The sequence below is a fragment of the Dactylosporangium siamense genome (assembly GCF_016862795.1).
GTDB classification, from domain to species: Bacteria; Actinomycetota; Actinomycetes; order Mycobacteriales; family Micromonosporaceae; genus Dactylosporangium; species Dactylosporangium siamense.
The window spans coordinates 111,306-152,537 of sequence record NZ_BONQ01000096.1 but is presented as its reverse complement, the minus strand read 5'-3'; the positions used below and the strand labels follow the sequence as shown (position 1 = coordinate 152,537).

The following is a 41,232-nucleotide window of genomic DNA, read 5'->3' as shown; positions in this document are numbered from 1 at the left end:
CCCGGCCCGAGCCCAACCCGGCCCGAGCCCAACCCGGCCCGAGCCCAACCCGGCCCGAGCCCAACCCGGCCCGAGCCCGACCCGGCCCCGCCCAGGCGAAACCTCAGGCAGGCGGCCGAGTGCCCTCAGGTGGTGGTCAGGCGCCGGAGGTGACCCGGTACGCGTCGTACACGCCGTCGATGCGGCGGACGGCGGCGAGCAGGTGGTTGAGGTGCTTCGGGTCGGCCATCTCGAAGCTGAACCGGCTGATCGCCACCCGGTCGCGGGTCGTCGTGACGGTCGCGGAGAGGATGTTGACCTTCTCCTCGGACAGGACGCGGGTGACGTCGGCGAGGAGCTTGTGGCGGTCGAGGGCCTCGACCTGGATGGCGACCAGGAAGGTGGAGGCGCTGGTGGGCTTCCAGTTGACCTCGAGGACCCGCTCCGGCTGCTCCTTGAGGTCGCCGGCGTTGGCGCAGTCGTCGCGGTGCACGCTGACGCCCCCGGAGCGGGTGACGAAGCCGAAGACGGCGTCGCCGGGGACCGGGGTGCAGCAGCGGGCGAGCTTGATCCAGACGTCGTCGACGCCGAGGACCTCGACGCCGGGGTCGGAGGCGGCGGTGCGGGTGCGGGAGGGGCGGGTCGGGATGGCGGTCTCGGCGATGTCCTCGACGGCGCCCTCCTCACCGCCGTAGCCGGCGACGAGGCGCTGCACGATCGACTGGGCGGAGGCCTGGCCGTCGCCGACGGCGGCGTAGAGGGCCGCGACGTCGGCGAGGTGCAGCTCGCGGGCGATCGTCATGAGCGACTCGGAGGTCAGCAGGCGCTGCAGCGGCAGGCCCTGCTTGCGCATGGCCTTGACGATCGCCTCCTTGCCGGCCTCGATCGCCTCCTCGCGGCGCTCCTTGTTGAAGTACTGCCGGATCTTGGTGCGGGCCCGGGGGCTCTTGACGAAGCCGAGCCAGTCCTGGGTGGGGCCGGCGGTCTCCGACTTGGAGGTGAAGATCTCGATGACGTCGCCGTTGGACAGCGTGCTCTCGAGGGGGACGAGCTTGCCGTTGACCCGGGCGCCGATGCACTTGTGGCCGACCTCGGTGTGCACGGCGTAGGCGAAGTCGACCGGGGTCGAGCCGGTGGTCAGCGCGATCACGTCGCCCTTGGGCGTGAAGACGTAGACCTCCTGGCTGGAGAGGTCGAACCGCAGGGCGTCCAGGAACTCCGACGGGTCGCTGGCCTCCCGCTGCCAGTCCAGCAGCTGCCGCAGCCACGTCATCTCGTCGATGTGGGCGGGCGGGCCGGCGATCGTGGCGTTCTTGGACTCCTTGTAGCGCCAGTGCGCGGCGATGCCGTACTCAGCGGTGCGGTGCATCGCGTAGCTGCGGATCTGCAGCTCGACCGGCTTGCCGGTGGGGCCGATCACGGTGGTGTGCAGCGACTGGTACATGTTGAACTTCGGCATCGCGATGTAGTCCTTGAACCGGCCCGGGACGGGCTGCCAGTTCGCGTGGATGACACCGAGCGCGGCGTAGCAGTCGCGGACCGTGTCGACCAGGATGCGCACGCCGACCAGGTCGTAGATGTCGCCGAAGTCGCGGCCGCGGACGATCATCTTCTGGTAGACGGAGTACAGGTGCTTCGGCCGACCGGTGACCTCGGACTTGATCTTCGCCGACTTGAGGTCGGTGGCGACCTTCTGGGTCACGGTGCGCAGCAGCGAGTCGCGCTGCGGGGTGTGCTCGGCGATGAGCCGGCTGATCTCGTCGAACCGCTTCGGGAACAGGGTCCGGAACGCGAGGTCCTCGAGCTCCCACTTGATCGTGTTCATGCCGAGCCGGTGCGCGAGGGGCGCCAGGATCTCCAGGGTCTCCTTGGCCTTCTGCTCCTGCTTGGGGCGGGGCAGGAAGGTCAGGGTCCGCATGTTGTGCAGCCGGTCGGCGAGCTTGATGACGAGGACCCGCGGGTCCTTGGCCATCGCGACGACCATCTTGCGGATCGTCTCGGCCTTCGCGGCGTCGCCGAGTTTGACCTTGTCGAGCTTGGTGACACCGTCGACGAGGAGCGTGACCTCGCCGCCGAAGTCGACCTGGATCCGCTCGATGGTGTATTCGGTGTCCTCGATCGTGTCGTGCAGCAGCGCCGCGACCAGGGTCGTGGTGTCCATGCCCAGGTCGGCGAGGATCGTGGCGACGGCCAGGGGATGCGTGATGTAGGGGTCGCCGGACTTGCGGTACTGCCCCTTGTGGAAGTGCTCGGCCATGTCATACGCCCGCTGCAGCAGCCGCACGTCGGCCTTGGGGTGGCTGGCCTTGTGCTGCGCGATGAGCGGCTCGAGGACCTCGCTGACCGACGGGCTCTGCCACGGCGCGTTGAACCGGGCCAGCCGGGCGCGGACCCGCCGGCCGGTCGGCGCGGCGCCGACCAGGCCCAGGGCGGTGCCGGTCATCGAACCGGCCGCCTCGGTCAGGTCCTCGGTGTCCTCACCGAGATCGTCCACGACCCGCCGCGCCGGCTTGGCGGGGGCCGGAGTCGGGATCGGGGCCGGAGTCGGGGCAGGGGCCTGTGTCGGAGTGGCCCCGTTGTAGCCGGGGTCGGTGGACCGGCGGTTGTGCTGCACGCCACCGTCGGGGGTCGGGAACTGCAGCACCACACCGCCTGCTTCGGCCGTCTCCGGCTCGGTGCCCTGCGGTGCCTGTTGCTGGTCGTCCTGCACGTGGACCGCCTCCGGTGTCGACGCAGCGCCCATCCGCTTGACCGTACCCCCCTTCGGGGATGCGATGTCGCCGGTCACCGGCCACTCCTCATCGCCGTCAACGTATGAACCGCAAGCGTACCCGCCCCCACCGACATTCCCAGGCTCCAAAAGGCCCGAAGCCGGGTCAGGACACGGTCAGCAGGGCATGAACCGGACGAGGTGCGATCCTGGACCGGCCCCCGAGGAACCCGAGCTCCAGGATCACGCTGAAGCCGCTGACCTGTCCGCCGGCGCGTTCGACGAGTCCGAGGGTGGCTGCCGCGGTACCCCCCGTCGCGAGCACGTCGTCGACCACGAGGACGCGCTCCCCCGCGGCGAACGCGTCCTCGTGGACCTCGAGGACCGCTTCGCCGTATTCGAGGGCGTAGCTCGCGGAGACGGTCGCGCGGGGCAGCTTGCCGGCCTTGCGCACCGGGACGACGCCCTTGCCGGTGGCGTAGGCGACGGCGGCGGCGATCACGAACCCGCGGGCCTCGATCCCGGCGACGACGTCGAAGCCGTCCGCGCCGTGCTCGGCGATGATCGCTTCGATCACCGCCCCGAAGGCCGGGCCGTCGGCGAACAGCGGCATCAGGTCCTTGAACAGGATGCCGGGCTTGGGAAAGTCGGGCACGTCGACGACCTTGCCGGCGACCAGGTCCGAGATCTCCACGGGGTTACCTCCCGAATGTGAAAGCCAAAAGCGAAACGCGGCACGGGCGCCGCTGCGAAGCGACGCCCGTGCCGGGTGAACGATGGATGGTGGGGCTCAGCGCCGGCCGGAGCCCGGCCTGCCCCCGGCCCGGGGACGCTTCGCCTGTCCGGGACGGGCACCCGGGCGGGCACCCGGCCGCGGTGCCGCACCGGCAAGCTCGGACCGCTCCCCCGAACCCGAACCCGACCGCCCGATCGGCACGCCGTCGCTGTCGACGGGCGGTGCCTGGGTGGCCTGCTTCGCCAGGGCGACGCGGCGGTTCGCGACGCGGGCCTCGTGCGCCTGCAGGCGCGGCTCGCGGGTCTTGAACTCGGCGAGGACCGGCGTGGCGAAGAAGATCGAGGAGTAGACCGCGACGCCCATACCGATGAACAGCACCAGACCGAGGTCCTTCAGCGTGCCCGCGCCGAGGAGGCCGGCACCGATGAAGAGCAGGCCGCCGACGGGCAGCAGGGCGACCAGACCGGTGTTGATGGAGCGCATCAGGGTCTGGTTGACCGCGAGGTTGGCGGCCTCGGTGTAGGTGCTGTTGTTGTTGCCGGTGATGCCGCGGGTGTTCTCCTGCACCTTGTCGAACACCACGACGACGTCGTACAGCGCGAAACCGAGGATCGTGAGGAAGCCGATGACCGTCGACGGGGTGACCTCGAACCCGACGAGCGAGTAGACGCCGCCGGTGAGGACCAGGTTCAGCAGCAGCGACGCGAGCGCCGCGACGGCCATCCGCCACTCGAAGCGGAACGCCAGGTACGCCGTCACCAGCGCCAGGAAGATCACCAGGCTCTGCAGGGCCTTGGTGGTGACCTGGCCGCCCCAGGAGGTGCTGACGGCGCTGTCGCTGATCTGGGTCGGGTCGATGTTGAAGGTGTCGGCCACCTTCTCCTTGATCTCGGTCTGCCGGGCCGCGTCGGTGATCAGTTCGGTCTTGATGACGTACTGCTTGTCACCGACCGTCTGGCCCGTCTTGACCTCGACGCCGGCGTCGCCGAACGCCTTCTCGACCGACTCGAGCGAGCCGACGCTGACCGGCACGTTGTACTGGTTGCCGCCCTCGAACTCGATGCCGAGCGTGAAGCCCTTGAACACCATGCTGCCGATCGCGATCAGCAGGGCGATCCCGGCGACGGTGAACCAGAGCCGCCGGCGACCGACGACGTTGACGTTGGCTTCACCACGGTAGAGCCGGGCTGCGATGCCACCTGTGCCGCTCATCGTCAGACCTCCTTCGGGCGGTTACGACGGGGGGCGGAGGACGCCACACCGGTGCCTGGACGCTGCTCGACGATCCGGCCGAGACCGGAGACCCGCGGTGACAAGAACGCTTTGCTGCGCGCGAACAACGTCATGATCGGATGACGGAAGAGGAACACCACGACGAGGTCGAGGATGGTCGCGACGCCCAGGGCGAACGCGAAGCCCTTGACCGAGCCGATGGAGAAGAAGTACAGCACCGCGGCCGCCAGCAGGGTGATGGCGTTGGCGGAGATGATCGTGCGGCGGGCCCGGACCCAGGCACGCGGGACCGCGCTGCGGGGGCTGCGCCCCTCCCGGATCTCGTCCTTGAGCCGTTCGAAGTAGATGACGAACGAGTCGGCGGCGACGCCCAGCGACACGATGAAGCCGGCGAACCCGGCGAGCGTCAGGGTGAAGCCCATGGTCCGGCCGAGCACGATCAGGGCCATGTAGACCATCGCGCCGGACAGCACCAGGCTGAGCGTGATGACCAGGCCGAGGAGCCGGTAGTAGAAGAACGAGTAGAGCACCACCAGCAGCAGGCCGATGCCGGCGGCGAGCACGCCCGCCTCCAGGTGCGAGCTGCCCAGCGTGGCGGAGATGCTCTGCGCGTCCTGCGGGACGAAGGACAGCGGGAGCGCGCCGTACTGCAGCTGGTTGGCGAGCAGCTCGGTGTCACGCTTGGTGAACGAGCCGGTGATCCGCGCGTCGCCGGGGATGACGCTCTCGATGACCGGCGCGGACACCACGGTGTTGTCGAGCACGACGGCGACCTGCGCGCTGTCGGTGCCGTTGTTCCACGCCTCGCGGGTCAGGTTGGTCCACTTGTCCTGGCCCTTGCTGCTGAACGACATCGTGACGATCCACTTGCCGTTCGTCGAGTCGATCGACGAGTCGGCCTTGGAGACGTCGGTGCCGAGCACCTTCGCGACGTCGAGCATGTACTTGGTGCCGGGCTCACACGCGACGGCCTGCACCTTGTCGTCCCGGATGGAGCCGACCGGCCGGTTGTTGAGCTTGTCGCAGGTGATGAACGGGATGTTGTACTGGATCGAGGGCGGCAGGACCGCGACCTCTTCCGGGGTCAGCGTCTTGAACGGCGCGTAGAGCTGGGCCTTCGACGGGTCCGCGGACAGGTCGACCGGCGCGGTCTCCTGGCTCGCGGCGCCCAGGGCGGCCACGCCGATCTTCTTCTCGACCTCGGCCCGCAGCTGCGCCACGTCGGGCGCCACGGGAGCCGCGGAGGAGGACGCCGACGCGGCGGCGGAGGACGCCGGTGCCGAGGACGCCGACGCGGAGGGCTTGGCGCTGGCGGACGTCGACGCGGACGGCTTGGCGCTGGCGGACGCGGAGGCCGACGCGGGCGCGGAGGCCGACGTGGAGGCCGACGCCGACGCGGACGCCGACGCCGACGGGTTGGTGTCGCCGGTGTCGCCGGTCGAGCTGAGCACCTTACGGAAGCGCAGTTCGGCGGTCTGGCCGATCTGCTTCAACCGGTCGTCGCTCTTGCCCGGCAGGGAGACGACGATGTTGGTGTCGCCCTCGATGACGACCTCGGCCTCGGAGACACCGAGGCCGTTGACCCGGCTGTCGATGATGTCCTTGGCCGTGTTCATCTGTTCTTTCGAGGGCGGCTTGCCGGTGTCGGTCTTCGCCTGCAGCGTGACGGTGGTCCCGCCGATGAGGTCGAGGCCGAGGTTCGGCTCAAGCCGATTTCGCCAGCCGCCGTCACCACCGAACCACACCCAGATGGCGAGCAGAACGAAGATGGTGCCGAGCACACCGAGCTGACGGCCCGGGTGCATCGGTGCCTGAGGTTGTGCCACGGCTGTCGGGTCTCCCTGCACTAACGCCGGCGGGGTGCGCGGCGTGCTTGTTCGTGGTGGCGGCGGTCAGTCGACGGACTTGGGCGTGGTCCCGGGCGCCGGTGTCTCGTCGTCCTCCGTCTCGGTGGCGTCGTCGTCGACGGCGTCGTCGCTGACTGCCTTCTGGTTCACCTTGCCGATCGCGGCCTTGGCGTATCTGGCGGTGACGCCGGGCGCGATCTCCAGCAGGACGCTGTCTTCGTCGATGCTGCGAATGGTGCCATACAACCCACCGACGGTGATGATCTCGTCACCGATCCCCATGGCGGACTGCATGTTCTGGACTTCCCGGCGGCGGCGCTGCTGCGGGCGGATCATCATGAAGTAGATGAGGGCGAAGATCCCCACGATGAACAACAGGGAGGTGTACCCACCGCCACCTGAACCCTGTGCCTCGGCGAACAGCACGATCATGGCCTTCCGGTCGGCTCGGGACCCAGGGGCCTGGGCGGACCGAGCGAAAGTATGAAGTCCGCGCGGCGGACCGCGGCGAGTCTAATCGGTGTGTCGGAAGACACGCAGACCGGCGTCTATCACGGTCCGATCACGACAGCTTGGGACGCTACGGCTCCAAGCTGAAAAGATCGGGCATTTGCGGCGATGTTCCCCCTGCGTGGCTCCCGCCACCGACGGTACCAGCGGGAACCGGCAGTCCGAGATGACGCCATGCACTTGGCGTGGCCACTCGCCCACGCGGAGTACGCGCCAGCAGCCCGGTGCGCAGCAGGAACGGTTCACAGACCTCTTCGACGGTGTCGGGTTGCTCACCGACGGCCACCGCGAGGGTGGACAGCCCGACCGGTCCCCCGCCCTGCCGGATCAGCGCCCGCAGCACCGCCCGGTCCAGGCGGTCCAGGCCCAGCTCGTCGACGTCGTACACGGCCAGGGCGGCCTTCGCGGCGGCCAGGTCGACCACCCCGGTGCCGCGCACCTCGGCGTAGTCCCGGACCCGGCGCAGCAGCCGGTTGGCGATCCGCGGTGTGCCGCGGGAGCGCCGGCCGATCTCGGTGGACCCCTCGTCGGTGATCGGCACGTCCAGGATCCGCGCCGAGCGGGCGATGATCAGCTCCAGCTCGTCGGGGTCGTAGAACTCGAGCTGGCCGACGAACCCGAAGCGGTCCCGCATCGGGCCGGTCAGCAGCCCGCTGCGGGTCGTCGCGCCGACCAGCGTGAACGGCTCCACGTCGAGGGGGATCGCGGTCGCGCCGGGGCCCTTGCCGACCACGACGTCGACCCGGAAGTCCTCCATCGCGCTGTACAGCAGCTCCTCGGCGGGCTTCGCGATGCGGTGGATCTCGTCGATGAACAGCACGTCGCCCTCGGACAGGCTGGTCAGCACCGCGGCGAGGTCCCCGGCCCGCTCGATCGCCGGACCGCTGGTCATCCGCAGCCCGGCGGACAGCTCCGCGGCGACGATCATCGCGAGGGTCGTCTTGCCGAGGCCCGGCGGGCCGGACAGCAGGATGTGGTCCGGCGGGCTGCCGCGGCGCAGGGCGCTCTGCAGCAGCAGGTCCAGCTGCTCCCGGACCCGGTGCTGGCCGATCAGCTCGGCGAGCCGCTTCGGGCGCACGCTCTGCTCGGCGGCCTGGTCCTCCTCCGCCGCGTACGCACTGACGAGAGGATCGGTCACCGGATGGTGCCCAGCATGCGGATCGCCTGCTTCAGCAGCACCGGCACCGGCGGGACGGTGCCGCCGTCGAGCTGCTCGGCGACGGCGGCGACGGCCTGGTCGGCCTGACCGGCGGTCCAGCCGAGCCCGGTGAGCGCCTGGCGGACCTGCTCGGCCCAGACCGCGCCGCCGCCGACCCCGACGAGGGCCGCGCCGTCGCCGGGCAGCGCGCCGATCTTGTCGCGCAGCTCCAGGACCAGGCGCTCGGCGCCCTTCTTGCCGATGCCCGGCACCCGGGTCAGCGTGGACGTGTCGTTGCCGGCGATGGCGCGGCGCACCACCTCGGGGGTGTGCACCGCGAGGACCGCCTGGGCCAGCCGCGGGCCGACGCCGGTCGCGGTCTGCAGCAGCTCGAACAGCTGCTTCGCCTCGTCGTCGGCGAACCCGTACAGCGTCAGCGAGTCCTCCCGCACGACCAGCGACGTGGCGAGCCGCGCCTCGTGCCCGACCCGTAGCTCGGCGAGGGTGTGCGGCGAGCACTGCACGGCCAGGCCGACCCCGCCGACCTCGATCACGGCCCCGTCCGGCGACACGGCGGCGACCCGCCCCCGCACACTCGCGATCATCGTGCTCTCCTCAGTGCCGCCTGGATGCGGTCCCGGGTGCCGCCCCTCCAGACATGACAGATTGCCAGAGCGAGGGCGTCGGCGGCATCGGCGGGCCGGGGCGCGACCGACAACCGCAGCAGCCGGGTCACCATCGCCGTGACCTGTGCCTTGTCCGCGGTGCCGTTGCCGCTGACGGCGGCCTTGACCTCGCTGGGGGTGTAGGTCTGCACCGGCAGGCCGGCCCGGGCGGCGACCAGGATCGCGACCGCGCCCGCCTGCGCCGTGCCCATGACGGTGCGCACGTTGTGCTGGCTGAAGACCCGCTCCACCGCGACGGACTCCGGGCGGTGCTCCTCGACCAGCGCGGTGAGCCGCTGGTCCAGGTTGAGCAGCCGGTGCGCCAGGTCCAGGTCCGGGTCGCTGGTGACCACCTCGTAGTGGATGAGCTTGCACGGCTTGCCGGGCACGCCCTCGACCACACCGACGCCGCAGCGGGTCAGCCCCGGGTCGACCCCCAGCACGCGCACCGAAACCCCCTCATACGTGTGTTCGACACAGTAGCGGACGCGTCGAGGGGACCAGGAACACGACACACACATCGAGTGCGCCGAAGGTATGTGGGTGGGCCCCATGGGACGCGCGCACGAAGGCTCGTACGTTTCCCGCCATGACGACGCCACATCCCGTTCCGCCGCACCAAGTGGTCGCCTTGGACCTGCGTGGCCGGACCGCACTGGTGACCGGTGCGGGCAGCGGCATCGGCCGGGGTGTCGCCGTGCGCCTGGCCGCCGCCGGCGCCACGGTGGTGGCCGTCGACCGGGACGCCGAATCGTTGAAGCTCCTCGCCGACGACTTCGGTGTGGTGCCGGTGGTCGCCGACCTCTCCGAACCCGACGACGCCGAGGAACGGCTCGCGGGCCACTGGCAGGCCGACATCCTGGTGAACAACGCCGGCCTGCAGCACGTCGCGCCGCTCGAGGACTTCCCGCCGGAGCGGTTCGCCTACATCCAGACCGTGATGGTCGAGGCGCCGTTCCGCCTGACCCGCCGGGTCCTGCCGCACATGTACGCCAGGGGCTGGGGCCGCGTCGTCAACATCTCCTCCGTGCACGGCCTGCGCGCCTCGCCGTTCAAGTCCGCCTACGTCACGGCGAAGCACGCCCTGGAGGGCCTGTCCAAGACCGTGGCCCTGGAGGGCGCCCCGCACGGCGTCACCAGCAACTGCATCAACCCCTCCTACGTGCGCACACCCCTCGTCGAGGGCCAAATCGCGGCGCAGGCGGCCACCCACGGCATCGACGAGGCCGAGGTCGTGGAGAAGATCATGCTCACCAGCGCGGCGATCAAACGACTGATCGAGCCGTCGGAGGTGGCCGAGCTCGTCGCGTACCTGTGCACCGACGCCGCCGGATTCATCACCGGCACGTCGGTCGCGATCGACGGCGGCTGGACCGCGCACTAGCACAATGGGGGTGTGACGATGCTGGAGTACCTGGAGCTGCTCGCGCGGGAGGCCGCCGCGGTCGAGTTCGAGGGCCCGCTCGTCGCCGCCCGCAACGCCGGCCTGCCGCCGGACCGACTCGCCGAGCTCGAACAGGCGAAGATCGTCGCCCTGCGCGTGCGGGCGCTCCTCGAACGCCGCCGGCGCCGCGAGGAGGAGCTCTCCGGGCTGTTCGACACCGCCAGCGACCTGGCCGGCCTGCGCGACGTCGACGCCGTCCTCGCCGCCATCGTGCACCGCGCCCGGACCCTGCTCGGCGCCGACGTGGCGTACATGACGCTCAACGACGAACACCACGGCGACACCTACATGCGCGTCACCGACGGCTCGATCTCCGCCAAGTTCCAGGCCCTGCGCCTGCCCATGGGCGCCGGACTCGGTGGCCTGGTCGCGCAGAGCGGCAGCCCGTACGTGACGGCGAACTACCCCGAGGACGCCCGCTTCCGGCACACCGGCGACATCGACGCGGGCGTCGGCGAGGAAGGCCTCGTCGCGATCCTCGGCGTGCCGCTGCGGCTCGGCTCGCGCATCATCGGCGTCCTGTACGCCGCGAACCGCTCCGCCCGCCCCTTCGCCCGCGAGGAGGTGTCCCTGCTGGTGTCCCTGGCCGCGAACGCCGCCGTCGCGATCGACACCGCCCGGCTCCTCGGCGAGACCCAGGCGGCCCTGGAGGAGCTGTCCGCGGCCAACGGCATGGTCCGCGCCCACAGCGACTCCGTCGAACGCGCCGCCGCCGCCCACGACCGCATGACCGCCCTGGTGCTGCGCGGCGCCGGCGTCGAGGACATCGCCGAGGTCGTCACCGAGGTCCTCGGCGGCGCCCTGCTGGTCCTGGACGCCGACGGCCGCCGCCAGGCCAGCGTCGGCGCCCTGGAGCCCCCCGACGCCAGCGCCATCGCCGAGGCCCTCGCCGCGTCCCGGACGGAGGGCCGCAGCGTGCGCCGCGGCCCCCTGTGGCTCGCCGCGGTCGTCGCCGGCGCCGAGAACCTGGGCGCGCTCGTGCTGCGCCCGGACCGTCCCCTCGTCGACGCCGACCAGCGCATCCTGGAGCGGGCCGCGGTCGTCACCGCCCTGCTGCAGCTCTTCCGCCGCACGGTCGCCGAGGCCGAGGGCCGGGTCCGCGGCGAGCTGCTCGACGACGTCATCACCCGCCCGGTCCGCGACGCCGACTCCCTGCGCACCCGCGCGAAACGCCTCGGCGTCGACCTGGACGCCCCGAACGTCGTCGTGGCCGTCGGCGAGGACGCGGTCGCGGGCGGCTCGGCGCGCCAGCGCGCGGTGTCGTGGGCGCAGACGTACGCGCAGGCCCGTGGTGGCCTCGCCGCCGCCCGGGACGGGCACGTGGTGCTGCTGCTGCCCGGTGAGGCGGCCGGTCCGCTCGCCCGCACCGTCGCCCGCGACCTCGGCAAGCTCCTCGGCCGCCCGGTCACCGCCGGCGCCGGCGGCCCCGCGACGGGTCCGGCCGGCATCGCGGCCGCCTACCGCGACGCGGACCGGTGCGTCATCGCCCTGGCCGCGCTCGGCCGCGGCGGCGCCGGGGCCAGCACCGCCGAGCTGGGCTTCGTCGGGCTGCTGCTCGGCTCGGCCCCGGACGGCCGGGACCGCGACGTCGAGCAGTTCCTGGGCTCCACCATCGGGCCGGTCGTGGACTACGACGTGCGGCGCGGGACCGCGCTGGTGAAGACCCTCGAGGCGTACTTCGGGGTCGGCGGCAGCCTGGCCCGGGCCGCGGAACTGCTGCATGTGCACGTCAACACGGTGACGCAGCGCCTCGAACGGATCGGGCAGCTGCTGGGAGCGGACTGGCAGAAGCCGGAGCGGGCCCTGGAGGTGCAGCTGGCGCTGCGCCTGCACCGGTTGCGCGCCTGAGCCCGCCGATACACCGAAATTTCGGATATGTCGTCGGCGAATGCCGGCGACATATCCGGCGAGACATTCCGCGTGGACGGCCGGCGGCGAATGCCGCCGACCTGTCCGGCGGGGGCGGTCAGGCGCGGGCGCCGCGCAGGACCGCGTCGACCAGGTGCTCGGCGAAGCCCTCGTCGGGCACCGCCGGGTTCCACCGCAGCATGTTCTGCACGATCGCCGGGCCCGACAGCATCAGCAGCGTCAGCTCCACGTCGAGGTCCGCGCGCAGCTCGCCGCTCTCCACGCCGCGGCGCAGCACGCCGCGCATCACGTCGCGGCGGGGTTCGACGACGCCGGCCTGGTAGACCTTGTGCATCTCCTCGCTCTTGACGAGCTCGGGGAGCAGGCAGGCGGTGACCTTGCCGTAGCGGTGCATGCGCTTGGTGCGCATGCCGGCGAGCAGGGTGACCAGGTCGTCCCGGACGGAGACGCCGGCCGGCTCGGGGATCGGGCCCTTCATCGTGGTGACGGCGTCGATGAGCAGGGCTTCCTTGTTGGGCCAGCGACGGTAGATCGTCGCCTTGCCCACGCCGGCGGTCGCCGCGACCGCCTCGATCGACAGGGCGTCGGCGCTCTGGCCGGCGCTGAGCAGCTCCAGCACGGCCTCGATGATGGCCTCGTCCGCGCGCGCGGAGCGGGGCCGGCCGGGACCCTTACGGTCCTGGTCGGCCACCGCATCCACGCTCGCCGTCGTCATGGCTTCCATTGTTGCCGAGTTCTCACCCGGAAGCCACACGCAGCTGGCTGGCAGGTCATCACACGTCTACCAGCTCGACACCCTGTTCCTCCGCGAGGCTCTCCGCGGTGGTGGGTGCTGGGGCGGTCGCCGGGCGCTTGCCGGGCAACCAGACGAACGCGACGGCGGCACCGAGGACCGCGAAGACCGCGGAGCCGATCGCCGAGTAGTGCATCGCGGTGATGAAGGCGTCGTTGGCGTGCTGGATCAGCGCCTGCCCGGCGGGCCCGACGTTCGCCGCGACACCGTACGCACCGGAGATCGACTCGTCGGCGACCGCCTTCGCGGCGGCCGGCAGGCCGGTCGTGGAGTCTTCGACGCCACTGCGGTAGTAGGAGCTGATGACGGCGCCGAGCGCGGCCACGCCGAGGGCGCCGCCGACCTGACGGATGGTGTTGCTGACGGCCGATCCGACGCCGGCCTTCTCACGGGGCAGCGCGGCCATGATCGCCTCCGTGGCCGGCGGCATCACGTTGGCCATGCCGACGCCCATGACGAAGAACAGCGCGCCGACGACCCAGATCGGGGTGGTCGCGCCGATGAAGATCCAGCCGGCGAGGCCGAGCGCGACCAGGAGCAGGCCGGTGGTGCTGACCGCCTTGGGGCCGTAGCGCTTCACCATCGCGGCGCTGCGCGGGGCGAACACCAGCTGGCCGAGCGCGAACGGCACGAACAGCGCGCCGGAGGCCAGGGGGCCGTAGCCGCGGACCAGCTGCAGGTAGAAGGCGCTGGTGAACATGGCGCCCATGGCGGCGAAGAAGACCAGGCCGATCATCGCGGTGGAGGCCGAGAACTGGCGGTTGGCGAAGAGCCGCACGTCCAGCGACGGGAACTCGACGCGCCGCTCGTAGATCACGAACGCGGCGAGCACGACGACCGCGGCGACCAGGGTGCCCCACGACTTGAGCTCGCCGAAGCCGGACTCGCCGCCCTCGATGACGCCGTACGTGAGCAGGGTCAGGCCGATGATCGACAGCAGGACGCCGACGAAGTCGATGCGGCCGGGCCGCGGGTCCTTCGACTCGGGGATGAGCACGCCGACCAGGATCACGCCGACGACCACGATCGGGACGTTGATCAGGAAGACCGAGCCCCACCAGAAGTGCTCCAGGAGCAGGCCGCCGACGATCGGGCCGATCGCGACGCCGAGACCGACGGCGCCGGCCCAGACGCCGATCGCCTTGCCGCGCTCGCGCGGGTCGAAGACGTTGGCGATGATCGACAGGGTCGACGGCATGACCGCCGCGGCGCCGAGGCCCATCAGGGCGCGGGCCCAGATCAGCTGGCCGGGCGTGTCGGAGTAGGCCGAGACCAGCGACGCGATGCCGAACAGCACGAGCCCGACGGTCAGCGAGATCCGCCGGCCGAGGCGGTCGGCGAGGATGCCGGCGGTGAAGAGCAGGCCGGCGAAGACCAGGGTGTAGGAGTTGATCGCCCATTCGAGCTCGCTCTGGGTGGCACCCAGGCCGTGCTTCGGGTCGGCGATGGTGCGCATCGCGACGTTGAGCACCGTGTTGTCGAGCACGACGACGAGCAGGCTGATGACGAGCACGCCGAGGATGGCCCAGCGTCGAGGATGTCCGGTGTTGGCTGGTGCGGTTGTGGCTGCGTCCATGTGTGCATGCCCCCAGTGAGCGAACGCCTTACGATACGGAACAGTTCCGTATCCTCGACCAACCTAAGGGCTGGCGAAGCGATACGGAACCGTCTCGTATCAGAATGTGCGTACGGTCACAGCCGGGAATAGCGCCGTAACAGGGCCACCGCCGATCCCCACAGGCCGCGCCGGAAGAGCAGCACGACGAGCACGAAGATACCGCCGGTGACCAGGCCGATCAGCGTGAAGCCGGCCTGCGACAGCTGGTCCTCCAGGTTGACCACGAGCGCCGCGCCGACCACCCCGCCCCACAGGGTGCCGATGCCGCCGAGCACGACCAGGACCACGCCCTTGCCCGACGTCGTCCAGTGCACCACGTCCAGGGACACGAACCCGTGCGCCACCGCGAACAGCCCGCCGCCCAGCCCGGCGACGAACGCCGACAGGACGAATGCCAGGAGCTTGTACCGGTGCGCCGGATACCCCAGCGCCCGGGCCCGCGCCGGGTTGTCCCGGATCGCGACGAGGACCCGCCCGAAGGGCGAGTGCACGATCCGCCACGCGAGCAGCAGCCCGAGCGCCGCCATGGGCAGCGCCGCGTAGTAGAAGTAGTACGGGTCGGACAGGTCCAGCCCGAACAGCTCCCGCGGCACGCTCTGCAGGCCGTTCTCGCCGCCGGTCACCGACGACCACCCGTTGGCCACGAAGTACACCAGCTGCGCGAAGGCCAGGGTCACCATCGCGAAGTAGATCCCGGAGCGCTTGACCGCGAGGTAGCCGATCGGCGCCGCGAGGGCCGCCGCGGCCAGGGCCCCGCCGAGCACCGCGACCGGGAACGGCACGCCGAGGTGCGCCGCGATGAGCCCGGCGGTGTACGCCGAGGTGCCCCAGAACGCCGCGTGCCCGAAGGACAGCAGCCCGCCGTACCCCAGCAGCAGGTCGATGGCCACGGCGAACAGGGCCCAGCACAGCATGTCGACGGCGACCGCGGGGTAGAGCCCGTTGGGCAGCCAGAGGGCCAGCAGCGCACCGGCGGCCAGCAGCAGCCAGCCGGCCCACCTGGGGGTGCGGACCCGTTGCAGCAGGAGCGAGGTCATGTCGGCAGCTCCTCCCGCCCGAACAGCCCGGCCGGGCGGAACAGCAGCACCAGGGCCATGACCAGGAAGATGAGGGTCTGCGCGAGCAGGCCCGGGCCGTAGGCCTCGCTCCAGGCCTGCAGCAGCCCGATCCCGAAGCCGGCGGCGACGGAACCGAAGACCGACCCGAGACCGCCGATGACGACGACCGCGAAGACGCCGATGATCAGGTCGGCGCCCATGAGCGGGTTCACCGCCCGCATCGGCGCGGCGAGCACCCCCGCGAGGGCGGCCAGGGCCACCCCGAAGCCGAACACGGGCGCGATCCACCGCCCGACGTCGATGCCGAGGGCCCGGGTGAGCTCGGGCCGTTCGGTGGCGGCCCGCACGACGGTGCCGACCCGGGTCCGGGTCAGCAGCCACCACACGCCCACGCACAGCAGCACGGCCACGCCGAAGACGAACACCCGGTACGCCGGGAAGTCGAACAACCCGAGGTCGACGGTGCCGCGCAGCCCCGCCGGCGCGCCGTAGGGGTTGGACTGCGAGCCGTAGCGGGACTTCACCACGTCCTGCAGCATCAGGGTCAGCCCGAAGGTGAGCAGGAAGTTGTACAGCGGGTCCAGGGCGGACAGCCGGCGGATCAGCGTGCGCTCGAGCAGGATCCCGAGCAGGCCGAGCACCACCGGCACCGCGAGCAGCGCCCACCAGAAGGAGATCCCGGCCTCGGCGAGCAGCACGTAGGCGCCGAACGCGCCGAGCATGTAGAACGCGCCGTGGGCGAAGTTGACCACCCGGAGCATGCCAAAGATGACGGCCAGGCCGAGGGCGAGCAACGCGTAGAAGCTGCCCCCGACCAGTCCGTTGAACGTCTGGGTGAGAAATCCCATCGGACTACAGCTTGCAGTCGGCCGACGGGGCGCGGAACGCGTCCTGGGCGGGGATCGTCTTCACGATCTGCTCGTAGTCCCAGGGCTCCTTGACCTCGCTGCCGGGCTTCACCTTGGCGAGGTAGGCGTCGTGCAGGACCCGGTGGTCGGCGGCCCGGAACTCGCCGTTGCGGAGGAAGAAGTCGTTGACCTTCTTGCCCTCCAGCTGCTTGACGACCGCGTCGGCGTCGTCGGTGCCGGCGGCCTGGACGGCCTCCAGGTACTGCATCGCCGCGGAGTAGTTCGCGGCGTGCGCGAACGTGGGCCGCTGCCCACCGGTGCGGGCGGAGAACTTGTCGGCCCAGGCCCGGTTCTCGGCGTCGAAGTTCCAGTACCACGCGTCGGTGAACGTGGTGCCCGCCAGGGCGTCCGGGGTCAGGGAGTGGATGTCGGTGAGGAACATCAGGCCGACGGCGAGCCCGACGCCCTTGTCCCGCAGCTTGAACTCGTTGTACTGCTTGACCACGTTCACCAGGTCGGCGCCGGCCTGCATGGTGCCCAGCACGTCGGGCTTCGGGTTCAGCGTCGGGGCTTTGAGCAGGAACGTGGAGAAGTTGTCGTTCGGGAACGGGGTCGGGTCGCTGGCCACGACGGTGCCGCCGCCCTTGGTGATGGCGGCCTTGAAGGACTTCTCCATGTCCTGGCCGAACGCGTAGTCGGGGTAGACGATGTACCAGTTCTTCGCGCCCGCCTGGGTGGCCGCGGTGCCGGTGCCGTTGGCGAGCATCGCGGTGTCGTAGGCGTAGTGGAACGTGTACTTGTTGCAGGACTTGCCGGTCAGGTCGGTGGTGGCGCCGGAGATGTTGAAGTAGAGCTTCTTCTGCGCCTTGGCGACGTCGGCGACCTTCAGCGCGGCCGACGAGGTGGGCACGTCGAGGATCGCGTCGACGCCGAGCCGGTCGTACATCTCCGACGCGCGGGTGTTCGCCACGTCGGGCTTGTTCTGGTGGTCGGCGCTCTCCACGGTGATGTTCTTCGTGACCGCCTTGTCGCCGTACTTGGCCTTGAAGTCCTCGATCGCCATCTTCACGGCCTCGACGGAGTTCTTGCCCGACAGCTGGGCGTAGGTGGCGGACTGGTCGTTGAGCACGCCGAGCACGATCTTGTCGCCGGTGAGCTTCGAGTCGCCGCCGCCGCGGGGGCCGCCGCCGCCGCAACCGGACAGGGCGACGCAGAGCGCGGCACCGGCCGCGAGAGTCTTTTTCACGAAATATCCCCTAGATCCCGAGGTGTGCGAGGAGGTCGGCCTCGCGGGAGTGGATGTCGGTGTTGTCGAAGTGGCCGACGATCCGCCCCTCGGCGAGGAGGTAGTGGCGGTCGGCGACGGTGGTGGCGAAGTGGATGTTCTGCTCGACGAGCAGGACGGTGACGCCGAGCGCCTTGGCCCGCCGCAGGATCTCGCCGACCTGCTGGACCAGCAGCGGGGAGAGCCCCTCGGTGGGTTCGTCGCAGAGCAGGACCGTCGCGCCCATCCGCAGCACCCTGGCGAGGGCGAGCATCTGCTGCTCGCCGCCGGAGAGCTTCGTGGCCGGGCTGGCGCGGCGGGTGTACAGCGCCGGGAACGCCTCGTGGACCTGCTCCAGGCTCCACGGGGCGGGACCGACGACCGGGGGCAGGGTGAGGTGTTCCGCGACGGTCAGGGTGGCGTAGGCGCCGCGGTCGTCGGGCACCCAGCCGAGGCCGCGGCGGGCGCGCTGGTGGACCTTTCGCGCCGTGATGTCGTCGCCGTCGAGGTGCACGGCACCCGTCTGGTTGCCGTGCAGCCCCATGACGCAGCGCAGCAGCGTGGTCTTGCCGGCGCCGTTGCGCCCGCAGAGCGTCACCACCTCGCCGCGCTCGACGAACAGGTCGACGTCGCGCAGCACCTGCGCCTCGCCGTGCCACGCGGACAGTCCCTCAATGCGCAGCATCGGCGCTCCCTTCCGACGAGCCCAGGTAGGCCTCGATCACCCGAGGATCGGTGCGGACCTGCTCGTACGGGCCCTCGACCAGCACGCGGCCGGCCTGCAGCACGGTGACCGCGTCGGCGAGCCGCCCGACCACGCTCATGTTGTGCTCGACCAGGACCACCGTGCGGCCGTCGCGCACGGCGGCGATGAGCTCGACGGTCCGGTCGACGTCCTCCAGGCCCATCCCGGCGGTCGGCTCGTCCAGCAGCAGCACCTTCGGGTCCAGCGCCAGGGCGATGGCCAGCTCCAGGGCCCGTTTCCGCCCGTACGCGAGGCTGCCGGCGAGGGTGTCCCCGGCGTCGCCGAGCCCGACCAGGTCGAGCAGCTCACCGGCGCGGGCCGAGAACCGCTCGAGGAGCCGGTGGCTGCGCCAGAACCGCCAGCCGAGCCCGGTCCCGCTCTGCAGGGCCAGCTCGACGTGGGTCCGCGCGGTCTGCTGCGGGAAGAGGCTGGTGATCTGGAACGACCGGGCCACGCCGAGGCGGGCGACCCGCTCCGGCGGCAGCCCGGTGATGTCGTGGCCGTCGAGCTCGATCCGGCCGGCGGTCGGCGCGAGAAAGCCGGTGAGCAGGTTGAACAGCGTCGTCTTCCCGGCGCCGTTGGGCCCGACCAGCGCGTGCACGCTGCCGGCGGCGACGGTCAGGTCGACCTGGTCGACGGCGCGGAAGCCGCGGAAGTCACGGATGAGACCGCGTGCGGTCAGTGCGGCGGGACCGTCCAATGGGGACACACCTCCTCCTGCGATGGCGATGGCAATGGCGGTTGCGATGGCGGTTGCGTGGTGGGTGGTGGGTGGTGGGCGGTCACATGCGGCCCGCCTGTTGCGGCGAACGCTATGACCGGCGCCACACCCAGGCCATGGAGGCGATCCATACATTTACCGGCGTACGCGTGTGTCCGTCCGCCATACAAAAAAGACGCCGATCGATTCGAATGAGATCGAATCGATCGGCGCCCTTACGAGCAGGTGGATCCACCTAGCGGCGGTCGGGGATCCACCTGGCCAGAGGGCCGAGACGGGTCCGCAGACCGGCCAGGCCACCGGGGAAGAAGTACACCGCGAGGATGAACACCGTCCCCAGCACGAACAGCGGCTGCGACAGCGGGCCGCTCAGCACGCCCGGCAGGCTGTCGACCGCGTCGGAGCGGCCGAAGGACACCAGGCGGTAGTCGAGATACGTGAACAGCATCCCGCCGATCAGCGGGCCCCAGCGGGTGCCGGGACCGCCGAGGACCACCATGACCAGCAGCGTCAGCGTCTGGTCCGAGACCGCCACGTGCGGGGTGGCGCCGCCGATCAGCAGCGCGTACATGGCCCCGGCCAGGCCGGCCAGGCCACCCGCGACGGTGAACGCGAACAGCTTGTAGCGGTACGGGTCCAGGCCGAGGACCCCGACGCGGCGCTCGTCGTCGCGGATCGCCGCGAGGACCCGGCCGGCGGGCGCGTCCGCGATCGCGTGCACGACCAGGACGGTGATGACGGCGACGCCGACGGCCAGCCAGTACAGGTTGACGGTGTTGGTGACGCCGACGAGCGCGTCCGGCACCTTGGCGGTGTCCATCGGCAGCCCCTCCTCGCCACCAGTGACACCGCCCGGGTCACGGCCGATGGTGATCGCGCCGACCTGGGCGAAGGCGAGGGTGACCATCGCGAAGGCGATCCCGTTGGTGCGCAACGCGACCGCACCGAGCGCCGCCGCGATCGTGGCGGTGCCGACGACGGCGAACAGGACGGCCTGCCACAGCGGGTAGCCGGCCTTGGTGATGAGGACGTCGGTGCCGTAGACGCCGGCGGCGAAGTAGAGCGCGTGACCGAAGGACAGCAGGCCGGTGCGCCCGAACAGCAGGTCGTAGCCGGTGGCGAGGGCGCCGAACACCAGGCAGAGCGCGAGCAGCTGCAGGGTGCCGGGCTTGTTGATGGCCGTGTCGAAGACCCCGGGGATCTCGATCGACCAGTACGGCAGCGCGATGAGCACGGCCAGGACGACGAGGGGGCCGAAGCGGGCCGGATGCCAGCGTCGCTTCGCGGGGGTGGAAGTGCCGCCGGGGGTCACCGCGGTGTCCGTCATCATGAGGTGGCGACCTTTCCGGTGATCCCCTGCGGGCGGATGAGCAGCACGATCGCGAGCAGCGCGACCACGCAGATGTCGCCGAGGCCCGGCGAGGTGTAGTTGACGAACTGCTGGAGCAGCCCGACGGCGACGGCGGCGTAGGCGGCCCCGACGACGGAGCCCATGCCGCCGATGACGACGACGATGAACCCGAAGATGAGCAGCGAGCTGCCGCCGGTCGGGGAGATCGAGCCGGCGTAGACCCCGCCGAGCGCCCCGGCGAGGGCGGCGGCGGCGCCACCGATCGCGAAGACGAGCGTGAACGCCCGCCGCACGTCGATGCCGAGCGCGGTGACCATGGACCGGTCCTCGACACCGGCCCGGATGACCAGGCCGATCCGGGTGAACTTGAGGAACGCCAGGAGCCCGGCGAGCACGATCACCGCGGCGCCGATGAGCAGGAACCGGTCGTTGGGGACGCGGGCGCCGGCCACCTCGGTCAGCTCCTGGGTCCACTGCGGCCGCGGGTAGGTGCGCGGGTCGGCGCCCCACGACGCCTGCAGCAGCGCCACCCCGGCGAGGGACAGCCCGACGGTGACGAGCACCTGTTCAATGGTGCGCGAGTACAGGGGCCGGATCAGGACCAGTTCGACGAGCGCGGCCACGACGGTGCCGCACACCACGCCGAAGATCACGGCGAGGACGAAGCCCCAGCCGGACGCCCCGGCGCCGGGCAGGTTCCCGGAGGCCCACCAGGTGCCGTACGCGCCGACGGACAGGAACAGCCCGTGCGCGAAGTTCAGCACGTCGGCGAGGCCGAAGACCAGCGCGAGGCCGGAGGCGACCAGGAAGTACAGCGCCGCGAGCCCGAGTCCCGTCAGCGTCAGCAGCACAACGGTGCTCATCAGTGCTCCCCCTTGCCGACGCCGAGCAGCGCCTTGGTCTTCTCGGTGTAGTCGAGCAGGTCCGACGCGCCGCCGGTGTAGGCGACCCGGCCGTTGGCGATGACCACGGCGTGGCGGGCCATCCGGCGGACCACGGCCAGGTTCTGCTCGACGAGCAGCATCGGCACGACGGCGGCGACGGCCTCCAGGGCGGCGGCGACCTCGGTGACGACCTTCGGGGCGAGGCCCTTCGTCGGCTCGTCGATGAGCAGGAGCCGGTTCGGGTTGAGCAGCACCCGGCCGATCGCCAGCATCTGCTGCTGGCCGCCGGACAGGGTGCCGGCCCGCTGCCGGGCCCGCTTGCGCAGCTCCGGGAACAGCCCGTGGACGGTGTCGTAGTCGGGGGTGCTGCCGGCGCGCTCGGCGAGCCGGAGGTTCTCCGCGACGGTGAGCCCGGCGAAGACGCCGCGGTCCTCGGGCACGTAGCCGAGGCCCTGCCGGACCAGGCGGAACGTGGGCTGCCGGGTGATGCTGGCGCCGGCGTAGCCGACCCGGCCGGTGATCTCCGCGGCGCGCGGCATGAGGCCGAGCACGGCCTTGAGGGTGGTGGTCTTGCCGACGCCGTTGCGGCCGAGCAGCGCGGTGACGCCCTGCGGCTGCACGCTGAACGTGACGCCCTGCAGGATGTGCGACCCGCCCACCTTGACCGACAAATCGGAGATATCAAGGATGGCGGTCATGGTGTCACCTTCCCGGACAGGTCCGCTGCGCGAACATGTCCGACATTTCGGTTATGTCGGGGAGCGAAGCGAGCCGACATCACCGATGACAGAGGATGTCTCACAGCTTCTCCCCCAGGTACGCCTCCTGGACGGTCCGGTCGGCCATGACGACCTCCGGGGTGTCGCAGATGAGCAGGGCGCCGTGGTGCATGACCGCCACCCGGTCCGCCAGGTCCAGGACCACGTCCATGTGGTGCTCCACCATGAGCACGCTGCGCCGCTCGTCGCGGGTCAGCGTCTTGATCAGCGCCACCAGACCGGGCACGTCCTCGGCGCTGACGCCGGCCATCGGCTCGTCCAGCAGCAGCACCTTCGGCTCGCCGGCGAGCAGCAGCGCGATCTCCAGCTTCCGCTTCTCGCCGTGGGCGAGGGTGCCGGCCAGGGTGCCGGCCCGGTGGTCGAGCCCGACCCGCCACAGCACCCGGTCGGCGCGCGCGGCGATGTCCTTGTCCGAGCCCGGCAGCGGGAACGGCCGGATCGAGCCGCCGCGGCGGGCCTGCACGGCCAGGCGCACGTTCTGCGCCACGGTCAGCGACCCGAACACCGACGAGGACTGGAAGGTGCGCCCGAGGCCGCGGCGGGCCCGGCGGTGCGGCGCGAGCCCGGTGATGTCGTGCCCGGCGAGGGTGACCGAGCCGTCCGTCGGCCGGCGCAGCCCGGAGATCAGGTTGAACAGTGACGTCTTGCCGGCGCCGTTGGGGCCGATCACGGCGAGGAACTCGCCCTCGGCCAGGTCGATCGAGACGTGGTCGACGATCGCGACCTCGCCGATCTTCCAGGTCAGCCGCCTGGTGGACAGCAGGCCGGTGGCCGGGGCGTCAACCACCCCGGCCGCCGGTGCATTGCTTCGGGGGAACAACCCTCAGCCCTTCATCTGGACGACCGGCGGGGTCGCGTCGGCCGGGTCGATCGCCTTGACGAGCTCCGGCTTCAGGTCGGCGCCGGAGCCGGAGAACTTGCCCTGGAACATCGGCTGGAGCAGGGCGTGGTCCTCCTTGCGGACGGTCAGCTTGCCCTTGACGCCGTCGAAGCTCCAGCCCTCGAGCGCGGTGACCATCTTGTCGGCGTCGTCGCCGCCCTCGCCGGCCGCCCGCACGACCATCTGCGCGGCGGTGAAGCCGTCCGGGTGGAACAGGTCGAGCTTGCCGCCCTCGACACCCTTGCGCAGCGCGGTGGTGGCCTCGTTGTCGCTGGCGCCGTCGAAGTAGTGCGCGAGCAGCGACAGCTTGCCGCCGGCCGCGCCGAACGTCGCCCAGGACGCCCGCTGGTCGATGCCGGTGACGACCATGGTGGAGCCGAGCACGCCCTGCTGGTCCAGCGCCGTCCACATGGCCGGGGCGGTGGTGCCGGCCCACGCCACGAAGATCATGTCGGCCTTGGCGTTCTTGGCCTGCGCCGCGAAGCCGGTGAACTCGGTCGCGCTGGCGGGCACGAACAGGTTGTCGACCGTGGCGCCGGCGCCGCCGATGACGGCCTTCACCGCGTCGGCGTTGGACTTGCCGAAGGTGCCCTCCTGCGCGAACACGAGGACCTTCTTGCCCGTGGGCGAGGGCAGGTAGGACTTGGCCGCGAGGACGTCCTGGTAGGACTGGCGGCCGGAGCGGAAGGTGTACTTGTTGACACCGGTGACCGCGTCGGACGCCGCCGGGCCGGAGATGAACAGCACCTTGTTCTGCGCGGCGAGGGGCGCGACCTGGCCGGCGACGGCCGAGCCGGTGCTACCGGCGATGATCTTGTAGCCCTGGCCGATGAGGTCCTTGGCGGCGGAGACGGCCTTGGCCGGGTCGCCCGCGTCGTCGACCTCCTTGACCTCGACGGGCCGGCTGCCGACCTTGCCGGTGCCCTTCGTGGCGAACGCGAGGCCCGCCTTCCAGCCCTCGATGTACTGCTTGCCGTAGCCGGCCAGGGCACCCGTCTGCGAGTACACCAGGCCGACCTTGATCGGGGTGGTGTCCCCGGCCGGCTCGTTGGCCGCCTCCTGGGGACTGCTGCAGGCGGACGTGAACGCCGCCGCCATGCTCAAGCCGACCGCCGCGAACAGTAGCCGCCGCGGCGCACTCGTCTGCCGAATCACGATTCCTCCGTGTGAACGCCTGGTTAAGGCCAGCGCCTGCTGGCGGTGTTCGCACACGCTAGGAGTGGCGTAGGGCACCGAGCTATGTGGGCAGGCCACACAAGTCAGGCGGGTTGCCCGGTTCGCTGCCCTACGACAGCGTCACGAGGTCGAGGAACGCCCCCAACATCGGCAGAAACGCGGGTGAGTGCTCACCCTCCGCGACGAACAGCATGTGGTCGGCCCCCGGCAGGACGGCGATCGCGTTGCGCCCGCGGTGCAGCCCGGGCAGCCGCTCGGCGAGCACCGCGACGCTGCGCTCGACGGGCACCTTCTCGTCGGCGGCGCCGTAGAGCGCGAGGATCGGGCAGCGCAGGTGCGGGATCAGCGCCGCCGGGTCGAAGCTCAGCGCCCGGGCGAAGAACCCGAGGGTCTCCACCGTGTCGTACGGCGCGGCGGCGACGATGTCGTGCCAGACGCGACCGGCGTGCCGGCCCTGCGCGGCGAGGACGTCCGCCGGCGGGTCACCGACGGCGAGCCGGGCGGCGCGCTCGTCGACCCAGCGCATCGCCTCGTCGACGACGGCGGGCGGGTGACCGGCCCGGCGCAGGGACCGCTCGGCGGACACCCGTTCCTGCTCGGCGACGCCGACCGCCGGCCCGGACAGGGTGACCATGAAGTCGATCTCCTGGGGGCGGCGGGCGGCGGCGATGAGGGCGATCCAGCCGCCCTGGCTGTAGCCGATGACGCCGACCCGCTCGACGCCGGTCTCGGCGCGCAGCGTGGCGACGGCGGCCAGGGCCTCGGTGGCCCGGTCCTCGTAGGACTGCTCCCGCCAGTCGCCGGGCGACCCGCCACAGCCGGGCTTGTCGTGCCGCAGCGAGGCGATCCCACGTTCCGCCAACCACGAAGGGATGCCGACCCAGTCGTGCCGGGTCGCGGGCCCCGAGCCGTCGATGAGGACGAGACCCGCCACCGGCGGGCCAGAAGGAGCGGTGATGATCGCGTGCAGGTCGCCGACCGTGGTGTCCCGTTCCTGAAACGGCATGAGGCCCTCCCCACGCTGAACATAACAGCGTGGGGAGGGCCATCGACATGCGCCTACGGCTTCTTGCCCGCCGGCACCGACTGGTAGGACTTGAGCAGGTCCATCTTGGCCTGGTCGATGGTCTTCCAGTCGTCCTTCAGGACCCCGCCGGTGTCGCCGGAGTTCGGGTTCCAGGACCAGTACGTGTAGCTGAGCCCGTTGTCCTTCAGGTACGCGATCAGGTGCCGCTGCCAGATGCCCTCGAGGTCCTTCTCGCCCTTGGCGTCGGTCTCGGCGACGGAACGGCCGCCGAACTCACCCATCAGCACCGGCGCGACGTTGTTCTTCACGAGGTAGCCGAACTGCTTGTCCCACAGCGCCGGCATGTTGTTGGGGAAGTTCTTGTCGGTGAACCACTGCTGCGACCACACCTTGGGGCTGTAGTCGTGCGCGGAGTAGACCAGCTTCTTCGGGTCGGAGAGCCGGACCGGGTCCTTGGCCGCACCCTGCAGGTTGCCGCCCCACCAGTACCCGTCGCCGTCGTAGGACTCGATGCCCTCCACGACGATGAGCCAGTTCGGGTTCTCCTTGAGCACGGCGTTGCCGGCCCGCTCGGCGGCGGCCCGCCAGTCGGTCTTCTCGCCGCCGGTGCCCCAGGTGGCCTCGCCGTGCGGCTCGTTGTGCAGGTCGGCGCCGACGACCAGGGGGTTGTCGCGGTACTGCTTCGCGAGCTTCACCCAGTCGCTGATCCAGCGCTCCTCGCTGACCTTGTCGGTGTACCAGAGGTTGCTCTGGCCCTGCGAGGTCGGCCGGTGCCGGTCGAGGATCACCATCATGCCGCGCTTGGTGATGCCCTCGACGACCTTGTCCATGATCTGCGGGCCGGTGAGGCCCTGCAGGGTGGGGTTGAGCTTGTAGTCGACACCGTTGGGCTTGGCGGTGGCGTCGAACAGCTCGTTGCTGAAGGGCAGCCGCACCGAGTTGAAGCCCTGTGCCGCCATCTGGTCGAGCATCTCGTCCAGGGATCGGGACCACAGCCCGTGCGGGGCGAACGTATTGGTCTCCAGGCCGAACCAGTTGACGCCGGTGAAGGTGACCGTCTTTCCGGCGGCGTCGACGATCCGGTTGCCGTCGGTGTGCAACGGCAGCTTCAGCTGCCGGCCGACGGCCTGGGGTTCGGTGTTGTCAGCGGAGTTCATGGCGGTACAACCTGCGGTGACGGCGGCGGCAAGCGCCAGGGTGGCGCTCAGCCACACGAGACGGGAACGCTTCAACTTGACCTGTCCTCACGTACGACGACGTCGGGCAGGTCAAAACATTACGGATTCGGAAATTTCAGGTCAGCGTACGAATGTCCGAAATGCTCATGGTGCAACTGTAGGAGCGTCCCAGTCGGCCGCGCGTACCACCGCCTCCAGCTTGGATCGGGCACCCATCTTCGACAACAGGTGCCGCACGTGGCTGCGGACCGTGGTGTAGCTGATGCTCAGCTCCCGGGCGATGTCCCGGTTGTCCATCCCGGCCGTCATCAGGCTCAGGATCTGCCGCTCCCGCGGGGTGAGGCTGTCCAGCCGCCGGGCGTGCTCGGCGGAGCGGTGCGAGCGCTCCCGCCGCCGCGCCAGGAGCTTCGCCAGCTGGCGGGCCGGCACCAGGATCTCCCCGTCGACGGCCCGGCGGACCGCGTCGGCGACGTCGGCCCCGGCCGAGCTCTTCACCAGGTAGCCGGCGGCCCCGGCCTCCAGGGCGGCGAGGACCACCTCGTCGCTGCTGTCGGCGCTGAGGAACACGATCGCCACGTCCGGCAGGTGCAGCCGCAGCGCGGCGACCGCCTCCGGGCCGGTCCCGTCGGGCAGCCAGTAGTCGCACAGCACCACGTCGACTCGCTCGACGTCGGCGAGGTGCTCGACCTCCCCGACCCCGCCGGCGATCGCCACCACCCGCAGCTCGGGGTGCTCGTTGAGCAGGGCTGCGAGCCCTTCGGCGACCACCTGGTGGTCCTCGACGATCAGCACGCGGTAACGCATCAGGCGGCTCCTTTGGATTGCAGGTCGGCGCCGCGCGGCACCCAGAACGTGACGGTGGTGCCGCTGCCGGCGACGCTGCTGATCCGGATCCAGCCGCCGGCGAGCGCCGCACGCTCCCGCATGAGGATCAGGCCGAGATGCCCGGCGGGGGTCTCGAAGTCGGCCTCGACGTGCCCTTCGACATTCTCCGCGCCGATCCCGTCGTCGACGACCCGGACCAGGTAGCCGTCGTCCTGCTCGCCGAGGACGACCGTGCACTCGTCGGCGTCGGCGTGCTTGGCGACGTTGGCGACGGCCTCCTGCAGCATCCGGAACAGCAGCAGCCGCGTGGGCAGCGCCGGCTCGTCACGCAGCCGGTTGTCCAGGTGCACGACCAGCGAATGGTCCTCCGCGAGCCCGTCCAGGAGATCGCGGGTCGCCGCGGCGAGCCCCTCGCTGGACAGTTTCGGCGGCCGGAAGTCGAAGATCAGGCGGCGCAGCCGGTCGGCCGCGAGCGCCAGGCTGTCCTCCAGCTTGCCGAGCAGCTCCAGGTCCCGCGGCTCGCGCAGCCGGCGGCGCAGGTGCTGCAGCCGCAGCATCGCCGCGGTGATCACCTGCAGGCTGTCGTCGTGCACGCCGGCGGCGATGCGGGCCCGTTCCCGTTCCTGGTTGAGGATGACGTCGCCGAGCGCCTGCTCCTGCGCGACGCCCGCCTGTTGCAGGCGGGCGACGCGGTGTTCGAGGCTGGCCCGGGACAGCCCGCCGGACCCCTGGTCGTCGACGGCGAGCACGACCAGGCCGCTGGGGTCACCCGGCAGGGTCCGCAGCCGCACGTCCACCGGCAGCTCCGCCCCGTCGGGCTGGCGGATCGCGGACGTGGTGTAGATCGGCTCCCCGTCGGACTCCTGACCCCCGGACGGTTCGGGGAGGGCTCCCCGCGGATCGCTGATGAGCAGCTCGTCGACCCGGCGGCCGACGAGGTCGGCGGTCACCCGGCCGAAGAGCCCCTCCGCGGCGCTGCTGGCGAGCCGGACCACCCCGGCGGCGTCGAGCACGATCAACGCCTCCGGGGCGGCCCGAAAAGCCTGCCAGTACACCGGGGTTACTTCTCCAGATCCTTCGGCAGGACATACGGCTTCGGCGTCGGGATGTCGACCGGCCCGCCGGAACTGTCGACCTTGAAGTTGACCGTCGCGGTGGAGCCGCTGAGCTGCCCGCGCAGCTCGAAGATGACGCTGTTCTCGGTGTTGCCCGGGATCGTGTACTGGCCGACCGCGCGGGCCGTGCCCTTCTTGTCGACCCGGAACGCCGACACCAGGTCACCCTTGGCGCCCTTGGACGTCTTGGCGTAGACGTGCACGGCCTCGTTCGGCGCGAACTGGGTGGCGTAGAAGTTGACCACCGTGCCGGGCAGGCCACCGTAGGCGTTGGTGCGGGCCTGCGGCGTGTAGGGCAGGATCGTGAACCCGGTCGAGGTCGCGGCCCGGCTCTGCTCGCCGATGAACACCAGCGACTGGGCGCCCTTGAGCTGGTAGGGCATGGTCAGCCCGGCGCCCTTGAACCCGCCGGCGCCGTCGGTCGTCACCGCCATGACCGGCTGCCCGCCGGCCGCGTTCAGCCGCACCAGGACCCGCTCGCCCGGCGCGAAGCCGGCGCCGGAGAAGGTGATCGACTGGGTCGCCTTCACCGCGTACGGCGCGAGCTTGATCGACGGGTACAGCCGCAGCACCTGGAACGGGGCACTCGCCGCCGCGCCACTCGTCTTGCCCACGACCACCAGACTGGTCGTCCCGACCGCCGTGACCCCTACTTTGATCGGGGTCTTACCCACCGAGCCATCCTCGTCGGCCTTGAGGGTGAGGGCGGGGTCACCATTGATGCGGCCCCAGAAGACCTGCAGCTCCTCGCCCGGGGAGAAGCCCTTCACGGTCAGGTTGATGACGTCGCCGGGCTTGCCGACCACGGCGGACAGCGCCGCCTGCCCGGCGCCCTGCGCGACCGCCGCGTCGGCCTTGGCGACCTTGTCGCTGCCGCGCGCCTGGGCGGTCACCTCCAACACCGGCGTGGTCATCTTGGTGGGGAACGGGAAGTTGAGCGTGAAGATGCCGTACTTGCCGGCCTTCGCGGTGCCCACCATGACCGGCTTCCCGGCGGCGGCCTTGGACGGCTTGGACTTGCCCGACGGCTGGGCCGCGGTGGCGGACGGGCCCAGGTACACCTCGACAACGGACCCCTGGTCGAAGCCGGAGCCGTTGACCGTGACCGTGCCGCCGAGCCGGACCAGGCCAGGGTTCAGCGTGATCATCGGCTCGCCGCCGCCGGGCACCATGACCCCGTTCAGGTCGACGGTCGGCGCCTTCGGCGCCTTGGTCGTCGGCGCGTCGGTCGGCGTGTCCCCGCCGCCGCCGAACGACGGCAGCCCCGGCGTCTCGATGCCGAGCGCCGGCAGCACCGACCGGCCGACGCTGAACAGCAGGAACACGGCGACCACGGCCACCAGGATCCGGCGGCCGGAGATCTTCGGACGGGCCAGCCGCTTCCGGGACCGGCGCTTGCCGGCCAGGCCCGCGGATGCCGGACGGCGTTTCGCCGGGGCCAGGCGACGCTTCAGGGTCTGCATGGTCACTCCCGCTCGCTCACGATGTTCCACCGATCTTGATGATCTGCAGTGAGACGTCGCCGCGGGTCGCCTGCCACACGGTCTCCCCGTGCTGGTCGATCGCCTCGATGATCCAGGTCTCGCCGCCGCGTTCGAGGGCGTCGCGCATCTTGTTCGACATCACGACGTAGTCGACGTTCTGCCAGCTGGAGGCGAACACCTTGTCCCGCACGTCCGGGTCCGACGTGGCCTTGTAGTGCGGGTGCGCGTTCTTGTACGGCGGGTCGTTGTCGTGCAGCGCGACCCAGATGTCGTCGTCGATGATGAGCTTCGCGTCGGGCGGCACGTTCGCCTTGATCCAGGCGACCTGCTGCTCCTGCAGGCGGGTCAGCGGCAGCCGGTACGCGTCGCTGAACTCCAGCTCACCCTTGGTGTTGTACTTGACCATGAAGCCGCCCGGCATGACCACCACCGGCACCAGCAGGCAGGCGACGAGCACGGCCGCGCCGGCGGGCTTGGTGCGCCGGGTGAGCCAGCCGAAGAACATCCCGAGGTTCAGCGCGAACAGCGGGACCATCGGCGCGATGTAGAAGTCGAGCAGGGCGCTGCGGGTCAGGTAGAAGCCGTACCCCACGCCCATCAGCGCGCAGGCCAGCATCGGGCCGCGCAGCCGCTTGTTGCGCCGCCCCGCGAACAGGCCGAGCACCGTCACGGCGGTGCCGGCGATGAGCAGGTAGCGGTCCTTGAACAGCCAGCTGGCCTGCAGCAGCGTGGTGAACGACAGGCCGTTGCTGCTGTTGGAGTTGCGGTGCAGCTGCCACCACACGGTGTAGAGCAGCGACACGTGGTCGCCGGGGGTGGCCGCGGCGAGGTTGAAGTTGAAGTTCTGCGGGAACAGCTCGTTCTTGATCTGGGCGAAGAGCAGGTAGCCGACGACCGGGGCGAGGGCGGCGAACCACCAGAACGACACCCCGAAGCGCCGGTTCGGCTGGGACTTGATCGCGCGGTGCAGCAGGTACGCGCAGCCGGGCAGGATGAACAGCGCGTTCTCCTTGGTCACCAGGGCCAGGCCGAAGCACAGCCCGGCGCCCATGACGGTGACGATCCGGCCGTCCTTGCGGGCCAGCAGGTACAGGCCCAGCAGGATCCACAGCATCATCAGGTTGTCCAGCAGGACCTGGCGCTGGTAGTACACGCCGAGCGGCGACACGTTGAACACGAACGCCGCCAGGAACGCGCCCGCCTTGCTGCCGGTGAAGCGCCGGATGATCTCGTACAGCAGGAACACCGACACCAGGTGCACGATGAGCATCAACACCCGCCCGGTGTTGATCGCGTTGCCGAAGGCGTTGAAGCCGCCGGGCAGGATCGCGACCCAGCCCGCGATCGTGAGCCAGCCGAACGGCGCGTGGTCGTAGAAGTACGTGTACGGCGACAGCTTCGCCTCACGGAGCACGGACCACGCCTGCTCCATGTAGATGCCCTCGTCGGTGAGGTACAGCGGGTAGCGGAACATGTTCCAGCCGTGCGTCGCCAGGCCGATGACGAGGCTGACCACGATGAGCGGCCACCCGCGGGTCTGCGGGGGCTTCTGGGCGCCGGTCCCCTTGTGGGTCTCCGGCCGGTTCAGGACATCAGCCGACATTGGTCAGCTCCGCTGTCTCCGCCGCGGTGCGGTGCGCACCGACGTGGGCCGTCTTCTCCCAGTTGCGTTCGCCCTTGACCTGCCGCCACAGGGCGCGGGCCGCCGCGTAGGACAGCACCATCTGGTACGGGAACCAGGTGATCGCCATCTTCACGACCGTGCCGGGGGTGGCCTTCAGCCCGTGCGCGCCGGTGAACTCGTACAGCCCGACGACACTCATCACGAAGTGGGCGCCGAGCATGAGCACCGGCAGCCACGACAGCATCGCGATCGGCACCGGCACCGTCAGCACGAACGCGCTGAGCAGCGCCACCGGCAGGTACACCCCGAGCATCGCCTGCACGTGCGGGAACGCCAGGGTGTACCAGGCGAGGAACCGCTGGCGGCGGGTCGGCATCAGCTTCCAGGTGCCTTTGCCGAGGGTCTGCATGAAGCCTTGACACCACCGGGTCCGCTGCTTGATGAAGCTCTGCAGCGTCGGTGGCGTCTCCTCCTTCGTGACGTAGCGGTCGTCGTAGACCACCCGGACCTTCTCCCCCATGCTGGACAGGCGCAGGCCGATGTCGGCGTCCTCGGTCAGGTTCGACTCGTCCCAGCCGCCGAGGCGCTCGATCAGCGTCCGTTTGAAGAAGACGGTGTTGCCGCCGAGCGGGATCGCGCCGTTCTTCGCGTGGTAGTGCAGCCGGCTGCGGAACCAGAAGAAGTACTCCAGGACGTTGAACGTCGAGTACCAGTTGGACTGGAAGTTCATCAGCTGCACGCCGGCCTGCACACAGCCGACGTCCTCCTCCGACATGATGGTGTTGACGATGTCGAACAGCTGCGGCTGGACCTCGTCCTCCGCGTCGAAGATGGCGACGACGTCGTTCGTGGCGTACCGCAGCGCGGTGTTGAGCCCGTGCGGCTTGTTGATCGGCCCGTCGTCGAAGACGACCACCTCGACGTTGGTGCGGCCCATCGCGCGCAGCCGGTTCACCTGCGCCTGGGCCTGTTCGATCGTGCCGACGTCGTCGGCGGAGCAGACCACGAGGATCTGCACCAGGTGCGGCGGGTAGTCAGCGGACGCGGCGCGGGCGATGGTGTGCTGGATGACCTCCTCCTCGTGCCGTGCCGGGAGGATGGCGGTGAAGGAGAGTGCCGGCGTAGCACGTCGATCGGGCACCCGCGCCCTGTCGCCGGCCTCCGGCCGGTCCCACGTATAGATCATGAGGTACAACGCATGCGCCGCCTGCACTGTCAGCACCAGCGAGATCAGGGTGAGAATGGTCAACACCAGCTGTTCCATCGGTGCGTTCACTCCAAATCCACTTCGAGCTGACGGCGAAGTTGACGGCGAACCCGGCGACGATGCCGATCAGGTTCGCGGGCAGGTAGTGCATGCCGAGGGCGACCAGCAGCTGGACCGCTACGACGTTGACGGGCAACGCGGCGAGGCCGGCCAGGCTGAAGTAGGCGAAGCGCTGCAGCGACAGCCGGCGGCCGTTGGGTCTGTCGGAACTGCGTTGGTGCCGGAACGTCCACAGTTCGTGCAGCACGTAGTTGGTGACCATCGCGAGTTCGACCGAGGCGACGGTGGCGGGCAGCAGCGCCAGTCCGAACCCCCCGTGCAGCACGAGCAACGCGCTGTTGTTGACCACCACACCGCCGGCTCCCACCAGCGAAAACCGGCCCAGCCGGCGCAAGTTGGGCGTCACGGTGCAACGGTGCCCGCCTTCTCGGTGCCTTACATCACGCCACGGTCGGTCGGTGGCGGCGACCTTGGTCCTCCCCCATTCGGCGTACTCCGAACGGCACCTGGGACGTGGTGATTCGCCGCCGCACCGGGGTATAGCGCGCGGCGATGAGTATCAAGATCTTGATCGCCGACGACCACGCCATGGTCCGCGAGGGCCTGCGCGGCTTCCTGTCCCTCAGCGGCGACCTGGAGACCGTCGGCCTCGCCGGCGACGGGCGCGAGGCCGTGCGCCTGGCCCACGAGCTGCGACCCGACCTCGTCCTGATGGACCTGCTCATGCCGGTCCTCGACGGTATCTCCGCGACCACCGTGATCCGCCGCGAGCTGCCCGGGGTCGAGGTCGTCGCCCTCAGCGGCTATCTCGAGCCGCAGCTCATCGCCGACGCCCTGCACGCCGGCGCGGTCGGGTACCTGCTGAAGGACACCTCCTCGGAGGAGCTGCACCGGGCCGTGCGGGCCGCGGCGGCCGGCCAGGTGCAGCTGTCGCCGGCGGTCGCCGCCCGCCTGGTCCGGGACGTGCACGTGCCCGCCGCGCCGCCGCAGCTCACCCGCCGCGAGGAGGAGGTCCTGGTGCTGCTGGCCCGGGGCCGCGCCAACGGGCAGATCGCCCGGGAGCTGCACATCGCGCCGCAGACGGTGAAGACGCACGTGAGCAACATCCTGCAGAAACTCAACGCGGAGAGTCGCACGCAGGCCGCCCTGTACGCGATGCGGGTCGGGCTCGTGCCGGTCCACGCGGCGGCACCCAGTTGAGGCACCTCACGGCGCTGCACACGGCCCTGCGCGCCGGCACGCCGGCGGAGGAGGTCCTGCGGTCGGTGTGCGACCGGGCCGCCCTCGCCCTGCCGGCGGCGGCGGTCCTGGTCGTCGACGCGACCGGCCGCGTCCGGGCCGCCTCCACCTTCCCCGCCCGCCCGAACCGGGCTGGGGAGGAGGCGGTCGACGGGACCGTGGCCGGGATCGCCGGGATCGTGGCCGAGATCGCGGGCGCGGCGATGCGGTCCGGGCGGCCGGTGCGGCGCGGCGCGGTCTGCTGCGTGCCGCTGCCCGGCCAGGCCGGCGTCCCCGGCGCGCTCGTCGCCACCGGGCACCGCCGCCCGCCGCACCCGCGCCGGCTGGAGGCGTTCGCCGCGGCGGCCGCCCTGGCGCTGGGCACCGACGCCCCCCGGGCGACCCGCGAGCGTGAGCAGCTCGCCCGGGAGCTGCACGACTCGGTGGTGCAGACCCTGTACGGCATCAGCCTCGGCGCCGGCACCGCGGCGGAGCTGGTGCACGGCGATCCCGCCAACGCGCAGGCGTCCCTCGCCTGGATCCAGGAGACGGCCAGCGCCGGGCTGAGCGACCTGCGCGGCATCATCGTCCGGCTCCGCCCGGAGACCCTGGTCGGCGCCGGCCTCGCCGCGGCGCTGCGGCGCATCGTCGACGCGCTGCACTTCGCGCCCGGCACCGGTGCCGTCCCGCCCGGCTGGGGCCTGCAACTGGACGCCGAACCGGCCGTCAGCCCGCAGGTGGAGGAGGCGCTGTACCGCATCGCCCTGGAGGCCCTCGGCAACGCCGCCCGGCACGCGGGTGCCTCCCAGGTGACGGTGCGCCTCGCCGGCGACGACACCCGGGTGGTCCTCGAGGTCGTCGACGACGGCGTCGGGTTCCGGCTGAGCGCGTCAGGCGGCAAATCAGGCGGCGCGGCGGGCGGCGCGGCGGGGCGGCCCGGCCGGCTCGGGCTGCGCTCCATGCGGGAACGGGCCGAGCTCGTCGGCGGCACCCTCGACGTGATGAGCGCGCCGGGCGCCGGCACCGTCGTCCGCGCGATCCTGCCCAGTTCCGCCGCCGTCCTCGTGGGGTGAGGCGACCGCCGCGGCCGGGGGTGACCGTTGGCTCATGCGCGTGGTAGTTGATCTCACCAAGTGTCAGGGCTACGCCCAGTGCGCGTTCCTCGCGCCGTCGTCGTTCCAGATGCAGGGCGACGAGGCCCTCATGTACGACCCGTCCCCCGCCGAGGACCAGCGCGAACGCGTCCACCGGGCCGCGGCCGCCTGCCCCGTGCAGGCGATCCAGATCGACCGGCTGTCGGTGCAGGACATGCCGCCGGTGCACGTCGAGGACCGCCCGAACCGCATCGTGATCGTCGGCGCGTCCCTCGCCGGGCTGCGCGCCGCCGAGGCGCTGCGGGAGGAGGGGTTCACCGGGTCGCTGACCCTCGTCGACTGCGAGGACTGCGAACCGTACGACCGGCCGCCGCTGTCGAAGCAGGCGCTCAGCGGCCGGGTCGCGCCGCACGGGACCGCGCTGCCGCACCGCGGCGACCTCGACGCCACCTGGCGGCTCGGCGTCACCGCCGTCGGCCTGGACCTCGCCGAACGCCGGGTCCGCCTGGACGACAACACGTCCGTGCCGTTCGACCGGCTGCTGATCACCACCGGTGTCCGGGCCCGGCCGTGGCCCGACCCGGTCGAGGCGGCGCTGGACGGCATGTTCGTGCTGCGCACCCGCGACGACGCCATGCACCTGCACGAACGCCTCGCGGCCATCGCCCCGTACGGCGCCGCCGCCCACCTCAGCACCGTGCCGCCGCCGGCCGGCGACCCCGACCGGCCCTCCGGCCCGGCGCCGCGGGTGCTGGTCATCGGGGCCGGGTTCGCCGGTTCCGAGGTCGCCTCCACCTGCCGGTCGATGGGCCTGGACGTCATCGTCGCGGAGGCCGCCGCGACGCCCCTCGCCGGCGCGCTCGGCGGGGTCATCGGTGCCGTCGCCGCCGACCTGCAGCGGGAGCACGGCGTCGACCTGCGCTGCGGGGTCACCGTCGAGGCGATCGAGGGCGACCCCGACGGGCGGGTCCGCCGGGCCCGCTTCTCCGACGGCACCCAGGCCGACGTCGCCGTCGTCGTCGCCGCGCTCGGCGGGGTCCGCAACGTCGAGTGGCTCCGCGACTCGGGTCTCGCGGTCGGCCCGTGGGGGCTCGCCTGCGACGCCGGCTGCCGCGCCTTCGACGTCAACGGGCTCGTCCTCGACGACGTGTTCGTCGCCGGCGACGTGGCCCGGGCACCGAACGCGATGTTCGGCTACCAGTTCCTGGCCCTGGAGCACTGGGCCAACGCGGTCGCCCAGGCCGAGGTCGCCGCGCACAACATGGTCAGCGACGAGTCGGACCGCTGGCCGCACCTGCACATGCCGACGTTCTGGTCGCTGCAGTTCGGCACCAACATCAAGGCCGTCGGCGTGCCCACGTTCGCCGATGAGGTCGTCGTCACCCAGGGCTCGGTGGAGCAACGCCGCTTCGCCGCCGCGTACGGGTACAAGGGCCGGCTGACCGGCGCGGTCACCTTCAACCACGGCAAGTGGCTGCCGTTCTACGAGCGGCTGATCGAGCAGGCCGCGCCGTTCCCGCCCCGGTTCACCACCGTGGACCAGCCGGAGACGATGGTGCCGGTGGCCGCCGACGTGCCGGACCCGAAGTTCCTGGCCCGCGACGCGACGGTCGTGGTCACCGGGCACGATCCCAGCTCCCGGTCCGCGGCGTTCGTCGGGGGGACCCGATGACGATCTCCGTCGGCTCCGTCTTCGGCGCGGTCCTGGACCCGGTGAACCGGCACGACCCGTATCCGCTGTACACGTCGCTGCGGCGGACCCCCGTCGGCCGGGAACCCGACGGCACCTGGCTGGTGACCACGTTCCAGGAGATCTCCGCGCTGCTGCACGACCCGAGGGTCAGCTCCGCGTACGACCCGTCCACCGACCCGATCGGGCTGGTGCCGAGCTTCCTGCGGACCGACCCGCCCGAGCACGACCGGCTGCGCCGCCTCGCCACCCGGCAGTTCGGCCCGCCGCACCGCCCGACGCTCGTCGCCGACCTGCAGCAGTCCTTCGAGGGCATCGTCGACCGGCTCGTCGCGGACCTGCCGGCCTCCACCGCGGACCTCGTCGACCAGTTCGCCTACCCGCTGCCGGTCCTCGTCATCTGCGAGCTGCTGGGGGTGCCCCTGGCCGACGAGCCCCGCTTCAAGGCGTGGATCGACGAGGCCCTCGCCACCGCCGAGCATCCACGGCAGTCGGCGGCGTTCCGCGAGCTCGCCGACTACCTCGGCGACCTCGTCGACGCCGACCCGGAGCCGGGCCTGCTGCGCGCCCTCGCCAACGACGACGGCCCCGACGGCCGCCTCACCCGCGACGAACTGGTCAGCACCGCGCTGCTGCTGCTCATCGCCGGCCACGAGACGACCGTCAACCTGATCGCCAACTCGTCGCTGCTCCTGCTGCGCCAGCCGCGCTGGCTGGACCGGATCCTCGACGACCCGGCGTTCGTGGTCCCCTTCGTCGAGGAGGTGCTGCGCTGGGACCCGCCGGTGCAGTTCCTGCCGTGGCGCACCGCGCTCGACGACATCCCGATCGGCGGCACCACCATCCCGGCGGGTGCCTCGATCACCCTGGTCCTCGCCGCCGGCAACCGCGACCCGGGCCACGTCAGCGACCCGGACCGCTTCGACCCGGACCGCCGCCCGGTGCAGCACCTCGGCTTCGGCGACGGCATCCACTACTGTTTCGGCGCGCCCATGGCCCGCCTGGAGGCGCAGGTGGCGCTGCGGGCCCTCGCCCCGGTCCTGGCCCGGGCCCGCCTCCTGGAGGACCCGCCGGAATACCGCCCGAGCGCGGTCCTGCGCGGCCCCCGCCACCTGCGCGTCGCCCTGGACTGACGGCTGACTGACGGCCGGCTGACGGCCGGTGGCCGCTCAGGCGGCCACCGGCGCCGGCTCGGCCACCGGCGCCTCCCGGCGTGGGGGCAGCGCCCGGGCCAGGAGACCGTACCCGGCGAGGAGCAGCAGCGGGCTGAGCACCGACAGCGGACCGACCCCGACGGCGAGGAACGCCACCACCCCGAGCCCGGTCAGCACCGGCACCCACCAGCGGACCAGGCCGTCGGCGGCCGCGCCGATCGGCACCGCGATCAGCCCGAGCAGGCTCAGCAGCATCGCCGGGACCGCCCAGCCGACCGTGAACAGCGCGTAGCCACCGAACGTGTCGCCGACCTTCACGGCGGCGTCCTCCGGCACCGTGAGGCGCACCGCCAGGTCGCTGTAGTCGCCGACCATCAGCCCGCTGAAGTGCATCAGCGCGAACGCCGTGACCGCCGCCGCGACGGTCGTGAACCGCCGGCCGCGCCGCATCAGCAGCAGCATCCCCGGCACGAACAGCAGCCACGCCACGTGCAGCAGCCACGCGCTCGCCTGCGCCAGCCCCGGCTGCCGCACCGCCGCCGCGACGTCCGGCGTCAGGCCCGGCACGGTCAGCAGGCCCGCCCCGAAGACCACCGGCGCGGCGACCAGGCCGAAGCGCCCGACCCGGTCCTGGAACACGCCGAACGTCGCCGGTTCGGCCGGCGTGCGGAACCGGCCGACCTCCCACCCCGCGATCGTGTACGCGACGACCATCACCACCGGGCCGGCGAGGTTGACCGGCAGCGGGGAGATCGCGAACTGCAGGTACAGCACCGAGCCGAGCAGCGCCGCGCCCGCCGTCCACCACGAGATGACCTTCGCGTACGCCGCCGTGACCGGGGTCAGCAGCAGCGCGACGGCCCAGCCGGCGAGGCCCGGCACCTGCCAGCCCCACACCGCCCAGCCCATCCCCTGGAACGTCGCGTCGACCCGCGCCACGTCGCCGTCGGGCAGTGTCTGCTCCATCGCGAGCAGCGCCAGGTCGTACGCCATCAACGCGGCGAACGTCACCAGCCCGAACACGACCGCGCACCAGGTGATCCGGGCCAGCACCGCACCCCGCCGCCGGATCGGCGCGAGCAGCCCCAGGAACGCCGGCGCGAACAGCAGCCACGACCAGTGCAGCAGCAGCGAGTGCCACTGGGTCGCGTCCGGGTGCGCCCGGTAGACGCCGGTGCCCTGCGCGTCGCCCAGGGCGGGGTCGACGGCGGTCGCGACGGCGAGGACGGCCGGCGCCAGGAAGAGCAGGAAACGCAAAAGAAAGAGCCGCATCTGGTACCCCTGATTCGAAGTCGGACCGGCACCGTACGGACCCGCGGGCGCACCGGTCGCCCGCACCGCGACGGAACCTCCATCCCCCGCGAGGGGGACGCCCCGTCATCCGCCGGACGGGCTCACCCACCCCGGATCAGCCTCTACGGTCAGCGGGTGAACATGAGCCGGACGGACCTCGGGCTGGCGGGCGCGTTCGTGGCGTTCGCGCTGACGGAGGAGGTGGTCGCGCACCAGCCGGGCAGCTGGTGGCCGTTCGTCCTCGCCGCGTTCGTCCCGCTCGTCGCCCTGCGCCGGGCCGCCCCGCTCACCGCGCTGCTCGCCAACTGCGTCGCCGGCCTCAAGTACTGGTATCCGGACCAGATCGTCAACTACCGCCTCTGGCAGCTCGCCGCGATGATCATCGCCGCTTACACGGTCGGCCGGCACGTGCCGCTCCTCGGCGCCGCCGGCTGGCCCGCCCGCACCCGCGGCGTCGCCGGCCTGGTCCTCGCCGTCGCCACCGGAACGGCCTTCTGGCAGGTCGACCCGGTCGACCCGATGGGCGCGTTCTTCTTCCCCGTCGCCCCGTGGATCCTCGGCGCCGCCTTCGCCGTCCAGCACCGGCAGAGCAGCGACGCCGCCGCGGCCCGCGCCGCGATCCGCGAGCAACGGGTCCGCGAGGCGGTCATGGAGGAACGCGTCCGTATCGCCCGCGAGCTGCACGACATGGTCGCGCACAGCGTCACCGTCATGGTGATCCAGGCCGGCGTGGTCCGCCGCCGCCTCGACGCCGGCCTCACCGTCGAGACGGACCTGCTGCGCAGCGTCGAGTCCTCGGGCCGCGACGCCGTCGGCGAGCTGCGCCGCACCCTGGGCCTGCTGCGCGGCGACACCGGCACCACGGCCGGCTCCACCATCGTCCCGGTCGGCCTGGACCGCCTCGACGAGCTGCTCGCCCAGGTCCGCGAGGCCGGCCTGACCGTCGACTTCCGGCGCGAGGGCACCCCGGTCACGCTGCTGCCCGCGGCGGACCTGTCGGCGTATCGCATCGTCCAGGAAGCCCTCACCAACGTCCTCAAGCACGCCGGCCCCGCCGCCGTCACCGTCGAACTGCGCTACGCCGGAGACGGCGTGCACCTGTCGGTCGTCGACTCCGGCGGCCGCGCCGTCGTCCCCGTGCCCGGCACCGGCCAGGGCCTGATCGGCATGCGCGAACGCGCCACCCTCTTCGGCGGCGACCTCGACGCCGGCCCCCGCCCCGGCGGCGGCTTCGCCGTGCACGCCCGCCTCCCCCTGCTGGTGGCGTCGTGACCCCGGTGCATTCCCTGTCGCGGATCAGCGTCGTCATCGCCGACGACCAGCGCATGGTCCGGGCCGGCCTGCGCATGGTCATCGAGACCGAGCCGGACATGCAGGTCATCGGCGAGGCCGGCGACGGCGTCGACGCGGTCGCCCTGACTCGCCGCCTGCGCCCCGACGTGGTCCTCATGGACATCGCCATGCCCCGCCAGGACGGCCTCACCGCGACCCGCGCCCTCCTCGCCGCCCCGAACCCGCCCCGCGTCATCGTGCTCACCACGTTCGACACCGATGACAACCTGTACGAGGCGCTCCGCGCCGGTGCCAGCGGCTTCCTGCTGAAGGTCTCCTCCCCGGAGCACCTCATCACCGCGATCCGCGTGGTCGCCGCCGGTGAGGCCCTGCTCGACCCGGCGGTCACGACCCGGGTCATCGCCTCCTACGCCGGCACCCCGGGCCCGCAGCCGCCCCCGGAGCTCGCCGACCTCACCCCACGCGAGACCGACGTCCTGCGCCTCATGGCGCGCGGCCGGTCCAACGGCGAGATCGCGGCCGCCCTCACGGTCGGCGAGGCCACGGTGAAGACCCACGTGGCCCGCGTCCTGATGAAACTCGCCCTCCGCGACCGCGTCCAGGCCGTCGTCTACGCCTACGAGTCAGGCCTGATCCGCCCGGGCCAGTAATCCTGCGACAGGGGGTGGGGTGGCGTCCCGGCAAGCGGACACGGGACGAGCGGCGGGAAGCCATCGAAAGTC

The 41,232-nt window shown here is 71.5% G+C and carries 37 protein-coding genes; 8 read left to right on the top strand and 29 right to left on the bottom strand.

Annotation, left to right across the window (positions count from 1 at the left end; genetic code table 11):
- Positions 1–136 precede the first annotated feature (136 nt).
- From Dsi01nite_RS31575 to ruvC, 8 genes are all read right to left on the bottom strand, one after another.
- Positions 137–2,722, bottom strand: coding sequence for a RelA/SpoT family protein (locus Dsi01nite_RS31575; RefSeq protein WP_203849956.1), 2,586 nt, complete (start codon positions 2,720–2,722; stop codon positions 137–139).
- Between the two features lie 133 nt (positions 2,723–2,855).
- Positions 2,856–3,383 carry an adenine phosphoribosyltransferase gene (locus tag Dsi01nite_RS31570; RefSeq protein ID WP_203849955.1) on the bottom strand — a complete coding sequence of 176 codons (528 nt, stop codon included), beginning with the start codon at positions 3,381–3,383 and terminating at the stop codon, positions 2,856–2,858.
- Between the two features lie 96 nt (positions 3,384–3,479).
- Positions 3,480–4,637 (bottom strand): protein translocase subunit SecF, encoded by a 1,158-nt coding sequence (gene secF / locus Dsi01nite_RS31565; RefSeq protein ID WP_203849954.1) that lies wholly within the window; start codon positions 4,635–4,637, stop codon positions 3,480–3,482.
- 2 nt (positions 4,638–4,639) lie between these two features.
- Positions 4,640–6,484 (bottom strand): protein translocase subunit SecD, encoded by a 1,845-nt coding sequence (secD, locus tag Dsi01nite_RS31560; protein WP_203849953.1) that lies wholly within the window; start codon positions 6,482–6,484, stop codon positions 4,640–4,642.
- 66 nt (positions 6,485–6,550) lie between these two features.
- Entirely contained in the window at positions 6,551–6,931 is a 381-nt protein-coding gene (gene yajC, locus Dsi01nite_RS31555) for a preprotein translocase subunit YajC (protein ID WP_203849967.1), read from the bottom strand.
- 154 nt (positions 6,932–7,085) lie between these two features.
- Positions 7,086–8,153 (bottom strand): Holliday junction branch migration DNA helicase RuvB, encoded by a 1,068-nt coding sequence (gene ruvB, locus Dsi01nite_RS31550; RefSeq protein ID WP_203849952.1) that lies wholly within the window; start codon positions 8,151–8,153, stop codon positions 7,086–7,088.
- Positions 8,150–8,758 (bottom strand): Holliday junction branch migration protein RuvA, encoded by a 609-nt coding sequence (ruvA, locus tag Dsi01nite_RS31545; protein ID WP_203849951.1) that lies wholly within the window; start codon positions 8,756–8,758, stop codon positions 8,150–8,152. The genes ruvB and ruvA overlap by 4 nt, the downstream gene beginning before the upstream one ends.
- Entirely contained in the window at positions 8,755–9,267 is a 513-nt protein-coding gene (gene ruvC, locus Dsi01nite_RS31540) for a crossover junction endodeoxyribonuclease RuvC (RefSeq protein WP_203849950.1), read from the bottom strand. The genes ruvA and ruvC overlap by 4 nt, the downstream gene beginning before the upstream one ends.
- Before the next feature lie 140 nt (positions 9,268–9,407).
- Here ruvC and Dsi01nite_RS31535 point away from each other — a divergent pair, with 140 nt between their 5' ends.
- The gene (locus Dsi01nite_RS31535; RefSeq protein ID WP_203849949.1) at positions 9,408–10,202 is read left to right on the top strand and encodes a 3-hydroxybutyrate dehydrogenase; all 795 of its coding nucleotides are present in this window, start codon (positions 9,408–9,410) and stop codon (positions 10,200–10,202) included.
- A gap of 18 nt (positions 10,203–10,220) precedes the next feature.
- Positions 10,221–12,110, top strand: a complete 1,890-nt coding sequence (locus Dsi01nite_RS31530; RefSeq protein ID WP_203849966.1) for a helix-turn-helix domain-containing protein — start codon at positions 10,221–10,223, stop codon at positions 12,108–12,110.
- A 118-nt stretch (positions 12,111–12,228) separates the two neighbouring features.
- Here the strand turns inward: Dsi01nite_RS31530 and Dsi01nite_RS31525 are convergent, their stop codons facing one another.
- From Dsi01nite_RS31525 to Dsi01nite_RS31430, 20 genes are all read right to left on the bottom strand, one after another.
- Positions 12,229–12,846 (bottom strand): TetR/AcrR family transcriptional regulator, encoded by a 618-nt coding sequence (locus tag Dsi01nite_RS31525; protein WP_308442118.1) that lies wholly within the window; start codon positions 12,844–12,846, stop codon positions 12,229–12,231.
- Positions 12,847–12,904: 58 nt separating this feature from the next.
- Positions 12,905–14,500, bottom strand: a complete 1,596-nt coding sequence (locus Dsi01nite_RS31520; protein WP_203849947.1) for an MFS transporter — start codon at positions 14,498–14,500, stop codon at positions 12,905–12,907.
- 116 nt (positions 14,501–14,616) lie between these two features.
- Positions 14,617–15,579: a branched-chain amino acid ABC transporter permease gene (locus Dsi01nite_RS31515; RefSeq protein ID WP_203849946.1), complete on the bottom strand. Its 963-nt coding sequence runs from the start codon at positions 15,577–15,579 to the stop codon at positions 14,617–14,619.
- The gene (locus Dsi01nite_RS31510; RefSeq protein WP_203849945.1) at positions 15,576–16,448 is read right to left on the bottom strand and encodes a branched-chain amino acid ABC transporter permease; all 873 of its coding nucleotides are present in this window, start codon (positions 16,446–16,448) and stop codon (positions 15,576–15,578) included. Before Dsi01nite_RS31510 ends, Dsi01nite_RS31515 begins: the two co-directional genes overlap by 4 nt.
- Positions 16,449–16,452: 4 nt before the next feature.
- A complete protein-coding gene (locus Dsi01nite_RS31505; RefSeq protein WP_203849944.1) occupies positions 16,453–17,694 on the bottom strand; it encodes an ABC transporter substrate-binding protein in 1,242 nt (413 codons plus the stop codon).
- 10 nt (positions 17,695–17,704) lie between these two features.
- Positions 17,705–18,397 (bottom strand): ABC transporter ATP-binding protein, encoded by a 693-nt coding sequence (locus Dsi01nite_RS31500; RefSeq protein WP_203849943.1) that lies wholly within the window; start codon positions 18,395–18,397, stop codon positions 17,705–17,707.
- Positions 18,384–19,157: an ABC transporter ATP-binding protein gene (locus tag Dsi01nite_RS31495; protein ID WP_239136311.1), complete on the bottom strand. Its 774-nt coding sequence runs from the start codon at positions 19,155–19,157 to the stop codon at positions 18,384–18,386. The genes Dsi01nite_RS31500 and Dsi01nite_RS31495 overlap by 14 nt, the downstream gene beginning before the upstream one ends.
- Positions 19,158–19,413: 256 nt before the next feature.
- Complete coding sequence (locus Dsi01nite_RS31490; RefSeq protein ID WP_203849941.1) at positions 19,414–20,508, bottom strand: branched-chain amino acid ABC transporter permease; 1,095 nt, start codon at positions 20,506–20,508, stop codon at positions 19,414–19,416.
- Entirely contained in the window at positions 20,505–21,392 is an 888-nt protein-coding gene (locus Dsi01nite_RS31485; RefSeq protein ID WP_203849940.1) for a branched-chain amino acid ABC transporter permease, read from the bottom strand. Before Dsi01nite_RS31485 ends, Dsi01nite_RS31490 begins: the two co-directional genes overlap by 4 nt.
- Positions 21,392–22,111 (bottom strand): ABC transporter ATP-binding protein, encoded by a 720-nt coding sequence (locus tag Dsi01nite_RS31480; RefSeq protein ID WP_203849939.1) that lies wholly within the window; start codon positions 22,109–22,111, stop codon positions 21,392–21,394. Before Dsi01nite_RS31480 ends, Dsi01nite_RS31485 begins: the two co-directional genes overlap by 1 nt.
- 100 nt (positions 22,112–22,211) lie before the next feature.
- The gene (locus tag Dsi01nite_RS31475; RefSeq protein WP_203849965.1) at positions 22,212–22,955 is read right to left on the bottom strand and encodes an ABC transporter ATP-binding protein; all 744 of its coding nucleotides are present in this window, start codon (positions 22,953–22,955) and stop codon (positions 22,212–22,214) included.
- A gap of 60 nt (positions 22,956–23,015) precedes the next feature.
- The gene (locus tag Dsi01nite_RS31470) at positions 23,016–24,230 is read right to left on the bottom strand and encodes a substrate-binding domain-containing protein (RefSeq protein ID WP_373318875.1); all 1,215 of its coding nucleotides are present in this window, start codon (positions 24,228–24,230) and stop codon (positions 23,016–23,018) included.
- A 127-nt stretch (positions 24,231–24,357) separates the two neighbouring features.
- On the bottom strand, positions 24,358–25,254 hold the full coding sequence (locus tag Dsi01nite_RS31465; RefSeq protein WP_203849938.1) for an alpha/beta hydrolase family protein: 897 nt from the start codon (positions 25,252–25,254) through the stop codon (positions 24,358–24,360).
- Positions 25,255–25,307: 53 nt separating this feature from the next.
- Positions 25,308–26,432: a glycoside hydrolase family 5 protein gene (locus Dsi01nite_RS31460; protein WP_203849937.1), complete on the bottom strand. Its 1,125-nt coding sequence runs from the start codon at positions 26,430–26,432 to the stop codon at positions 25,308–25,310.
- Positions 26,433–26,597: 165 nt separating this feature from the next.
- Positions 26,598–27,257, bottom strand: a complete 660-nt coding sequence (locus tag Dsi01nite_RS31455; RefSeq protein WP_203849936.1) for a response regulator — start codon at positions 27,255–27,257, stop codon at positions 26,598–26,600.
- Positions 27,257–28,333, bottom strand: coding sequence for a PAS domain-containing sensor histidine kinase (locus tag Dsi01nite_RS31450; protein ID WP_203849935.1), 1,077 nt, complete (start codon positions 28,331–28,333; stop codon positions 27,257–27,259). The genes Dsi01nite_RS31455 and Dsi01nite_RS31450 overlap by 1 nt, the downstream gene beginning before the upstream one ends.
- A gap of 5 nt (positions 28,334–28,338) precedes the next feature.
- Positions 28,339–29,856, bottom strand: a complete 1,518-nt coding sequence (locus tag Dsi01nite_RS31445; RefSeq protein ID WP_203849934.1) for a hypothetical protein — start codon at positions 29,854–29,856, stop codon at positions 28,339–28,341.
- Positions 29,857–29,872: 16 nt separating this feature from the next.
- A complete protein-coding gene (locus tag Dsi01nite_RS31440) occupies positions 29,873–31,480 on the bottom strand; it encodes a glycosyltransferase family 39 protein (RefSeq protein WP_203849933.1) in 1,608 nt (535 codons plus the stop codon).
- Positions 31,470–32,642, bottom strand: a complete 1,173-nt coding sequence (locus Dsi01nite_RS31435; RefSeq protein WP_203849932.1) for a glycosyltransferase — start codon at positions 32,640–32,642, stop codon at positions 31,470–31,472. Before Dsi01nite_RS31435 ends, Dsi01nite_RS31440 begins: the two co-directional genes overlap by 11 nt.
- Positions 32,536–33,174: a GtrA family protein gene (locus tag Dsi01nite_RS31430; protein WP_203849931.1), complete on the bottom strand. Its 639-nt coding sequence runs from the start codon at positions 33,172–33,174 to the stop codon at positions 32,536–32,538. Before Dsi01nite_RS31430 ends, Dsi01nite_RS31435 begins: the two co-directional genes overlap by 107 nt.
- Positions 33,175–33,320: 146 nt before the next feature.
- On the opposite strand from Dsi01nite_RS31430, the gene Dsi01nite_RS31425 reads away from it, so the two are divergent.
- From Dsi01nite_RS31425 to Dsi01nite_RS31410, 4 genes are read left to right on the top strand one after another with little or no spacing between them, the layout of a single operon-like run.
- Positions 33,321–33,968, top strand: coding sequence for a response regulator (locus tag Dsi01nite_RS31425; RefSeq protein ID WP_203849930.1), 648 nt, complete (start codon positions 33,321–33,323; stop codon positions 33,966–33,968).
- Complete coding sequence (locus Dsi01nite_RS31420) at positions 33,965–35,059, top strand: sensor histidine kinase (protein ID WP_203849929.1); 1,095 nt, start codon at positions 33,965–33,967, stop codon at positions 35,057–35,059. Before Dsi01nite_RS31425 ends, Dsi01nite_RS31420 begins: the two co-directional genes overlap by 4 nt.
- 34 nt (positions 35,060–35,093) lie before the next feature.
- Positions 35,094–36,752 carry an FAD-dependent oxidoreductase gene (locus tag Dsi01nite_RS31415; RefSeq protein ID WP_203849928.1) on the top strand — a complete coding sequence of 553 codons (1,659 nt, stop codon included), beginning with the start codon at positions 35,094–35,096 and terminating at the stop codon, positions 36,750–36,752.
- A complete protein-coding gene (locus Dsi01nite_RS31410; RefSeq protein ID WP_203849927.1) occupies positions 36,749–37,903 on the top strand; it encodes a cytochrome P450 in 1,155 nt (384 codons plus the stop codon). Before Dsi01nite_RS31415 ends, Dsi01nite_RS31410 begins: the two co-directional genes overlap by 4 nt.
- A 36-nt stretch (positions 37,904–37,939) precedes the next feature.
- Here Dsi01nite_RS31410 and Dsi01nite_RS31405 read toward each other — a convergent pair whose 3' ends face one another.
- Positions 37,940–39,196: a hypothetical protein gene (locus tag Dsi01nite_RS31405; protein WP_203849926.1), complete on the bottom strand. Its 1,257-nt coding sequence runs from the start codon at positions 39,194–39,196 to the stop codon at positions 37,940–37,942.
- A gap of 162 nt (positions 39,197–39,358) precedes the next feature.
- Between Dsi01nite_RS31405 and Dsi01nite_RS31400 the strand changes: the two genes are divergently transcribed.
- The gene (locus Dsi01nite_RS31400) at positions 39,359–40,489 is read left to right on the top strand and encodes a sensor histidine kinase (protein WP_239136310.1); all 1,131 of its coding nucleotides are present in this window, start codon (positions 39,359–39,361) and stop codon (positions 40,487–40,489) included.
- On the top strand, positions 40,486–41,160 hold the full coding sequence (locus Dsi01nite_RS31395; RefSeq protein WP_203849924.1) for a response regulator: 675 nt from the start codon (positions 40,486–40,488) through the stop codon (positions 41,158–41,160). Before Dsi01nite_RS31400 ends, Dsi01nite_RS31395 begins: the two co-directional genes overlap by 4 nt.
- The last annotated feature ends 72 nt before the right edge of the window (positions 41,161–41,232 follow it).

What these genes read in the sequence shown, in the direction of transcription:
- Dsi01nite_RS31575 (WP_203849956.1), bottom strand. Translation starts at nt 2,722, where the DNA reads ATGGGCGCTGCGTCGACACCGGAGGCGGTCCACGTGCAGGACGACCAG.
- secF (WP_203849954.1), bottom strand. Translation starts at nt 4,637, where the DNA reads ATGAGCGGCACAGGTGGCATCGCAGCCCGGCTCTACCGTGGTGAAGCC.
- ruvA (WP_203849951.1), bottom strand. Translation starts at nt 8,758, where the DNA reads ATGATCGCGAGTGTGCGGGGGCGGGTCGCCGCCGTGTCGCCGGACGGG.
- Dsi01nite_RS31535 (WP_203849949.1), top strand. Translation starts at nt 9,408, where the DNA reads ATGACGACGCCACATCCCGTTCCGCCGCACCAAGTGGTCGCCTTGGAC.
- Dsi01nite_RS31530 (WP_203849966.1), top strand. Translation starts at nt 10,221, where the DNA reads ATGCTGGAGTACCTGGAGCTGCTCGCGCGGGAGGCCGCCGCGGTCGAG.
- Dsi01nite_RS31525 (WP_308442118.1), bottom strand. Translation starts at nt 12,846, where the DNA reads ATGACGACGGCGAGCGTGGATGCGGTGGCCGACCAGGACCGTAAGGGT.
- Dsi01nite_RS31520 (WP_203849947.1), bottom strand. Translation starts at nt 14,500, where the DNA reads ATGGACGCAGCCACAACCGCACCAGCCAACACCGGACATCCTCGACGC.
- Dsi01nite_RS31515 (WP_203849946.1), bottom strand. Translation starts at nt 15,579, where the DNA reads ATGACCTCGCTCCTGCTGCAACGGGTCCGCACCCCCAGGTGGGCCGGC.
- Dsi01nite_RS31510 (WP_203849945.1), bottom strand. Translation starts at nt 16,448, where the DNA reads ATGGGATTTCTCACCCAGACGTTCAACGGACTGGTCGGGGGCAGCTTC.
- Dsi01nite_RS31500 (WP_203849943.1), bottom strand. Translation starts at nt 18,397, where the DNA reads ATGCTGCGCATTGAGGGACTGTCCGCGTGGCACGGCGAGGCGCAGGTG.
- Dsi01nite_RS31490 (WP_203849941.1), bottom strand. Translation starts at nt 20,508, where the DNA reads ATGATGACGGACACCGCGGTGACCCCCGGCGGCACTTCCACCCCCGCG.
- Dsi01nite_RS31485 (WP_203849940.1), bottom strand. Translation starts at nt 21,392, where the DNA reads ATGAGCACCGTTGTGCTGCTGACGCTGACGGGACTCGGGCTCGCGGCG.
- Dsi01nite_RS31480 (WP_203849939.1), bottom strand. Translation starts at nt 22,111, where the DNA reads ATGACCGCCATCCTTGATATCTCCGATTTGTCGGTCAAGGTGGGCGGG.
- Dsi01nite_RS31465 (WP_203849938.1), bottom strand. Translation starts at nt 25,254, where the DNA reads ATGCCGTTTCAGGAACGGGACACCACGGTCGGCGACCTGCACGCGATC.
- Dsi01nite_RS31460 (WP_203849937.1), bottom strand. Translation starts at nt 26,432, where the DNA reads ATGAACTCCGCTGACAACACCGAACCCCAGGCCGTCGGCCGGCAGCTG.
- Dsi01nite_RS31455 (WP_203849936.1), bottom strand. Translation starts at nt 27,257, where the DNA reads ATGCGTTACCGCGTGCTGATCGTCGAGGACCACCAGGTGGTCGCCGAA.
- Dsi01nite_RS31445 (WP_203849934.1), bottom strand. Translation starts at nt 29,856, where the DNA reads ATGCAGACCCTGAAGCGTCGCCTGGCCCCGGCGAAACGCCGTCCGGCA.
- Dsi01nite_RS31440 (WP_203849933.1), bottom strand. Translation starts at nt 31,480, where the DNA reads ATGTCGGCTGATGTCCTGAACCGGCCGGAGACCCACAAGGGGACCGGC.
- Dsi01nite_RS31425 (WP_203849930.1), top strand. Translation starts at nt 33,321, where the DNA reads ATGAGTATCAAGATCTTGATCGCCGACGACCACGCCATGGTCCGCGAG.
- Dsi01nite_RS31415 (WP_203849928.1), top strand. Translation starts at nt 35,094, where the DNA reads ATGCGCGTGGTAGTTGATCTCACCAAGTGTCAGGGCTACGCCCAGTGC.
- Dsi01nite_RS31410 (WP_203849927.1), top strand. Translation starts at nt 36,749, where the DNA reads ATGACGATCTCCGTCGGCTCCGTCTTCGGCGCGGTCCTGGACCCGGTG.
- Dsi01nite_RS31405 (WP_203849926.1), bottom strand. Translation starts at nt 39,196, where the DNA reads ATGCGGCTCTTTCTTTTGCGTTTCCTGCTCTTCCTGGCGCCGGCCGTC.
- Dsi01nite_RS31400 (WP_239136310.1), top strand. Translation starts at nt 39,359, where the DNA reads ATGAGCCGGACGGACCTCGGGCTGGCGGGCGCGTTCGTGGCGTTCGCG.